The organism is Solibacillus ferritrahens, from assembly GCF_037027585.1.
Lineage (GTDB): Bacteria > Bacillota > Bacilli > Bacillales_A > Planococcaceae > Solibacillus > Solibacillus ferritrahens.
In genome coordinates this window covers 1-56,403 of record NZ_JAXCLE010000021.1, presented here as the reverse complement: position 1 = coordinate 56,403, position 56,403 = coordinate 1, and the positions used below count along the sequence as shown (strand labels likewise).

The 56,403-nt window shown below is 38.8% G+C and carries 67 protein-coding genes (1 of these 67 only partly in view); 53 read left to right on the top strand and 14 right to left on the bottom strand.

Annotation, left to right across the window (positions count from 1 at the left end; all coding sequences use genetic code 11):
* Both SNE38_RS16635 and SNE38_RS16630 read left to right on the top strand, forming a co-directional pair.
* Positions 1 to 822, top strand: the 3' portion of a protein-coding gene (locus SNE38_RS16635; protein ID WP_191703983.1) for a FapA family protein. 750 nt of this gene lie to the left of the window's left edge; only the last 822 of its 1,572 coding nucleotides appear in the window; its start codon lies off the left edge, out of view; it ends in the stop codon at positions 820 to 822.
* Complete coding sequence (locus SNE38_RS16630) at positions 822 to 1,550, top strand: glycerophosphodiester phosphodiesterase (RefSeq protein ID WP_336046917.1); 729 nt, start codon at positions 822 to 824, stop codon at positions 1,548 to 1,550. Before SNE38_RS16635 ends, SNE38_RS16630 begins: the two co-directional genes overlap by 1 nt.
* A 33-nt stretch (positions 1,551 to 1,583) precedes the next feature.
* Here SNE38_RS16630 and SNE38_RS16625 read toward each other — a convergent pair whose 3' ends face one another.
* Positions 1,584 to 1,817 carry a DUF2627 domain-containing protein gene (locus SNE38_RS16625; protein ID WP_191703981.1) on the bottom strand — a complete coding sequence of 78 codons (234 nt, stop codon included), beginning with the start codon at positions 1,815 to 1,817 and terminating at the stop codon, positions 1,584 to 1,586.
* 413 nt (positions 1,818 to 2,230) lie between these two features.
* Between SNE38_RS16625 and SNE38_RS16620 the strand changes: the two genes are divergently transcribed.
* From SNE38_RS16620 to SNE38_RS16575, 10 genes are all read left to right on the top strand, one after another.
* Positions 2,231 to 3,325 carry a Leu/Phe/Val dehydrogenase gene (locus SNE38_RS16620; protein ID WP_191703980.1) on the top strand — a complete coding sequence of 365 codons (1,095 nt, stop codon included), beginning with the start codon at positions 2,231 to 2,233 and terminating at the stop codon, positions 3,323 to 3,325.
* 144 nt (positions 3,326 to 3,469) lie between these two features.
* The gene (lpdA, locus tag SNE38_RS16615; protein ID WP_191703979.1) at positions 3,470 to 4,879 is read left to right on the top strand and encodes a dihydrolipoyl dehydrogenase; all 1,410 of its coding nucleotides are present in this window, start codon (positions 3,470 to 3,472) and stop codon (positions 4,877 to 4,879) included.
* Positions 4,880 to 4,948: 69 nt separating this feature from the next.
* Positions 4,949 to 5,959, top strand: a complete 1,011-nt coding sequence (locus SNE38_RS16610) for a thiamine pyrophosphate-dependent dehydrogenase E1 component subunit alpha (RefSeq protein ID WP_191703978.1) — start codon at positions 4,949 to 4,951, stop codon at positions 5,957 to 5,959.
* Positions 5,959 to 6,942, top strand: coding sequence for an alpha-ketoacid dehydrogenase subunit beta (locus SNE38_RS16605; protein ID WP_191703977.1), 984 nt, complete (start codon positions 5,959 to 5,961; stop codon positions 6,940 to 6,942). The genes SNE38_RS16610 and SNE38_RS16605 overlap by 1 nt, the downstream gene beginning before the upstream one ends.
* A 326-nt stretch (positions 6,943 to 7,268) precedes the next feature.
* Positions 7,269 to 8,612: a dihydrolipoamide acetyltransferase family protein gene (locus SNE38_RS16600; protein WP_191703976.1), complete on the top strand. Its 1,344-nt coding sequence runs from the start codon at positions 7,269 to 7,271 to the stop codon at positions 8,610 to 8,612.
* Positions 8,613 to 8,738: 126 nt separating this feature from the next.
* Positions 8,739 to 10,421 carry a methylmalonyl-CoA mutase family protein gene (locus SNE38_RS16595; RefSeq protein WP_318247694.1) on the top strand — a complete coding sequence of 561 codons (1,683 nt, stop codon included), beginning with the start codon at positions 8,739 to 8,741 and terminating at the stop codon, positions 10,419 to 10,421.
* Positions 10,418 to 12,568 (top strand): methylmalonyl-CoA mutase, encoded by a 2,151-nt coding sequence (gene scpA / locus SNE38_RS16590; RefSeq protein ID WP_191703974.1) that lies wholly within the window; start codon positions 10,418 to 10,420, stop codon positions 12,566 to 12,568. The genes SNE38_RS16595 and scpA overlap by 4 nt, the downstream gene beginning before the upstream one ends.
* Positions 12,568 to 13,659: a methylmalonyl Co-A mutase-associated GTPase MeaB gene (gene meaB, locus SNE38_RS16585; protein WP_191703973.1), complete on the top strand. Its 1,092-nt coding sequence runs from the start codon at positions 12,568 to 12,570 to the stop codon at positions 13,657 to 13,659. The genes scpA and meaB overlap by 1 nt, the downstream gene beginning before the upstream one ends.
* Positions 13,660 to 13,731: 72 nt before the next feature.
* Positions 13,732 to 14,172 (top strand): BrxA/BrxB family bacilliredoxin, encoded by a 441-nt coding sequence (locus SNE38_RS16580; protein ID WP_191699952.1) that lies wholly within the window; start codon positions 13,732 to 13,734, stop codon positions 14,170 to 14,172.
* A gap of 73 nt (positions 14,173 to 14,245) precedes the next feature.
* Entirely contained in the window at positions 14,246 to 15,202 is a 957-nt protein-coding gene (locus tag SNE38_RS16575) for an aromatic acid exporter family protein (protein ID WP_191703972.1), read from the top strand.
* A 25-nt stretch (positions 15,203 to 15,227) separates the two neighbouring features.
* Here SNE38_RS16575 and prli42 read toward each other — a convergent pair whose 3' ends face one another.
* Entirely contained in the window at positions 15,228 to 15,323 is a 96-nt protein-coding gene (prli42, locus tag SNE38_RS16570) for a stressosome-associated protein Prli42 (RefSeq protein WP_008404197.1), read from the bottom strand.
* A 109-nt stretch (positions 15,324 to 15,432) separates the two neighbouring features.
* On the opposite strand from prli42, the gene mce reads away from it, so the two are divergent.
* From mce to SNE38_RS16550, 4 genes are all read left to right on the top strand, one after another.
* Positions 15,433 to 15,846: a methylmalonyl-CoA epimerase gene (gene mce, locus SNE38_RS16565; protein WP_336046916.1), complete on the top strand. Its 414-nt coding sequence runs from the start codon at positions 15,433 to 15,435 to the stop codon at positions 15,844 to 15,846.
* A 14-nt stretch (positions 15,847 to 15,860) separates the two neighbouring features.
* On the top strand, positions 15,861 to 17,408 hold the full coding sequence (locus SNE38_RS16560) for an acyl-CoA carboxylase subunit beta (RefSeq protein ID WP_191704058.1): 1,548 nt from the start codon (positions 15,861 to 15,863) through the stop codon (positions 17,406 to 17,408).
* Positions 17,409 to 17,766: 358 nt separating this feature from the next.
* Positions 17,767 to 18,681 (top strand): GrpB family protein, encoded by a 915-nt coding sequence (locus SNE38_RS16555; protein ID WP_336046915.1) that lies wholly within the window; start codon positions 17,767 to 17,769, stop codon positions 18,679 to 18,681.
* Between the two features lie 70 nt (positions 18,682 to 18,751).
* Positions 18,752 to 19,060: a hypothetical protein gene (locus tag SNE38_RS16550; RefSeq protein WP_336046914.1), complete on the top strand. Its 309-nt coding sequence runs from the start codon at positions 18,752 to 18,754 to the stop codon at positions 19,058 to 19,060.
* Between the two features lie 2 nt (positions 19,061 to 19,062).
* Here the strand turns inward: SNE38_RS16550 and SNE38_RS16545 are convergent, their stop codons facing one another.
* A complete protein-coding gene (locus SNE38_RS16545; protein WP_336046913.1) occupies positions 19,063 to 19,449 on the bottom strand; it encodes a general stress protein in 387 nt (128 codons plus the stop codon).
* A gap of 150 nt (positions 19,450 to 19,599) precedes the next feature.
* Between SNE38_RS16545 and SNE38_RS16540 the strand changes: the two genes are divergently transcribed.
* From SNE38_RS16540 to SNE38_RS16520, 5 genes are read left to right on the top strand one after another with little or no spacing between them, the layout of a single operon-like run.
* A complete protein-coding gene (locus SNE38_RS16540) occupies positions 19,600 to 20,292 on the top strand; it encodes an AIM24 family protein (protein WP_191699948.1) in 693 nt (230 codons plus the stop codon).
* 39 nt (positions 20,293 to 20,331) lie between these two features.
* Positions 20,332 to 21,066: an AAA family ATPase gene (locus SNE38_RS16535; protein WP_191703967.1), complete on the top strand. Its 735-nt coding sequence runs from the start codon at positions 20,332 to 20,334 to the stop codon at positions 21,064 to 21,066.
* 32 nt (positions 21,067 to 21,098) lie between these two features.
* The gene (locus SNE38_RS16530) at positions 21,099 to 22,079 is read left to right on the top strand and encodes a hypothetical protein (RefSeq protein WP_191703966.1); all 981 of its coding nucleotides are present in this window, start codon (positions 21,099 to 21,101) and stop codon (positions 22,077 to 22,079) included.
* A gap of 49 nt (positions 22,080 to 22,128) precedes the next feature.
* Complete coding sequence (locus SNE38_RS16525) at positions 22,129 to 23,238, top strand: M20/M25/M40 family metallo-hydrolase (protein ID WP_336046911.1); 1,110 nt, start codon at positions 22,129 to 22,131, stop codon at positions 23,236 to 23,238.
* A gap of 13 nt (positions 23,239 to 23,251) precedes the next feature.
* Positions 23,252 to 23,734: a chemotaxis protein CheW gene (locus SNE38_RS16520; protein WP_191703964.1), complete on the top strand. Its 483-nt coding sequence runs from the start codon at positions 23,252 to 23,254 to the stop codon at positions 23,732 to 23,734.
* A 66-nt stretch (positions 23,735 to 23,800) separates the two neighbouring features.
* Here SNE38_RS16520 and SNE38_RS16515 read toward each other — a convergent pair whose 3' ends face one another.
* Positions 23,801 to 24,454 carry a DedA family protein gene (locus tag SNE38_RS16515; RefSeq protein ID WP_336046910.1) on the bottom strand — a complete coding sequence of 218 codons (654 nt, stop codon included), beginning with the start codon at positions 24,452 to 24,454 and terminating at the stop codon, positions 23,801 to 23,803.
* A 107-nt stretch (positions 24,455 to 24,561) separates the two neighbouring features.
* Here SNE38_RS16515 and SNE38_RS16510 point away from each other — a divergent pair, with 107 nt between their 5' ends.
* Positions 24,562 to 25,062: a DUF1648 domain-containing protein gene (locus SNE38_RS16510; RefSeq protein WP_336046909.1), complete on the top strand. Its 501-nt coding sequence runs from the start codon at positions 24,562 to 24,564 to the stop codon at positions 25,060 to 25,062.
* Between the two features lie 98 nt (positions 25,063 to 25,160).
* Here the strand turns inward: SNE38_RS16510 and SNE38_RS16505 are convergent, their stop codons facing one another.
* Positions 25,161 to 25,352, bottom strand: a complete 192-nt coding sequence (locus SNE38_RS16505; RefSeq protein ID WP_191703961.1) for a hypothetical protein — start codon at positions 25,350 to 25,352, stop codon at positions 25,161 to 25,163.
* A gap of 149 nt (positions 25,353 to 25,501) precedes the next feature.
* Between SNE38_RS16505 and SNE38_RS16500 the strand changes: the two genes are divergently transcribed.
* The 3 genes from SNE38_RS16500 to SNE38_RS16490 all read left to right on the top strand — a co-directional run bounded on the left by SNE38_RS16500 (position 25,502) and on the right by SNE38_RS16490 (position 28,042).
* Positions 25,502 to 25,996 (top strand): RNA polymerase sigma factor, encoded by a 495-nt coding sequence (locus SNE38_RS16500; protein ID WP_191703960.1) that lies wholly within the window; start codon positions 25,502 to 25,504, stop codon positions 25,994 to 25,996.
* On the top strand, positions 25,986 to 26,861 hold the full coding sequence (locus SNE38_RS16495) for a dehydrogenase (protein ID WP_336046908.1): 876 nt from the start codon (positions 25,986 to 25,988) through the stop codon (positions 26,859 to 26,861). The genes SNE38_RS16500 and SNE38_RS16495 overlap by 11 nt, the downstream gene beginning before the upstream one ends.
* Before the next feature lie 284 nt (positions 26,862 to 27,145).
* Positions 27,146 to 28,042 carry a M23 family metallopeptidase gene (locus tag SNE38_RS16490; protein WP_336046918.1) on the top strand — a complete coding sequence of 299 codons (897 nt, stop codon included), beginning with the start codon at positions 27,146 to 27,148 and terminating at the stop codon, positions 28,040 to 28,042.
* 202 nt (positions 28,043 to 28,244) lie between these two features.
* On the opposite strand, the gene SNE38_RS16485 is transcribed toward SNE38_RS16490, so the two are convergent.
* Positions 28,245 to 28,541 (bottom strand): hypothetical protein, encoded by a 297-nt coding sequence (locus tag SNE38_RS16485; RefSeq protein ID WP_191703958.1) that lies wholly within the window; start codon positions 28,539 to 28,541, stop codon positions 28,245 to 28,247.
* 192 nt (positions 28,542 to 28,733) lie between these two features.
* Between SNE38_RS16485 and SNE38_RS16480 the strand changes: the two genes are divergently transcribed.
* The 15 genes from SNE38_RS16480 (at position 28,734) to SNE38_RS16410 (ending at position 44,637) form a co-directional block, all read left to right on the top strand.
* On the top strand, positions 28,734 to 30,746 hold the full coding sequence (locus SNE38_RS16480) for a helix-turn-helix domain-containing protein (RefSeq protein WP_336046907.1): 2,013 nt from the start codon (positions 28,734 to 28,736) through the stop codon (positions 30,744 to 30,746).
* Between the two features lie 297 nt (positions 30,747 to 31,043).
* Positions 31,044 to 33,209 carry an acetate--CoA ligase family protein gene (locus SNE38_RS16475; protein WP_336046906.1) on the top strand — a complete coding sequence of 722 codons (2,166 nt, stop codon included), beginning with the start codon at positions 31,044 to 31,046 and terminating at the stop codon, positions 33,207 to 33,209.
* Positions 33,210 to 33,213: 4 nt separating this feature from the next.
* Positions 33,214 to 33,663, top strand: a complete 450-nt coding sequence (locus SNE38_RS16470; protein WP_191703955.1) for a MaoC family dehydratase N-terminal domain-containing protein — start codon at positions 33,214 to 33,216, stop codon at positions 33,661 to 33,663.
* Positions 33,664 to 33,691: 28 nt separating this feature from the next.
* On the top strand, positions 33,692 to 34,105 hold the full coding sequence (locus SNE38_RS16465; RefSeq protein ID WP_191703954.1) for a MaoC/PaaZ C-terminal domain-containing protein: 414 nt from the start codon (positions 33,692 to 33,694) through the stop codon (positions 34,103 to 34,105).
* A 19-nt stretch (positions 34,106 to 34,124) separates the two neighbouring features.
* On the top strand, positions 34,125 to 35,288 hold the full coding sequence (locus SNE38_RS16460; RefSeq protein WP_191703953.1) for a thiolase C-terminal domain-containing protein: 1,164 nt from the start codon (positions 34,125 to 34,127) through the stop codon (positions 35,286 to 35,288).
* 11 nt (positions 35,289 to 35,299) lie between these two features.
* Positions 35,300 to 35,734, top strand: a complete 435-nt coding sequence (locus SNE38_RS16455; RefSeq protein WP_336046905.1) for a Zn-ribbon domain-containing OB-fold protein — start codon at positions 35,300 to 35,302, stop codon at positions 35,732 to 35,734.
* A 24-nt stretch (positions 35,735 to 35,758) separates the two neighbouring features.
* Positions 35,759 to 36,955, top strand: coding sequence for an acyl-CoA dehydrogenase family protein (locus SNE38_RS16450; protein ID WP_191703951.1), 1,197 nt, complete (start codon positions 35,759 to 35,761; stop codon positions 36,953 to 36,955).
* 19 nt (positions 36,956 to 36,974) lie between these two features.
* On the top strand, positions 36,975 to 38,150 hold the full coding sequence (locus SNE38_RS16445; RefSeq protein ID WP_336046904.1) for an acyl-CoA dehydrogenase family protein: 1,176 nt from the start codon (positions 36,975 to 36,977) through the stop codon (positions 38,148 to 38,150).
* Positions 38,151 to 38,270: 120 nt separating this feature from the next.
* On the top strand, positions 38,271 to 39,692 hold the full coding sequence (locus SNE38_RS16440; RefSeq protein WP_336046903.1) for an MFS transporter: 1,422 nt from the start codon (positions 38,271 to 38,273) through the stop codon (positions 39,690 to 39,692).
* A 47-nt stretch (positions 39,693 to 39,739) separates the two neighbouring features.
* Positions 39,740 to 41,062, top strand: a complete 1,323-nt coding sequence (locus SNE38_RS16435) for an aldehyde dehydrogenase family protein (RefSeq protein ID WP_336046902.1) — start codon at positions 39,740 to 39,742, stop codon at positions 41,060 to 41,062.
* Positions 41,063 to 41,306: 244 nt separating this feature from the next.
* Entirely contained in the window at positions 41,307 to 42,053 is a 747-nt protein-coding gene (locus tag SNE38_RS16430; RefSeq protein WP_191703947.1) for a methionine ABC transporter ATP-binding protein, read from the top strand.
* Positions 42,046 to 42,708, top strand: a complete 663-nt coding sequence (locus SNE38_RS16425) for a methionine ABC transporter permease (RefSeq protein ID WP_191699927.1) — start codon at positions 42,046 to 42,048, stop codon at positions 42,706 to 42,708. Before SNE38_RS16430 ends, SNE38_RS16425 begins: the two co-directional genes overlap by 8 nt.
* A 10-nt stretch (positions 42,709 to 42,718) precedes the next feature.
* Positions 42,719 to 43,540 (top strand): MetQ/NlpA family ABC transporter substrate-binding protein, encoded by an 822-nt coding sequence (locus SNE38_RS16420; protein WP_318247693.1) that lies wholly within the window; start codon positions 42,719 to 42,721, stop codon positions 43,538 to 43,540.
* A 116-nt stretch (positions 43,541 to 43,656) separates the two neighbouring features.
* A complete protein-coding gene (locus SNE38_RS16415) occupies positions 43,657 to 44,181 on the top strand; it encodes a GNAT family N-acetyltransferase (protein ID WP_191703945.1) in 525 nt (174 codons plus the stop codon).
* 21 nt (positions 44,182 to 44,202) lie between these two features.
* Positions 44,203 to 44,637 (top strand): NUDIX hydrolase, encoded by a 435-nt coding sequence (locus SNE38_RS16410; protein ID WP_191703944.1) that lies wholly within the window; start codon positions 44,203 to 44,205, stop codon positions 44,635 to 44,637.
* Between the two features lie 92 nt (positions 44,638 to 44,729).
* On the opposite strand, the gene SNE38_RS16405 is transcribed toward SNE38_RS16410, so the two are convergent.
* The 8 genes from SNE38_RS16405 to SNE38_RS16370 form a co-directional block, all read right to left on the bottom strand.
* Positions 44,730 to 45,698 (bottom strand): HNH endonuclease, encoded by a 969-nt coding sequence (locus SNE38_RS16405; RefSeq protein ID WP_191703943.1) that lies wholly within the window; start codon positions 45,696 to 45,698, stop codon positions 44,730 to 44,732.
* Positions 45,699 to 45,836: 138 nt separating this feature from the next.
* Complete coding sequence (locus SNE38_RS16400; RefSeq protein WP_191699923.1) at positions 45,837 to 46,406, bottom strand: manganese catalase family protein; 570 nt, start codon at positions 46,404 to 46,406, stop codon at positions 45,837 to 45,839.
* A 27-nt stretch (positions 46,407 to 46,433) separates the two neighbouring features.
* Positions 46,434 to 46,697 (bottom strand): spore coat protein CotJB, encoded by a 264-nt coding sequence (locus SNE38_RS16395; protein ID WP_318247692.1) that lies wholly within the window; start codon positions 46,695 to 46,697, stop codon positions 46,434 to 46,436.
* On the bottom strand, positions 46,694 to 46,918 hold the full coding sequence (locus SNE38_RS16390) for a spore coat associated protein CotJA (protein WP_191703942.1): 225 nt from the start codon (positions 46,916 to 46,918) through the stop codon (positions 46,694 to 46,696). The genes SNE38_RS16395 and SNE38_RS16390 overlap by 4 nt, the downstream gene beginning before the upstream one ends.
* 273 nt (positions 46,919 to 47,191) lie before the next feature.
* Positions 47,192 to 47,746 (bottom strand): nucleotidyltransferase family protein, encoded by a 555-nt coding sequence (locus tag SNE38_RS16385; protein WP_225223777.1) that lies wholly within the window; start codon positions 47,744 to 47,746, stop codon positions 47,192 to 47,194.
* A 5-nt stretch (positions 47,747 to 47,751) separates the two neighbouring features.
* Entirely contained in the window at positions 47,752 to 48,018 is a 267-nt protein-coding gene (locus tag SNE38_RS16380; RefSeq protein ID WP_191703941.1) for a hypothetical protein, read from the bottom strand.
* A 57-nt stretch (positions 48,019 to 48,075) separates the two neighbouring features.
* Positions 48,076 to 48,264, bottom strand: coding sequence for a hypothetical protein (locus tag SNE38_RS16375; protein ID WP_191703940.1), 189 nt, complete (start codon positions 48,262 to 48,264; stop codon positions 48,076 to 48,078).
* A gap of 111 nt (positions 48,265 to 48,375) precedes the next feature.
* Entirely contained in the window at positions 48,376 to 48,846 is a 471-nt protein-coding gene (locus SNE38_RS16370; protein ID WP_191703939.1) for a DinB family protein, read from the bottom strand.
* A 202-nt stretch (positions 48,847 to 49,048) separates the two neighbouring features.
* On the opposite strand from SNE38_RS16370, the gene SNE38_RS16365 reads away from it, so the two are divergent.
* The 13 genes from SNE38_RS16365 (at position 49,049) to SNE38_RS16305 (ending at position 56,190) form a co-directional block, all read left to right on the top strand.
* Positions 49,049 to 49,309: a metal-sensitive transcriptional regulator gene (locus SNE38_RS16365; RefSeq protein ID WP_191699918.1), complete on the top strand. Its 261-nt coding sequence runs from the start codon at positions 49,049 to 49,051 to the stop codon at positions 49,307 to 49,309.
* 52 nt (positions 49,310 to 49,361) lie between these two features.
* On the top strand, positions 49,362 to 49,838 hold the full coding sequence (locus SNE38_RS16360; protein WP_191699917.1) for a DsrE/DsrF/DrsH-like family protein: 477 nt from the start codon (positions 49,362 to 49,364) through the stop codon (positions 49,836 to 49,838).
* A gap of 10 nt (positions 49,839 to 49,848) precedes the next feature.
* Complete coding sequence (locus tag SNE38_RS16355; RefSeq protein WP_191703938.1) at positions 49,849 to 50,190, top strand: rhodanese-like domain-containing protein; 342 nt, start codon at positions 49,849 to 49,851, stop codon at positions 50,188 to 50,190.
* A gap of 11 nt (positions 50,191 to 50,201) precedes the next feature.
* Entirely contained in the window at positions 50,202 to 50,498 is a 297-nt protein-coding gene (locus SNE38_RS16350; protein WP_336046901.1) for a rhodanese-like domain-containing protein, read from the top strand.
* Positions 50,499 to 50,547: 49 nt separating this feature from the next.
* Positions 50,548 to 51,108 (top strand): sulfurtransferase TusA family protein, encoded by a 561-nt coding sequence (locus SNE38_RS16345; RefSeq protein WP_191703936.1) that lies wholly within the window; start codon positions 50,548 to 50,550, stop codon positions 51,106 to 51,108.
* Between the two features lies 1 nt (position 51,109).
* Entirely contained in the window at positions 51,110 to 51,505 is a 396-nt protein-coding gene (locus SNE38_RS16340; RefSeq protein ID WP_191703935.1) for a DsrE/DsrF/DrsH-like family protein, read from the top strand.
* A gap of 77 nt (positions 51,506 to 51,582) precedes the next feature.
* On the top strand, positions 51,583 to 52,710 hold the full coding sequence (locus SNE38_RS16335) for an MBL fold metallo-hydrolase (protein ID WP_336046900.1): 1,128 nt from the start codon (positions 51,583 to 51,585) through the stop codon (positions 52,708 to 52,710).
* 128 nt (positions 52,711 to 52,838) lie between these two features.
* Complete coding sequence (locus SNE38_RS16330) at positions 52,839 to 53,066, top strand: sulfurtransferase TusA family protein (RefSeq protein ID WP_191699911.1); 228 nt, start codon at positions 52,839 to 52,841, stop codon at positions 53,064 to 53,066.
* A gap of 60 nt (positions 53,067 to 53,126) precedes the next feature.
* Positions 53,127 to 53,915: a sulfite exporter TauE/SafE family protein gene (locus SNE38_RS16325; RefSeq protein ID WP_191703933.1), complete on the top strand. Its 789-nt coding sequence runs from the start codon at positions 53,127 to 53,129 to the stop codon at positions 53,913 to 53,915.
* A gap of 143 nt (positions 53,916 to 54,058) precedes the next feature.
* Complete coding sequence (locus tag SNE38_RS16320) at positions 54,059 to 54,571, top strand: GNAT family N-acetyltransferase (RefSeq protein WP_191703932.1); 513 nt, start codon at positions 54,059 to 54,061, stop codon at positions 54,569 to 54,571.
* 42 nt (positions 54,572 to 54,613) lie between these two features.
* Entirely contained in the window at positions 54,614 to 55,186 is a 573-nt protein-coding gene (locus tag SNE38_RS16315; RefSeq protein ID WP_191703931.1) for a dihydrofolate reductase family protein, read from the top strand.
* A gap of 212 nt (positions 55,187 to 55,398) precedes the next feature.
* Positions 55,399 to 55,713, top strand: coding sequence for a hypothetical protein (locus tag SNE38_RS16310; RefSeq protein ID WP_191703930.1), 315 nt, complete (start codon positions 55,399 to 55,401; stop codon positions 55,711 to 55,713).
* A gap of 66 nt (positions 55,714 to 55,779) precedes the next feature.
* Positions 55,780 to 56,190 carry a hypothetical protein gene (locus SNE38_RS16305; protein ID WP_336046899.1) on the top strand — a complete coding sequence of 137 codons (411 nt, stop codon included), beginning with the start codon at positions 55,780 to 55,782 and terminating at the stop codon, positions 56,188 to 56,190.
* Positions 56,191 to 56,403 lie beyond the last annotated feature (213 nt).

The window sequence follows — 56,403 nt, the reverse complement described above, 5'->3', positions numbered from 1 at the left end:
TTGCCAATCACTGGTGATGTTAGTGTTGAAACTGGAAATATTGACTTTAAAGGATCGATTTCTATACGCGGTACGGTTCAACCCGGATATTCAGTCATTGCTAGTGGGGATATTTCGATTGAAGGACCAGAAGGTGTTTCAGGAGCAAAGCTGATTAAATCGACCAGTGGAGATATTTTTATCCGCGGCGGTATTTTTGGAATAGGTCAAACACGTGTTGAAGCTGGAGGCAGTATTTTCGTGAAACATGTAAACGAAGCACACCTGGTCGCAGGGAAAGATGTTAATATTGGCTTTTATGCTTTAGGTTCTATTATTACAGCACAATCTATTTTTGTGGATGAACGAAAAGGAAAAATTATAGGTGGTACAGCCATTGCCAAAAATAAAATCGTTTCTGCCATTACCGGAAATCGATTGGAACGGCGAACGGAACTAATTATTAATAGTGTAAATAAAGCAGAGGGACTTGAGCTCATCCAATCGAAGGCAGCGTTGCTGAAGACACTACAGGAAGATGTAATGCAATTGGACAGCCAAATAAACCGTCTAATGCCTCTCGTCCAGAATATGACGAAGCCACAGCTTGCAGCGTTTGAGCAAACAAAGGAGCAGCTCGACAGTAATAAATCATTGGCAATGGAATTGGATCGGGAAATTAAGCAGTTAATGAATGATCTGCGCAAAGTTGGAAAGGAAGAAATCGTAGTGAAAAAAGAAGCTTACCCAGGGACGTATATCCAAATTGGCAAAAAGTCTTCGTTTTTATCGACGATGACGAATGGAAGATTTTTAATTGAAAATGGAGAGCTGAATGTATAATGAATGAAATACCGGTTTTTGCTCATCGTGGTGCATCGAGTTTACATTTGGAAAATACTTTATCTGCATTTAAAAAAGCAAAAAAACTAGGTGCTGATGGCATTGAACTTGATCTCCAAATTTCGAAAGATGGCATTTTAGTTGTGTTTCATGATATGGATTTGAAAAGGCTTGCTGGAATAAATAGACTTGTTTCGCAGTGTGACTACAAGGAGCTCGTACAGTACAATTTAGGCCCTCGCTTTAAACGGTTTTTTCTTCGAGAGCGGATGATGTCTTTCGAGGATGTGCTAAAGTGGGCTATTAAAGAAAATATAGCACTGAACATAGAATTAAAAGAATCACTAATATCCAAAGAGAATGTGCTGAAAACATTCCTACATAAAATAAAATTGCCGGCAAACAGTCATTTCTCGTCATTTCATGAATCGCTTTTAAAAACAGTAAAAGAAGTCCTTCCAAAAGCTGAGACGGCTATTATTATAACAAAAAAGTTTGATTGGACTTCATTAGGAAAGTGCGATTATATAGATGCCATTCATGCACATAGGAAATATTACAAAATGCAGTATTTGGAAATGTGCACAGCAGCAAATATTGGCATACGCTTTTACGGGATCAGGGGGAACGAACTATATTTAAAAAGTCCCCATCAAGCGGTGATTGGTTGGATAACCGATTTTCCGCATAAAGTACTGGAAGCTCAACAACGTAAAAAAGGTGTCTAGATTATTTTCTAGGCACCTTTTTCATATACTCAATTATTTTTGCCAGCGCTCTGACACTTTGCCACGCTTGCGATCTCGATGAAGTAAAAAACCAGCGAAAAACAAAAATGCTACCGCAAAAAAGATGGCTCCTACGACGAACTGTAACCAAATCCATGGAAATGGTGAGATTAATATACCAAAAAGAGTATCACGCATAAATTTAATACCAGCAGCCATTAATATTGCTGGTATGACTAGAACGATAAATGCAGCCATACGTGCCATTTAAAGACCTCCTACCGACTGAATGCATAGCCCACTGTATAATCGAGCATATGTCTATTTTGATTGAAGTTTCACTTAATTTTACAATGCCACAAAAGAATGTCAATAATGTCCATCGAATTTAACAAATTCAAATAAGAAATATGTCGAATTTACATCAACATGTTATGTTGGCATAATAAACTTACAAAAGAAAGAAATGCTTTTTTTAGTGCTATTTAATGTGCAAAATTATCCGAATTTTCTAATTTAATTAAATTCAGAGATTTCTAGTTGCATCATTTTTAAATTATAAGTATTGTAAAAATAACGATAATAAAATTATACAAATTTAAGTATTTATTATCTTAATTAACAAAAAATAATAATATACGAGAAAGTAAGCGCTTTCTTAATTGGAGGAGTAGAGTATTATGGAAATTTTCAAGTACATGCAGAAGTATGATTTTGAGCAAGTTGTCTTTTGCCAAGATGAAGCATCGGGGTTAAAAGCAGTAATTGCAATTCATGATACAACATTAGGTCCAGCTCTAGGAGGTTCACGGATGTGGACTTATGCCTCAGAGGAAGCGGCAATTGAAGATGCACTTCGTCTAGCCCGTGGAATGACATATAAAAATGCGGCGGCAGGTTTGAATTTAGGTGGTGGTAAAACCGTAATTATTGGGGACCCATTCACAGATAAAAACGAAGAAATGTTCCGGGCTTTAGGGCGCTTTATCCAAGGATTAAACGGTCGCTACATCACAGCAGAAGATGTAGGCACGACGGTTGCCGATATGGATTTAATACATGAAGAGACAAATTACGTAACAGGTATCTCGCCAGCATTCGGCAGCTCTGGCAATCCGTCGCCAATTACTGCATATGGTGTATTTTTAGGGATGAAAGCAGCGGCAAAGGAAGCGTTTGGTGATGATTCACTGTCGGGTCGTACAGTAGCCGTACAAGGGCTTGGAAATGTTGCGTACACTTTATGTGAATATTTACATAAAGAAGGCGCGAAATTGATCGTAACTGATATTAATCAGCAAGCTATTGACCGTGTTGTAACAAATTTTGATGCAGTCGCAGTTGCACCTGATGCAATTTACGAGCAGGAAGTCGATATTTTCTCACCATGTGCACTTGGCGCAATTGTGAACGACGTAACGATTCCTCAATTAAAAGCAAAAGTGATTGCAGGTTCGGCGAATAACCAGCTGGCAGAATCGAGACATGGTAAAGTATTACATGAAATGGGTATTGTCTATGCACCGGACTACGTAATTAATGCAGGTGGTGTAATTAACGTAGCTGACGAATTATACGGCTATAACCGTGACCGTGCGATGAAGCGCGTTGAGACGATTTACTCAAGCTTGGAGAAAATTTTTGCGATTTCGAAAAAGGAAGACATTCCAACATACTTAGCAGCGAATCGTTTGGCTGAAGAGCGTATTGCCCGTGTAGCAAAATCTCGCAGTCAGTTCCTGCAAAACGAAAAAAACATATTAAATGGACGATAATAGATTTCTTTTAGCCTATGTTAAACCTTGCTAAAAAGAAAAACCTTTCGTAAATAACGCGGATGTGGCTTTGATCAGAAAATGCCATATGCGGACATTTGCAGAGGTGTAAGAGATTTTTAATTGCAAAAAGGGGTGTTGGAAATGGCAAGAGATTACGATGTTGTGATTTTAGGCGGTGGCACAGGCGGTTATGTTGCTGCGATCCGTGCATCACAGCTTGGCTTGAAAACGGCGATCGTTGAAAAGAATAAGCTTGGAGGCACATGTCTACATGCGGGCTGTATTCCTACGAAGGCATTGCTCCGCAGTGCAGAAGTATATGTACAATCAAAAAAAGCGCTTGATTTTGGAGTGGAAGTTAATGATGTAAAGGTTAACTTCGAACAAGTTCAAAAGCGAAAGTCAAACGTCGTAGAGCAACTTTATAAAGGTGTCCAACACTTAATGAAAAAAGGGGAAATCGATGTATATGACGGTTTCGGACGAATTATGGGCCCTTCTATATTCTCACCGATGCCGGGCACCATTTCAGTAGAGATGAATGACGGTACGGAAAATGAAATGCTTGTCCCAAAAAACGTAATTGTCGCTACAGGCTCCCGTCCTAGACATCTGGATGGATTAAAAGTCGATGGTAAAAAGGTTTTCACATCGGATGAATTTTTAACAATTGAACAGCTGCCGAAGTCCGTCATTATTATTGGCGGTGGTGTAATCGGTGTTGAGTGGGCTTCGATGCTTGTTGATTTTGATGTGGATGTCACGATTTTGGAACTGGGTGACCGTCTGTTACCGACAGAGGACGATGCGATTTCTGCCGAGATGCTGAAATCACTGAAAAAGCGTGGTGTGAACGTCCATCTGAATGTGAAACTTGATCCTTCAGCAATCGATGTACAGGACAATGTATCATTACAGCTAGATGAGACTGAAATTTCAGCAGAGGCACTTCTATTGTCAGTAGGAAGAATAGCGAATACAAAAAATATCGGACTTGAAAACACGGAAATAGAAGTCGAAAACGGCTTTATTTCAGTAAATGATAATTTCCAGACGAAAGAAAGTCATATATATGCTATTGGAGACGTTATTGGAGGGATGCAGTTAGCGCACGTCGCATCACATGAAGGCATTCTGGCGGTGGAACATATTGCTAACAGGAATTCTACTCCACTCCACTACGCCAACATTGCAAGAGGTGTATACAGTAATCCAGAAGTAGCAAGCGTTGGTCTTACAGAACAACAAGCAAAAGATAACGGCTATAATGTCATTACGAAAACTTTCCCGTTCAAGGCAATAGGTAAAGCCATTGTTTATGGGGAAACAGAAGGATTTGTAAAGGTCATTGCGGATGAAAATACAAATGACTTAGTAGGTGTACACTTAATCGGTCCTCATGCAACAGATTTAATATCTGAAGCGGCACTGGGGCTATTTTTGAATGCTTCTCCTTGGGAACTTGGACAGATGGTGCATTTGCATCCTTCACTGAGTGAAATTATCGGAGAAGCTGCACTCGCGATTGAAGGAAAAGCAATTCACTTTTAACTTCTTGTAGCTTTTAGCGCTAAGATTCAATTATGAAAAAAATAATTGATATATGATAGGGGGTATTTTATGACTGAAACAAATATTACACACGAAGAGTTAGGGCTAACGGATAGAGATGCAATTAAAATGTATGAAACGATGCTAATGGCGCGCCGTATAGACGAGCGTATGTGGCTATTGAATCGTGCAGGCAAAATCCCGTTTGTAATTTCATGTCAAGGCCAGGAGGCGGCTCAGGTAGGTGCTGCATTTGCACTTGACCATACGAAGGATTATATTGCACCGTACTACCGTGATATGGGCGTTGTCCTCCATTTTGGAATGACAGCAAAGGATTTAATGCTATCCGCCTTTGCAAAAGCCGAAGATCCAAATTCAGGCGGTCGTCAAATGCCAGGACACTTCGGACAAAAGAAAAACCGCATACTTACTGGTTCATCACCTGTAACGACACAGTTACCACATGCAGTAGGTGTGGCACTTGCAGGGAAAATGCAGCAAAAAGACTTTATTACTTTCGTGACATTAGGTGAAGGTTCGTCAAACCAAGGGGATTTCCATGAAGGAGCCAACTTTGCAGGCGTTCATAAATTACCGGTCATTATTATGGTTGAAAACAATCAATATGCAATCTCTGTTCCAGTAGAGCGTCAATTGGGCTGTGCACAAGTATCTGACCGCGCAATTGGTTACGGCATGCCTGGGGTAACAGTAGACGGCAAAAATCCTTTGGAAGTGTACAAAGTTATTAAAGAGGCAGCGGATCGTGCACGCAGCGGTGGGGGCCCTTCTTTAATTGAAACGGTTACTTTCCGTTTAACGGCACACTCTTCAGATGATGATGATCGTCAATACCGTACAGCAGAGGATATTGCGGAAGGAAAGGCAAAAGACCCGATTCTTCTTTTTGAAGCATACTTAAAAGACCGTGGAATTGCGGATGATAAGCTATTTGAACAAATTAATGATCGAGTAATGCAAACGGTTAATGAGGCAACAGACTATGCAGAAAATGCAGCATATGCCTCACCGGAACATGCGATGCGTTTCGTGTATGCGGAAGGAGAGGATGCGTAATGCCGGTAATTTCTTATATTGATGCGATTAACTTAGCAATGAAAGAAGAAATGGAACGTGATGAGCGTGTCTTCGTATTAGGAGAAGACGTAGGTTTAAAAGGCGGGGTATTTAAAGCGACAACCGGTTTATATGACCAGTTTGGTGAAGCCCGTGTGCTCGATACACCTTTAGCTGAAAGTGCCATTGCAGGTGTTGCGATAGGAGCGGCGATGTATGGGATGCGCCCGATTGCTGAGATGCAATTTGCAGACTTCATTATGCCAGCAGTGAATCAGATTGTTTCAGAAGCAGCAAAAATTCGCTACCGATCTAACAATGACTGGAGCTGTCCGTTAGTTGTCCGTGCTCCATTTGGCGGTGGGATTCACGGTGCACTATATCATTCACAATCGGTAGAAGCAATGTTTGCCGGGACACCAGGCTTAAAAATCGTTATTCCTTCAACGCCATATGATGCAAAAGGATTATTAAAAGCGGCTATCCGCGATCCGGACCCAGTATTATTTTTTGAACATAAGCGTGCTTACCGACTGATTAAAGGGGAAGTACCTGCAGATGATTACACATTGCCTATTGGCAAAGCGGATGTGAAGCGTGAAGGGGATGATGTAACAGTCATTACGTACGGATTAGCTGTTCATTTTGCCCTACAAGCTGCAGAGCGTTTAGCCAAAGACGGTATTGAAACACATATTCTGGATTTGCGCACAGTGTATCCTCTTGATCAAGAAGCGATTATTGAAGCAGCAAAGAAAACAGGGAAGATCCTGCTTGTAACAGAGGATAATAAAGAAGGCAGCATTATAAGTGAAGTGGCAGCAATTATTGCAGAGCACTGTCTATTTGATTTAGATGCACCGATTAAACGATTGGCAGGACCTGATGTTCCCGCGATGCCATATGCACCAACAATGGAAAAGTTTTTCATGATTAATCCTGACAAAGTGGAAAAAGCCATTCGCGAACTCGCTGAATTTTAGTTTATAGAATAAGAAATATATAGAATTTCGCAATAAGTAAGCCACACTTTGTAAAGGAAAGAGTTGATTGGAATGAATGGGGGGAGTGGTATTTGTCTCCTCCATAAAGATAGGGGGTGCTTCTGCGGTGGTCGCAATAAATTGCCACCATCCTCGGCGCAAAGAAACAGAGACAAACAAGTATGACTCTGTTTCTTGCCCGCGGAAAGCGTCCGACCCGGAATGGAAATCAACTCTTACAATATGCAGAGGAATCATAAATCATTTTATATGTGGAAATTTGTACTATTTCACCAAAGTATTATTAGTTAAAGGGGGATTGTTAAATGACCATTCAAAATATTGTCATGCCACAACTTGGCGAAAGTGTAACAGAAGGTAAAATCGAACGTTGGCTTGTCCAGGTGGGCGATAAAGTAAATAAATATGACCCGTTGGCAGAAGTGACTACAGATAAAGTAAATGCAGAAATCCCTTCTTCTTTTGCAGGTGTTATTAAGGAACTCATCGCTTCTGAAGGGGAAACTCTACCAGTTGGTGCAGTTGTATGTACGATCGAAATAGAAGGGTCCGAATTGCCAGCTGCACCTGTAGAAAAAAGCTCAAATGTCAGCTCAGCGATTTTAAATGCAGGAGTACAGCGAAAAGAAGAAGAGCCTGTTGCCAAAAAAGAGGAGAAGCCAGCTCGTACAGAACGAAAACCGGGCAGATTTTCACCGGCAGTTTTAGCATTGGCAAACGAGCATGATGTAGACTTGTCCCAAATCGAAGGTACAGGAACGGGCAACCGTATTACGAGAAAAGATGTCGAGGCATACGTGGCAGCTGGAAAGCCTACTAATCAAGCAATCTCAAATGATGAACAGCCGGTAGCATTTGTTGAGCCACAGCATGAAATGACACCACAACCACAGCCATCGTCGCCTGCTCCTGCTGCACCACGTCCAAACGAACAGATAACGGCTGTTGGTGATATAGAAATTCCGGTAACACAAGTACGTAAGGCAATTGCGAAAAACATGCTGCGTAGTACACATGAAATTCCGCATGCATGGATGATGATGGAAGTGGATGTAACCGAGTTGGTTGAATACCGTGACAGCATTAAAGAAGAGTTCAAGAAAAAAGAAGGGTTTAATCTTACTTATTTTGCATTCTTCCTAAAAGCTGTTTCACAGGCATTAAAAGAATATCCAATCATTAACTCTGTCTGGGCTGAAGATAAAATTATTCAAAAGAAAGATATTAATCTATCAATCGCAGTAGCTACAGATGATGCATTGTTTGTACCAGTTATTAAAAATGTCGATGAAAAATCGATCAAAGGAATTGCCAAAGAAATTCATGAATATGCACACCTTGTACGCAATGGGAAGCTAAAACTCGAGCATATGCAAGGTGGTACATTTACCGTCAACAATACAGGTTCATTTGGTTCTGTTCAGTCAATGGGCATTATCAATCATCCGCAAGCAGCTATATTGCAGGTGGAAAGTATTGTTAAGAAGCCTGTAATAGTACAGGGTAATATGATTGCACCGAGGTCCATAGTAAATTTATGTTTATCATTAGATCATCGAATTTTGGATGGTATGATTTGTGGTAAATTCCTATCTCGTGTGAAGGAAATTCTCGAAAACGTAGATAAAAAGAAGATGTCAGTCTACTAAAAGTACCGCGAAAGCCTGTAAAATAAGGCTTTCGCGGTTTTTTTTACTTTATTGTCAGAACATTCTCGTGTAAAATATAGTACAGAAATATAACAAGGGGGGAAGCTACTAAGCGTCCACATGTCAATGAATATGAAAGATATTGAATTTCAGTCTGCTAGCTACGATCAGTGGAAGGAAGAAGCGGTAAAAGCTTTAAAAGGAAAACCGTTCGAATCCCTATTCACAAAAACGATTGAAAACATTACGCTTGAGCCACTATATACACAAGAAACATTATTGGAGAAGCTGGGGGATCAATTAGAAAAGCAAGTATCAACGATTCGCTCGCTAACTGAGTCGGCAAGTTTTACTGTTGCACAGCAAATAAATGGGGAAGATGCTGCAAGCTTTTTTGCAAACATAGAAGAAAGCTTATCACGCGGCAACGAAATGATTACTATCTACGGCCCTGTTACTTTTGACTGGTCAGAAGAGAATTTAAGCAAACTCGCTACTTATTTTTCTGAAAATTCATTTAAAGTTACAGTAAAATCTTCTGAAGATGACGTGTTACGTGTATTTGATTATATAGATAAATCAAAACGTGCAGCTGTTAAAGGATTCATTGTTGCACCGAAAGCGATTGTGCTGACTGACTATCCAAATGTCCGTACCTATGCGGCCAACACAGTTCCGTTCCACAATGATGGAGCAAATGCAGTTCAAGAGCTTGCCATTGCATTAGTACAAGCTGCTGAACTGGCTAAAGATATGGATGATTTCAAAGCATTTGAAAATCAATTTTTCGTGCAATTTGCTGTCGATACGCAATTCTTTGCAGAAGTCGCAAAAATCCGTGCATTTAAAGTGTTATGGAAAGCGTTTACTTCAGCATTTGGTCATAAAGCAAATGCAGTACCGGTAGTAGCTGAAACATCTGTACGCAGCTTCTCAAAGTACGATGTATATGTAAACTTATTACGTGCAGGAAACGAAGCATTCTCAGCTGCAATCGGTGGTGCGGATGTGATTACAGTGCATCCACATGACGCATTAACAGCACTGACTAGCCAATCTGTCCGTATTGCACGCAACGTATCCCTTGTTACAAAAGAAGAGTCTCACGTAACAAACGTAATCGACCCAGCTGGTGGCTCGTACTTTATCGAATCATTGACAGCAGATTATGTAAAAAAAGCATGGACACTGTTTTTAGAAATCGAAAAAGCAGGCGGGTTACAGGCTTACGGCATCGATGCGAAAATCGAAGAAGTTTATAACACAAGAATTGCACAAGTGGAAACACGTAAACATTCTTTAATTGGTACAAATATTTATGCAAATCCGGTTGATGAAATTTCTACAGCTGAAAATGCTCAATTTGCACAGGTGAAACGTATTGCGATTCCATTCGAGCAATTACGTGCCAACTTTGCTCAAGCGGGATTAAAACCGGCAATCTTAGCATTTGGTGAGCTGAAAAACTATAAGCCGCGTGCTGATTTCGTACAAGGCTTCTTTGCAACAGCTGGAATTGTGGCACATCAAACTGCTGGTTTCCAAACAATAGAAGATGCCGCGCATTGGCTAGAAAATGCGGATTACGATTATGTGATTGTCGCAGCTACTGATGATGATACAAAAGCAATCTTACCGACACTACTGCAAAGTAAAAAAGCAAATGTCGTACTGGATGTTGCCGGTAAATTCAAAGATGATGAAGCAGAATGGACTGCTAACGGCTTAAACGGCTTTATTTTTGCAGGTCAAAATATTGTTCAAAAACTAAATGATGTCGTGACGCGTGTGAAGGAGGTACAACAATGAGTAAAGCAAATTTCGAATCCGTTGTAATTGAAAATGTGCTACAGGCGGAGCAACTTACTTCTACAGGCTCATATTTAACAAATGAAGGCATCGAAGTAAATTCGGTATACAATCAAGCGGATAATCAACAAGCCAAACATTTAAACGATGTGGCAGGGATCGCACCAAATACACGTGGACCATACCCTACAATGTATGTAGCTCGTCCATGGACAGTTCGTCAATATGCAGGCTTCTCTACAGCAGAGGAATCAAATGCGTTTTACCGTCGTAACCTTGCGATGGGACAAAAAGGACTTTCGGTAGCATTCGACTTAGCAACACACCGTGGCTATGACTCGGATCATCCTCGAGTAACAGGGGATGTCGGGAAGGCCGGTGTAGCAATCGATTCTGTTGAAGATGCGAAAATTTTATTTGACGGTATTCCGTTGGATCAAATGTCGGTTTCAATGACAATGAATGGTGCGGTACTACCTGTATTGGCATTTTATATCGTTGCTGCAGAAGAGCAAGGCGTTTCTCCCGACAAATTAGCGGGTACGATTCAAAACGACATTTTAAAAGAATATATGGTGCGTAACACGTATATTTACCCACCGGCTATGTCGATGAAAATTATTGCCGATATTTTCGAATATACAGCGAAATATATGCCGAAATTTAACTCGATTTCTATTTCGGGCTACCATATTCAAGAAGCTGGTGCGACGAATGATATCGAGCTTGCGTATACATTGGCAGACGGTTTGGAATATGTACGTACAGGATTAAAAGCAGGTATTGATATCGATGCATTTGCACCACGATTATCATTCTTCTGGGCAATCGGTATGAACTACTACATGGAAATCGCGAAAATGCGTGCAGCACGTCGTATTTGGGCACAAATGATGTCTACGTTTAACCCGAAGAATTCAAAGTCTCTTGCACTACGTACACACTCTCAAACATCAGGCTGGAGTTTAACGGAGCAAGATCCATTTAATAACGTGACACGTACATTGATCGAAGCGAATGCAGCTGCGATGGGGCATACACAATCACTTCATACGAATGCATTGGATGAAGCAATCGCCTTACCGACAGACTTCTCGGCTCGTATTGCACGTAATACACAGCTATTCCTGCAAGAGGAAACTGGTATGACGAAAGTAATCGATCCATGGGGCGGTTCGTATTATGTTGAAAAACTGACAGAAGAACTGACAGAAAAAGCATGGGAATTAATCGAGGAAATTGAAGGACTTGGCGGTATGGCAAAAGCAATCGAAACAGGTCTGCCGAAAATGAAAGTTGAAGAAGCAGCGGCAAAACGCCAGGCGAAAATCGACTCAAAAGCAGAAACAATTGTCGGGGTTAACAAATATCGTCTAGCTGAAGAAGATCCGATCGACATTTTAGATATCGACAATGCAATCGTGCGTGAATCACAAATTGCCCGACTTGAAAAAATGAAGGCAACACGTGATGAAGCGGAAGTGCAAAAACATTTAGCTCGTCTTACAAAAGCAGCTGAAGATGGCTCTGAAAACTTATTGGCTATTGCCGTTGATGCAGCTCGAGCACGTGCTTCATTAGGTGAAATTTCCGATGCGATTGAAGCGGTATCAGGTCGTCATAAAGCGATTATCCGTTCAATTTCAGGGGTATATTCAGCAAACTTCTCGGATGATGAAATGATTAGTGAAGTAAAACAAATGACAGAAGACTTCCTTGAAGCAGAGGGCCGTCGTCCACGTATTTTAGTGGCGAAAATGGGACAAGACGGACATGACCGCGGTGCGAAAGTTGTTGCAACGGGATATGCCGACTTAGGCTTTGACGTAGATATTTCTCCGTTGTTTATGACGCCTGAAGAAACGGCTCAAATGGCAAACGAAAACGATGTTCACTGTGTTGGGGTTTCTTCACTTGCAGCAGGACATAAAACATTAGTGCCTGAATTAATTGCGGAACTGAAAAAACTAGGTCGCGAAGATATTATCGTTATTTGCGGTGGTGTTATTCCTGCTCAAGATTATGACTTCCTATATGAAGCTGGTGCTGTAGCTATTTTCGGACCAGGGACAGTGATTCCAGTTTCAGCAATGCGCATTATTGAAGAAATTTACAAGAAGCTTGGCTATGAGGAAGTGGCGGAATAATGATGCCACATCAAGACAAAAGTGCTTTATTTGTCATGGATGGCGTGAAGGGTGGTCATGATGGTATGAGCTATTCAAACCCGAAGAAATTCAGGAAAAAAAAGCAGGAAGCGCTTGATATTCAACATTTAGCAGGGGAAGTTCGAGCGGGTGACCGTACATCGCTTGCTAAAGCTATTACGCTTATTGAAAGCTCGAACAATACCCATAAAGAAGACGCGCAAAAGCTGTTACAAGAGCTTTTGCCACATACAGGCAATGCAATTCGGATAGGCATTACCGGCGTACCTGGCGCGGGGAAAAGTTCTTTTATTGAAGCGTTTGGTACAATGCTTTGCAAAATGGGGAAGCGTGTAGCCGTGCTGGCGATAGATCCTAGCTCGTCACTTTCGGGTGGTAGTATTTTAGGAGATAAAACGCGGATGGAAGAACTAGTGCGCCAGGAAAACGCATTTGTTCGACCATCCCCGAGTGCCGGGACATTAGGCGGTGTCCATAAAAAATCCCGAGAGACAATGCTGCTATGTGAAGCGGCTGGCTATGATGTAATCTTAATCGAGACAGTCGGTGTCGGACAAAGTGAAACATATGTGCGCGGCATGGTTGATTTCTTCCTACTACTCGTATTGACGGGTGCAGGGGATGAACTGCAGGGCATGAAAAAAGGTATTATGGAGCTTGCGGACGGTATTATCGTTCATAAAGCAGATGGTGACAATGTTCGTCCAGCGCGTCGGACAATGCAGGAATACAAGCAAATCCTTCATTTCCTGCAGCCATCAACGCCAGGCTGGTTAAGTACTGCTTTGACGGTTTCATCGATGGAGAAAAAAGGGCTGGACGATGTATGGAACATGTTAACGGAATTTGAGCAGACGGTAAAGGATTCCAACTATTGGAATCTACGTCGCCATGAACAAACACGTGATTGGTTCCATACGATGATTACCGACCATTTAATCGACTCGTTTTATAGAAATACGGATCGGAAAAAGCAAGTACGTTCACTTGAGGAAGAAATTTTGCATGGACGTTTAACCGTTACACAGGGGGTCAATGCATTATTTGGTGAAGAAGACAATAATAAATGAATCAACAGTCTTTGCACATCTTTCGTAACCTTGCTATAGTAAAAAGGAATATTGAAAGGGGCTAAAAAGCTTATGAACATGGATTATGATTTATTTATGCAACAAATTACAACGACTGCACGTGCGGAAATGGAAGCAGCGGGTTATGAACAACTGCGCACTCCGGAAGAAGTAGAAGCAGCGTTTGCTCGTAAAGGGACTACACTTGTAATGGTGAATTCTGTATGTGGCTGTGCAGGCGGTATTGCACGTCCAGCAGCAACACATGCTGTACATTATGATAAACGTCCGGATTATTTAGTAACAGTATTTGCCGGTCAAGATAAAGAAGCTACAGCAGCTGCTCGTTACTATTTCGGTGAAGACCACATTCCATCATCACCATCATTTATCTTATTAAAAGATGGTCAAGTTGTTGGTGAAGTTGGTCGTTTTGAAATCGAAGGTCATGATCCGATGAGTGTTGTAACTAACCTACAAGGACACTTCGAAGAGAACTGCGAAGAAATCTAAGCGATTATTTTAAGTGGACGGGTGTCATAATGTGCACCTGTCACACTTACTATAAAAAGGGGGTACTACCGATATGAAAAAATTTTCAATCGGCTATCGTACACTGAAAACAGCGCTTGGAGCTTCTATCGCGATAGCAATTGCCCAGTATTTTGATTTACAGTTTTTTACGGCGGCCGGGATTTTAACGATTTTATGTATTCAACCAACTAAACGAAAGTCTCTCCATGCAGTTTATACGAGAGTCGTTTCCACATTGGTTGGTATGACTTATGCATTCATATTTTTCGAAATATTCGGTTATTCACCGATAGTTTTGGGGATTGTTTTACTTCTGTTCATACCTACGATCGTATCACTGCGGGTTGTGGAAGGCTTTATATCGAGTTCTGTCATTATGATGCATATTTTTTTAACTGCTGATTTTACAACCGATTTACTTTTAAATGAATTGGGTTTAATGGCAATCGGCTTTGGAGTAGGGGTAGTTATTAATATGTACATGCCTGATATACAGCACGGCCTGTTTTACAATCGTGAAAAGATTGAATCATTATTAAAGAAAATACTGGCAGAAATTGCCGTGTATTTACGAAATGGCGATTCACTATGGGATGGTAGAGAACTGATAGAAGCAGCAAAGGTGATTGATGCGGGGAAATCACTAGCGTTCAAAGATGTAGAAAACCATTTAACACGTAAAGAAAATATATATTATATGTATTTTGATATGCGTGAAAAGCAGCTCGAAATTATTGAACGTGTGTTGCCTAAAATTACAACACTGCCGGTTATGACCGAGCAGGCGCCACTAGTTGCAGCATTTATAGAGGATCTTAGTGAGCATGTTCATTCGGGAAATACCGCAAGTCATTTTTTGGAGAAGTTAGATAAAGTGAAGGAAGAGTTTGCAAAAATGCCGCTGCCTAATGACCATGAGACGTTTATTGCGATGGCATCGTTGTATCAGTTTATTGAGGAAATGGATGCTTATCTTGTTATAAAGCAATCATTTAAAGGATTGAAATAAAAAAAATGGATGTACGAAACATCCATTACATGATTGCTGCTACGCCCATTGCCACAGTTGAAATTAACATAATTACAACCATTGAATAAACGACGATCTTTTGGAATTTTTTGTTGCTCATTGTTTTCGCTCCTTCATAATGAACTAATTTTAGTTTAACAAATCTGAAGGAATTCTCAAGTACTATTGAATTACCTCATAGAAATTTTATTATAAGGGAGTCAAACATCGTGGAAAAAGTCGATCATATTGGTATTGCTGTACGCAATATTGAAGAACGTATTACATATTACACAGAAACGCTAGGTTTAAAGCTTTTAAAAATGGAAGAAGTAGAATCTCAGCAAGTGAAAGTAGCGTTCATTGATGCAGGAAATGTGAAAATTGAGCTTCTCGAACCGATGAGTGAAAAGAGTGCGATTCACGGCTTTTTGGAAAAGCGTGGAGAAGGCATTCACCATGTGGCTTTTGGTGTTACGGGGATCCGCGAGCGCATGGCAGAATTACGTGAAAAAGGTGTAAGACTGCTGTCGGACGAGCCAGGACCAGGTGCTGGTGGCGCAGAAGTGGCGTTTTTACATCCTAAAGACTCATTTGGTGTACTTTATGAATTATGTGATAAAAGCGGAAAAGGGGATAAATAACGATGACAATTACGATGGATATGTTTGATAAAATTAATGAGCTATATGACCGCAAAGAAGCAATCCAGCTTGGCGGCGGTGATGCACGTATTGATAAGCAGCATGAAAAAGGTAAAATGACTGCCCGCGAACGTATTGAAATGTTACTGGATGAAGGGTCTTTCGTTGAGATTAACCCTTTCATCACACACCGTACTGTTGATTTTGGTATGGAAAAATTAGAGGGACCTGGTGATGGTGTTGTTACAGGTTTCGGTAAAATTAATGGTCGGAACATTTATTTATTCGCTCAAGATTTTACTGTATTCGGTGGAGCTTTAGGTGAAATGCACGCGAAAAAAATTGCTGCAGTAATGGATTTAGCTGCTAAAAACGGTACACCATTTATCGGCATTAACGATTCAGGCGGTGCACGTATTCAAGAAGGTGTTCTTTCTTTAGATGGATACGGCCATATTTTCTACCGTAACTCGATTTATTCAGGTGTTATTCCGCAAATTTCAGTAATCATGGGACCATGTGCTGGCGGTGCGGTTTATTCACCGGCAATCACGGACTTCATCTTAATGGTTGATAAAACGTCTCAAATGTTTATTACAGGTCCAAAAGTAATTGAAACAGTTACAGGTGAGAAAATTTCTGCTGAAGGTTTAGGTGGATCGAAAGTGCATAATGCAGTTTCAGGTAATGCCCACTTCCGCGCTGAAAATGAAGAAGCAGCAATTGCACAAATTCAGCAATTACTATCTTACTTACCGCAAAACAATAAGGAAAAAGCACCGAAGCAGCCAGCTCCAGAAGGCGATAACTTCCGTTCAGAGCTTGTTGATGTCGTTCCTATCGACCAAACGAAATCTTATGACGTTCGTAAAGTAGTAGAGCAAGTAGTAGATGAAGGTTCATTCATGGAAGTGCAAAAAGAATTTGCGAAAAACATCGTAGTTGGTTTTGCACGTATCGCGGGTGAATCAGTTGGTTTAGTTTGTAACCAGCCGAAGTTTTTAGCTGGTGGACTTGATATCGATTCTTCTGATAAATTAGCTCGTTTCGTACGTACATGTGATGCATTCAATGTTCCTGTTATTACATTCGAAGACGTATCTGGTTTCTTCCCGGGTGTTAAGCAAGAGCACGGCGGAATTATCCGACACGGAGCGAAAATCCTTTATGCATACTCAGAAGCAACTGTACCGAAAATTACGGTTATTTTACGTAAAGCTTACGGCGGCGCATATGTAGCATTAAACTCAAAAGCAATTGGCGCGGATTTAGTATTCGCATGGCCAAACGCTGAAATTGCTGTAATGGGTGCAGCTGGTGCAGCGAACATCATTCACGCAGGTGAAATTGCGAAATCTGCAGATCCAGACGCTACACGTGCAGCGAAAATCGAGGAATATAAAGAAAAGTTCGCAAACCCATATGTTGCGGCATCTCGCGGTATGGTAGACGATGTTATCGATCCTCGTGAAACGCGTATTAAGCTAATCCAAGCATTGGATATGCTTTCAACGAAGCAAGAAGACCGTCCGTACAAAAAACACGGCAACATTCCACTATAATTCTGACTGTATAAAATAGTATGGCACCAGCTCTTTATTTCATAGAGGGCTGGTGTTTTTGTTTAGAGTGGGTGCGAAGACTGAACAAGGATTCCGACCAACAATAAAATAAGCGGAGATTTTCCGGCTATTTTAAAGGTGGCGCTGATTATGGCGTAAATAAGGGGAAGTTTTCCGTTTATTTAGTGAAAAATTCCCTAGATTTATGTTTTTCGGAACAATAAGCGGAATTCTTTCCTCTATTTAGGCAATAAAGTATATAATTTTCCAAATAAGCGGAAATTCTCCGTCTATTTTTCCAAGTGACTCTAGCCACAGTGTCTCTAATTACTATTTTTGAAGAGGGGGGGGTTATTTAATGAAAAAAACAATCATCAGTAAATGGACAAGTGATTGGAATCGATTATATGAGTCAGAAGAGCAGCGGTTAAAGGATATTTTTCAGGAGCAATTAATCCAAATCTATCATATTGGAAGTACGGCTATTCCGACTATTGGCTATGCAAAACCAATTATTGATATTGTGATTGGATTATCAAATATAGAGCTGGCATCACTTTATGATGAAAGAATGCGCAAGCTTGGCTATAAAGTTCGAGGGGAAAACGGCATTAATGGCCGTCGTTATTATACAAAGGGTGACCAAAATCGAAGCCATCATGTGCATATTTATTCTGCTGGTCATGAAAATATTAATAAGCATTTACAATTTAAATATTATTTAATGAATCATCTCGAGCAAGCACGTAAATACGGACAATTGAAAATAGAACTTGCAACTAAATTTCCAAATGATACGTCCAGTTACCAACAAGCTAAAGATAGTTTCATGATTGAGTTAATGGAAAAAGCCATACATTGGCCGATTATCAAAAAGTCGTACGGATACGTAACGAGACTGGTGGATGGGAAGACTCAAATTCTAGTATTTCAGCATCCGGTAAAGGAAGCGGGTATTCAAATTCCTAAAGGAACCGTAAAGCATGGGGAGCTGCCTGTTGATGCAGTGAAGCGTGAAATGGAAGAGGAGACAGGGTTGATTGATTTTACAGACATTCAATATCTCATTGACGACTTCTGGGAAAATGATGATGGCGTGATTCATCACCGATACTTTTATCGGTTGAATATAGATGAAACCCAAGATGAATGGAACTATGAACCAACTGGTGGTGGAGCAGAAGATGGTAAGGTATTCCGTTATTTCTGGGTTACACCGGATGATGGGAAACTGCTCATTCGAGGTCATGCGGATTATTTCCGTTTAATATGATTAAATACATACGATTTGGGGTGATATGTTGAAATTAAAAGAGGTAATAAATTTTTTATTGTATTCGGCGATGATCTGCTTTATCGGCTACTTTTGCCACCTTTTATCAGAACTGTTTATGGGCATGCTTTTATTCATTGCAGCAGATGCACCGCCGGGAGATATATCGAATAGTGGACGTCTGTTTTATATTGCCTTCTATACATTGGGCAGTTTACTTGTGCAATTTGTTTACAGTGTTATTCACTGGACCATTGCATCGTTACTAAAAATACCTTTCCCGAAACGACTAGTTATTTTGTTGAATATAGTTGTCGGTATTTTGATAGCTGGTTCATTAATATTTAATTTTATTATAAATAACGGCAGTTTTTTGTAGAGCTAGTCCACAACGTTCGGGATATTCACTGGAACTCTTTGTTTTATCGGTTCCTTTTCGTAAGGATGCTCGTGCTCAGCAAATAGAAAAATGGCCCCTTGCTCAATTCCGTGGCCATAATGCGCGACTTCCTCTTGTGTAAGCTGCAAAATGCGTAAGCTTACCGCATATATATTTTGACCTGTAATCAAGCTAATCATCTGATCGACCCAATTGCCAGCAGCGTGTATGTTAATTTCGGTATACATTTTTAAAGAATGAAGAGGACGGATATCTTTAGCAAATAGATGGATTTCATGCTCAGAAAAGCCGTGTGCACGAATATTATTGAGCTTTGCCATTGCTTCGTCAACTGAATATACTAATCCGATTTCACGTCGATACTCCATCGTTGTCACCTCTTTTTTTTCATTGTAATGGATTTTTAAATGAAGTGGTAGTAATAACAAAACGAAATCATACTATTAAATTATAAAATGCAGAAAATTCGAAACTTATACCACTTTTAATCCGTAGATTATAAAAAGGGAGGTTTTTTGATGGGGAACTATTCCATTCGTGATTTTGTGAATAAAACACAGCAGGACCAGCTAGAAAATGATTTTTTTGAACTGGAAACAGAGCGTGTGCTAGAGGTGAATTTGAACGGGGAAGTATGGTCAAAAATGGGCGCGATGATTGCGTATGTGGGCTCTATCAAGTTTGAACGTGAGCGGATGCTTGAGCATGGTATGTCAAAAATGTTTAAAAAGGCGCTGACTGGTGAGGGTACACAGCTGATGAAGGCAAAAGGTAAGGGGCGCCTCTATTTAGCGGACCAAGGTAAAAAGGTGACAATCTTTGATTTACAAAATGAAAGTTTATGTGTCAATGGCAATGACTTGCTAGCTTTTGAGCCTACTATTCAATGGGATATTCATTTAATGCGTAAAATGGCCGGGATGATGGCAGGCGGATTGTTTAATGTGACGTTAAAAGGTAAAGGGAAAGTAGCGATTACTACCCATTTTGAACCATTAACATTGATCGTAAAGCCTGGTGAGACGGTTTATACCGATCCGAACGCCACAGTAGCCTGGTCTGGTAACTTAAAGCCGGAATTTGTAACAGATATCACGTTTCGTACGCTTATTGGCAGAGGGAGCAGTGAATCGATTCAAATGGCGTTTTCAGGAGAAGGTTTTGTAATTATTCAGCCGTTTGAGGAAGTGTATTTGTCGTCAGAAAGTTAACGAAGTGAAATTTACAGCAATGTTCGAAGGAGTAGACCTATGTTTTTAAAAACGATCAAATTAAAAAAAGATCAAATCCCTGATTATAGTGAGTATCCTTTTTCAATTCCATTTATACGTCATATGAATGAGTTGGATGTCGATGTACCTGTTACTTTTTTTGTCGGCGAAAATGGTGCGGGGAAATCGACATTACTCGAAGCGATTGCAGATCAAATTGGCTTCAATCCAGCAGGGGGAAGTACACAAAATTATAAGGCGTATGAGGTGCATGAAGCTGAATCTGCGCTTGGAGAATTTGTGAAACTTTCATGGTGGCCAAAAGTGACAAACGGCTTTTTCCTGCGTGCCGAAACATTTTATCAGTTTGCTTCCCACTTAGATGAAACCGATATGAACGGCTACAAAGCATATGGGGGGAAATCGCTCCATCATCAATCTCACGGGGAATCGTTCTTTTCACTTTTTCAGCATCGTTTTACAGAACAGGCCATTTATTTACTGGATGAGCCGGAAGCCGCGTTGTCACCAGCTCGACAGTTGGCTTTTTTAACATTATTAAATGACTTAGTAAAAGAGGGGAATGTACAGTTTATTATTGCGACTCATTCTCCGATTTTACTAGGGTTTCCGAATGCAGTTATATACCAATTTGACGAACATGGCATTGAACAGGTCGAATATGAACAAACTGAGCATTATCAAATTACCTCCTATTTTTTGAAGCACCGGGAGAAGATGCTGAAAGAGCTTTTTGAAGAGGATGAGGACTAGAAGGTACGATTACATTATAGGAGGCGGTAAGTATGGAATGGCAGCAATTGCATCAACTTTCTGAGGAGTATCAATTACAGTTGCTTGAAGCGAAGAAGCTACATAAAAAAATTGAAAATGTGGAAAAACTCCTTTCCCATGCGAAGCGAGAGATAGATCGTCATCAGTTGGACCTACAAAATGCCCGACAACAATTAAATAAGCTGGATAACTTTTCATTTATCAACTTATTCCGTGGATGGTCAGGGAAAAAGGATGAGTTGATTGAGCAAAATCTAGACCGTGTAGCTGTCAATGAATTAAAGCTTACGGAAGCTCAATTATCATATGAAGATTTGCAGGACGATCATGTTGACTTGATTCATAAATTAAATGCTATCAATGAATCCTATGTGGGACAGCAATTAAAGCAAATTAATGATCAAAAGCAGCAGTGGCTACAGCAACATGCAGCCCATATCGCAGCGGAGCTTACGAGTATTACCGACCAGGAGCTTTTATGTAGGCAGCTAGTGAAAGAAATAAAAGAAGCAATCGACGCGGGGAATCATGCGTTAAATAAACTGACAGATGCCGGATATGCGCTAAATGATGCCAAATCCTATTCAACATGGGATACGTTTTTAGGCGGTGGATTCATGGCTACTATGATGAAGCACGATAAATTAAAAGAATCCAATAATTATTTACATGGTGCACAAATTGCATTACAACGCTTCCAAAATGAGTTGCTAGATGTGAAGGAAATTCGCCAGGATGCCCTTATTATTGATACAGACGGCTTTGTCATGTTCACTGATTACTTTTTCGATAATATTTTCACTGATTGGTCAATCCACTCGAAAATTACGACGTCCATGAACCAAATTTCACGTGTGCAGGATGATGTTGCAAATACAATTACTGAGTTGGAGCAAAAGTTCAATATTGCTACAAGAAAAGAAACAGAGCTTATAAAACAAAAACAAGCAATACTGAATGCCGATGATCTTTCATTGTTTTTTCAAAAATAGAGGCGTAAAATAAAGCGTAAACTTGTTTAGTTAAAAGGAGTTATGGAATATGAATCGTTTAGTAGAAGAGTTTTTACAATTAGTGCAAATTGATTCTGAAACAAAGCACGAAGAAATCATTGCACCTGTATTAGTTGAAAAATTGGAACAAATGGGTTTTGAAGTATACCAGGATGATGCCCATACACGCAATGGTCATGGCGCAGGCAATATTATCGCTACATTAAAAGGCGACGAATCCATCGAACCAATTTATTTCACAGTACATATGGACACAGTTGTGCCAGGGAAAGGGATTAAGCCTGAAATTCGTGAAGACGGCTATATTTATTCGGACGGCACTACTATTTTGGGCGCGGACGATAAAGCAGGTATGGCCGCATTATTTGAAATGGCACGTCGTTTAAAAGAAAAGAATATCGCACATGGTACGATTCAATTCATTATTACTGCTGGTGAAGAAAGCGGTTTGGTCGGTGCAAAGGAACTGGATCCTTCGAAAATTATCGCGAAGTACGGCTTTGCGGTAGACAGTGACGGAAAAGTAGGCGGCATCGTAGTAGCAGCTCCTTTCCAGGCGAAAGTTTTTGCTAAAATAATCGGTAAAAAGGCGCATGCGGGTGTTGCACCGGAAAAAGGTATTTCCGCGATTACTGTTGCTGCAAAAGCTGTTGCTCAAATGAACCTTGGTCGTTTGGATGAAGAAACGACTGCAAATATCGGTCGCTTTGAAGGCGGACAGGCGACGAATATCGTTTGTGATGAAGTAAATATTTTAGCTGAAGCACGTTCAATCGATGAAGAAAAATTAAATGCACAAACAGCACATATGAAAGAGACATTCGAGCATGTCGCTAAAGAAAACGGTGCACGTGCAGAAGTCGAAGTAAAATTAATGTATCCTGGCTTCCATGTAACAGAAGATGATCAAGTGGTTAAAATTGCAAAGGCTGCAGTAGAGGCAGTTGATCGCACACCACAGTTAGGTATTTCAGGTGGCGGTAGTGATGCAAATGTCATTGCAGGCTTTGGGATTCCAACAGTAAACTTATCGGTAGGCTATGAGGAAATTCATACAACGAACGAAAGAATGCCGGTAGAAGAACTGGAAAAGCTGGCTGATTTATTAGAAGCGATTATTATCGAAACGTTGAAATAAGAGGTGGGTATTTATGGGATTTGAAAAAGCAGTCGTATTTTTATGTGGAACAGAAGAGTATGCCGTACCAGTAGATCAAGTGGTCTCTATTGAAAAATTGGAGCGCGTAACACCTATACCGCACTTACCGAAATATTTATTAGGTTTCTCACGGATTCGTGGGGAGCTTACGCCGGTTATTGATTTTCAGTCTATCTTATATAACCGTCCAACAGATACGAAAAACTTAAAAGTGATCGTATTAAAAACGGAGATGATCAACTACGGTCTATTAGTAGTAGATGCGAAGGAAATTATTGATTTTGAAGAGGGCGTTTTAACGCAACTGGGACTTGTCAATTATAATAAGACGAAATATTTTACAGCTGTTGCGAATTTGGAGAACCGCATGATTTCCTGTATTGATCCTGGAATTCTCGTTCACTCACTTGAGGGCATGCGCGAAATCATTGAGTATTTGCACAAAATGCAAGAAGAAGAACAAACAAACGTATAATTTAGTATACGTGTTCTACTAAAAAAAGGAGCGTATCATTAATCATAATGATAGTAGCTCCTTTTCTCATTTTAAGGCAATTTTCTTTTTCTTTTTAAATTGTTTTAAGTAGGCGTATCCTGTAAAACCAAAAACAATAACCGAAATAATAGCTAACGTTAATACAATATTATCCTCTACCCAAGGAATATTTCCGAGTAAATATCCGCCACCAAGCCAGACAACAGTCCAAAGCGTTGCGCCAATAAAGTTGTAGCGTAAAAATGTCGCGTAGGATAACCCTGAATAACCGCATATAAAAGGCGTCATCGTACGCATTAATGGAACGAAGCGGGAAAAGGTAATGGCAACACGATCATATTCCTTTAAAAAATTTAACGCTTTATCAGTCGTTTCTTCGGAAATAAAACGCATAAATAGGTTACGTCTTTCCGGAATTTTTCGAACGATTTTACCAATTAAATAGTTATTGCTATCAGCAAGTGTTGTTGCGACAATAAATATAATGAGTAATGTAATTAAATCAAGTTTGCCAATCGCAGCTAATGTACCGCTCGTAAAAACCGTACTGTCTCCCGGCAGGAACGTTAATATGACAAAGGCAGTTTTTGAGAAAACGACCGCAAATAATAGTAAATAAATATATAAGCCGAGCTCTTTTATGTAATAAAAAATGACCTGGTCGATTTCCCGTAAAAATTGAATGATATCAAGTAGCATGTGTTGTTTTTCTCCTATCAATAGGATTAGTAAGTTTAAGTATAACGGATACAGCCATATTACGGTTATAAAAAGCATCGGAGAATAAATGAATGAGGTGAAAGAATATGAGTAATCTAAAGCAACCTAAAATCGACATACCAAAAAAGAGATCGGAATGGGTGATGGATATTATTGGCTATGTGGCATTGGCCGTTATGTTAACAATATTAGTGATGAACTGGCGAGACATGCCAAATGAAGTTCCGGCCCATTTTGACGGCAGCGGGAATGTTGATCGTTGGGGCTCTAAAATGGAACTTTTAATTTTACCGGGTATTGCTATTGCGATGCATTTCTTTTTAATGGTATTTGAAAAATTTCCCCAATCACATAATTACCCTGAAAGACTGAACGAATCTAATCGTAAAGCCTTCTATCAAAACAGTCGCCAAACATTAAATTATATGCGAAATATAATTAATATATTATTTGCCTACATAGTATACCGGACAGTTGCTATTGCATTAGGTGATGACGCTGTAATTGGCTGGCCGTTCTTTGTGATTCTGATTGTGCTGTTCGTCGTACTGATTTGGAAGATTATCAAAACAAGTAAAATAAAATGATAGTTTCCAATGTCATGCTCCTAGAAGGGTTAAACATAATATATAAAAAAGCGCATTCGATTTGGTCGTCGAATACGCTTTTTTGCGAGTTTTTAGTGTTACTGACATTTTTCACAGATTACACGATTTGCCGTTCTGGCAATGGCTTGATCCATTCTTGAGACAAGCATTTTCTTTTCTGCAGGCATTGTAATATGAGCGATAAAACGGTCACCCTCTTCAATTTTACCTGCGCAGTTTGTACAGCTGAGTAGTCTCGGTGTAAATAGATCCTTGATTTTATTTACCATTTAGATCAACTCCAGTCATTCATTTTGGACCATTCTTCACTTATTCTACAATGATTAATAAAAGCCTTTATTGTAATTTATAAATTTTTTATAATTACTTACAAATTTTTTCGTTTCGTTCGTCTATATAAATAAGAGAGGTGAAAGGGATGGACTTTGATGAGTTGTATGAGCTACATTTTCATAAAACATATCAATACATACGGTATATGGTATCAAATGCGCAACTTGCCGAAGATTTGACGCAGGATACTTTTTTACGGATTTATAAATCTAATACAGAAAACGTTGCTAATTTCCAAACCTATATAAGGCAAGTCGCCCGAAATCTTGTTTATGACTATTACCGGAAAAAGGCATTAATTCAATGGCTGCCATTTAAAAGTGCTCCGGAACAGCAGGAATTCATTTATGTGCCACATGAATGGCTAATGCTGGAGGAATCGCGGAAGCAATTATATGAAGCACTTCAACAATTAAAGCCCATGCAGCGTGAAGTCATCATTTACCGCAAAATTGAAGAGCTCTCGATTCAGGAAACATGTGACATTATGGGTTTACCGGCTATGAAAATAGCCAATACACAGCGAAGTGCAATGAAGGCATTGCAACAGCTTTTAGGGGGGGAAATCGATGAAGCTTGATGAACGATTAATAGAGTTAAACAAAATTCCCGAAAATGAACGATTAAAACAAACGATATTAAACAAAATAAAAGATCAACCAGTAAAAGAGCCTATTTCATTGAAACCTCTCCGAGAATTGGGCGTCGTCGCCGCTATTTGTTTCATCGCCCTATTTTTATTTTATACATCCAGTAATCAAATAAATCAGGCAGCCTCAGGTGAAATTGCTAAAATCACCTCGTATAAACACCTTGGAGAAACGGGGTTTAGGGGGAAATTATCAACAAATTATATGGGTGTAGAAAATATAACAACTCCTAGTATTGTGACTTTATTTGAGAATTTATCGGATCTCCCGACAATTTCGGCTCCTGAAAAGTATGATCAGCAATATGATATTGTTGTCTTATTTAAAAACGGGGAGCAACGTCAATATGAGTTGTCGTGGAATTATTTATATGATATTGATAATAATCTTTACTATCCTGGATATGAACAGTATCCAACGGCGATTTATTCGGATTTGTTTGATGCGCATTATAAAGTACAGTTTCCAGTCATATGGATCGCTGTAGCAGTGCTGCTCATGAATGCTTTTACTGCAGTTTATTACAATCGACGTCAGCTTGTTCGGCCCACAAAAGTACGCGGCCTAGGAGTTTCCATTACAATCAATTTAACTATTTTAGGATTGCTTTTTTGGTATCATAATACGATTGGGCCGTTGTATAAGCCGCTGTTAATACTATTTGCAGTTGGTTACGGTTTCAGTGTCTGGTTACCGATGAAACGGCAAGTTCCCAATTTGAATATTTTAAGAGTAGAAAAGTACAAAATAATGCTGATTGTTGTACTTTTTATCAGTTGGATAATTATGTACTAACAAAAAGCTTAAAAAGGTACTCAATCAGATGGACCTGACAAAAGTCTTCCCTGTTGGGTATTTTTTTTTATTTGACTATTTAAAATAGTGAAAAGTGCTTATATCAAATGATTAACAAAGTTTGGCGAATTTTTAATCCCTATATTAAAATAATCAATAGACAGATTTCACTATTTTTAAGCTTTTTTTATCTTTGTGAATTCTTAAATACCATGACAAGAGTGACTTTATTTGTTAAAATATTCTTATAATTCAGATTAATTTTTGGGGGTGTTTTTTTGTATATGAATTACCAACTAAAGGAAAGATTTGGTGAATTTTTTTTACAAAGGAATTTTAAAATAATCTATGAAAATACTTCCATTTCATTTCAGGAACTTGTATCCTTTGAACAATTCTTAGAACTGTCTAGTAAGTTTAATAATGGTGTGAGTCAATATACGTGTATCGCGTCCAATATTATTTGTGGCTTGTACCGGTATATATGGGTAGATGACGCACAAACAAAGGCGGTGATTTTAGCCTTTGATGATAAAGATGTCATTCAGGGGCTATACTTAAAACCGTTTGAAACATGTCCAATGAGTAATCAAATAAGGACAAAAAATAAATACATGATGCCGATTACAGATGAATGGTTTGTTATTTGGGGAGGCACGAATGAATTTGTAAACTACCATTACCCATTTGAACAACAACGATATGCATATAACTTAGTAAAAATGGTTAATCACCAAACATACAAAGATGCCCCATTAAAAAATGAAAATTACTTTGCATTTGGAGCTGAAGTAGTAGCACCTGCTGATGGCACTGTATTAAAAGTAATGGATTCAATAATAGATAATGTACCAGGGGAAAAGGATGAAACCAATATTCTAGGTAACTATTGCATCATTGTGCACGAAAATAACGAATATAGCATGATTGCTCACTTTAAAAAGGATTCGATTTGTGTAAATGTAGGCGATAGTGTAAAAACTGGACAACTACTAGGATTTTGTGGGAACTCAGGTTATTCCTCTGAGCCCCATATCCATTTTCAAGTGATGAATCATGCTGACTTTACGCAGGCAAAATCACTGCGTATTAACTTTTATAATGGACTGGACCCTGTGCAAAGGGGCTTTTGGAAAGCCTGCAGTGAACGGTTTCCGGGTTGGCAGAATGATTACAAATAATCTTTCTTATTATTTGCCGAACGGGATAAAAAAGCGCGGTAGTAAATGATCAAGAAATCTACAATTCAAACTACACCACAAAGCCATTTGTAAATGCTGCGACATTTTCACAGTAAAAGCTTAGCAAAATCTGCTGACCAATAAAAATAGCCATCCACATCTTATATGTGGATGGCTTTACGTATGTAAGTTCATGATGCGATTATTGCTCCTTGCTTTTGTAATTTTTTACAATGTTATTAATATTCATAGGATTTCTCATATTATTATAGTATTCGGTTGCAGCGTATAAACTTTCGAATGTTACTCGTATTATTTCTACGTTATCCTCCAATGTTATCTCCGCGAATTCATTTTCAGGTTCGTTTAATGAAATAGTTACCGAACATTTTTCCTTGTCCAAAATAATCGATACAAACGATGGATACTCTTCAACTCCGAAAAAAACGTCAATTTCATAAAATGGATTGTTTTCCTGCAGGATGCTTGGATTGAACATTTAATCACCCCCTTTATCAAAATATATAGTAAAGAGAAGTGAAAATCTATCAAAAAATTTAAAAAAATATTGGTGCGGCGATGATAAATGGGTTATAAACAGCTGCACTCTTTTTATATTACAAAACATTCTTAAATATGTTAAAATTATACTCGTATTAACTACTTTTTTATATGAGGTAGGTGGGGTTTTATGTTTGATTATGCTCATAGTGAAAATACACAGGCGTATTTGGAACATATAATGGCAGAAGAAAAGCACAAAATTAAGGATTTCTATGTTCTATTTATAAGTGATTATAATATTGGTAAGAAGAATTATAGTTTATTTTTCGACAGGCATATTATGGATGAGTCCATTGTCTACGTGGAGCAGGATGAAGGTAGTATAAATGCTCCTAGTTATATTGTAGATGGGGATGAATATGCCAAAAATGAGGAGTTATTTTACAAAATCAGACTACAGTCGCGAAAACGAACAATTGAAAAAATGGCGATATCTATTAATTTTTATATGGTAGCTCATAATACACAGGAAAGTAATGCGATTTTGAATAACGATGAATTATTGGAGAATTCCATCGAAAAAACGAAGGTAATTATTCAGAATGAGACTTTTTTAGGGAAAGAGGAAACATGGGATAATTTTTATGTTTGGATTCGGAATCAGTTGAAAACTTTAATTTTGGAAGAAATGTTTCTAATTAATGGGATTAGGGGCATAAAGGAATTATCGGGTGAAGAGCTGAATGTCACATTTTTTGAGTTGTTGCGCTTTAATTTAAGTATTAATAAATCATTTATTAGGAAATTTAGTAATCTTGTCGATCTTTATTTGAAAGAATGGCAGCGAAGGCTTATTAATGAATTGAATAATAATATTTCAGCCTATTTACAAATAGAAAGCGTGATAGAACAGTCTAAAACGGTTGCTGAGAATAATGAAGCACCTCAGCTGAAATTTATTTCTAACTATGCCTATGTTTTGAATAATGTAGCCTATCATGTGGTGAGGGAAGCGATTTACAAACAGAACTTTAAGATAGATAAAGAGGTTATGTGGCCGAAATATTCTTTTGTGAAGGGAAATACCAACGGGAATATTCAAATAATTCCGTTAATTAACGATAGACAAGATATTAATTCGGCATATGATAATAATCAGCAAAATGCCTCAAATATTGCACAACAGATGTCACTTATGGATGTTGATGTGCTGGATATTCTTTGTCACCTATATTTACAGCTAGCAAAAAATACAGAGGACATTGTCGAGATTGAATTAAGAGATATTTTAATAATGAGAGGACTTCGTGCAAAATTAGGTGGAGATGGGCGGCGGGGAGGCTTTGAAGCAAAACAGAAGGAACAGGTAATCAATTCATTAAAGGTTATTCAAAGTCTGTGGCTGACAATCGATAAGACAGTTATGTATAAAAATAATAAGCCGATTCAAGTAGAAGTCCAAGGCAGAACGTTTCTATTTAAAAATGCGATGGGAGAGGAATATGAGGTTAATGAGGAAACTTGTAGTAAGTCCTTTACATTTACAGTAGATAAAGTATTTGCGAAATATTTAACCTCCTCGAAACGTCAAATGGCGTTGCTTCCATTAAAAGCAATGCAATATCATGCAGCGCGATTCCATCTTGAGAAAAAGTTATGCCGCTATTTAAGTTGGAGATGGAGAACGCAGGCATATAAAGGGGACTACCAGCAATTAAACCGGGTGAATACGCTACTGGATGCATGTGGTGAAGAGGTGAATGACCGGCTGCCAGTACGTACCAGAGAGAGGCTTGAAAGAGCTTTGGATAAATTAGCGGAAGATAAAATTATTGCCGATTGGTACTATGTTAATTGGGATGAAAATATTGCCCAAGGTAAAGGCTGGCTAAAGTATTGGCTAAATACTGCCATCATGATTGACCCAGTTCATGAAGTAAAAGAACATTACCGATCGATTGAAAGGGTAAAAAAACCTGTGAAGTCGATTACGGCAAGTAATGATATGCAGACTAGTTATCAGGCGGAACTCGTACAGCGGATCCATGAAGTGCGTATAAGTCAAAATCTCACGCTAACAAGTGTAGCAGAAGAAATTGAAATTTCCGCCTCGTATTTGAATAAAATTGAACGAGGACTCGTAGCGGGCTCCCCTAAAATACAAAAGAAAATATTGAATTGGTTAGAACGATTTGACTAAGGCTTCCGTTAAGTATACGGAGGCTTTTTTTATTTTCTTTTACATAATAAATGAATGCGCTTACATAGTATCTAAGTCGAGACTACCATGATTAGAAGTCGGGATTGGAATGAACGTAAATTTATTATGTAATTTTTCAATGTCAACGGACACTAGTCTTTAAACGAATTATTTCAGTATATTGACAACTTAATAACTGTATTACTTTATTAATCTGAATTTTCTGTATAAGGAAAATACAAAATGTATGATTTGGTCATAGATGAATCATCTAATAACATTTTAGGAGGAATGTAAATGACTCAAAATGTAAAAGGTTATGAATCAATTAAGCCGTTACTTTACCCTGAATCGGTCGCAGTGTTAGGTGCATCGGAAAATAAGTACAAAATCGGCAACATTCAGCTTCAAGCATTGATCGATGGGAAATTCCAGGGAGAAATATTTCCGATTCATCCTACAGCCGATCAGATTGCGGGCTTAAAGAGCTATTCATCCCTCACAGATGTACCAAATTCTATTGATCTCGTTATTTTTTGTATCGCTTATGACCAGATTAAAAACGGGCTAATCGAATGCGCAGAGAAAAAAGTAAAAGCTGCCATCATTTTTGCTTCTGGTTTTTCAGAGGCTGGTGAAGAAGGAAAGAAATTGCAACTTGAGCTGGCGGAATTTGCCAAATTAAATAATATTCGATTACTCGGTCCAAACTGTGTTGGTTTAGTCAATACATCGAATGGTTTGATCGGTACATTTTCATCCTCGGTGCTATGGGTACCAATGACTGGCAAGCGAGGGGTTGGCTATGTTTCGCAAAGCGGAGCGTTCGGTGTTTTAACTTATATGGCAGCTGCACAGCATGGCGTTAATTTTAATTATTTTATTAGCAGTGGAAATGAAATGGACACAACGTTGGAAGATTATATCGAATATATGGTCAATGATGACGAAATCGAGGTTATTAGCGGATATATCGAAGGGGCTAAAAACCCTGAAAAACTGAAACTGGCTGCACTCAAGGCTTTGGAAAAGAGAAAGCCAATTGTGCTGATGAAAACAGGACGCAGTGATGCTGGGAGTAGGGCGGCCGCTTCTCATACGGGTGCACTTGCTGGATCCGATAAAATTTACGATGCATTCTTCAGGCAAAATGGCATTATTCGTGTAGAGGATTCGGAGGATGTTATTGCATTTGCAAAATTGTTTAATCCGAACCGATTGCCAAAGGGCAGAAATACAGCGATTATTACGAGTTCCGGTGGCCGGGGCATAAATGAAGCAGATCGCTGTGAATCCTATGGGTTGAATATTGTAGAACTCTCTGAAAAAACAAAGACAGAAATGCGAAAATCTCTACCGGATTATGCAAGCGTTTCCAATCCGATTGACCTAACTGCAGCAGCATCTTTTGCAAATACGGAGTTTTTCCTAGATACGCTTAAGGTACTCGTTAATAGTCCGGAAGTTGATAACATTATCCTTACGGAGTTTCCGCATAGTTGGGATGAGCACAATAAGTATTTCCAAGAGTTTATGACAGTCGCGAAAAATAGCGATAAATTCATTTGTTTTTTCCCGTTCCCATTAGGAGACATCACATATCCAAAAACAACACCTATATTAGTTGAAAATGAAATAGCGGTAGTATCGGGGGCTTTGAATCCAGTAAGTGCATTAGCACAATTGGTAGAATATGGGCAGTTTTTGGATAGGTATCAGCCAAATGAGATGGAAGAAGTTTTTGCTCATGAGAACGTAGTAGACTTGTTAACACCTAATGCCACTTTAAGTGAGTCAGAGGCAAGTGAAATTTTAGCGAGATACGGCATTCCGACGACACAGCGCTTTGTGGTGAATTCGCAGGAAGAAGCCATAGAAAGGGCGCAACAAGTAGGGTTCCCGGTTGTTATGAAAATTGATTCACAGCACATCCCCCACAAAACGGAGGCAGATGCGATTCGACTGAATATTTCTTCGGAAGATGAGGTTATTCAGGCCTTCGATGAAATTATGAGTAATGCAAGAAACTATAATCCAACTGCCATTTTAAATGGCGTATCTGTACAGGAGATGCTACCAAAAGGAACGGAAATTATCATTGGCGCTAAATGTGATGAAGTATTTGGTCCGGTAATTATGGCAGGCCTGGGTGGGATTTTTGTCGAGGTGTTTAAGGATATTTCCTTTAAGGTAGCTCCATTAAGTAGAAAAGATGCCTATGCGCTACTCGAAGAACTGCAGGCTAAGACCATTTTAGACGGTGCTCGAGGTCAGGCGCCGGCTGATAAAGAAGCGATTGTTGATGTGCTATTAAGAGTCTCTCAGTTAATGATGGATCATAAGGATAAAATTAAGGAATTGGATATAAATCCACTGATTGTTTACGAAAAAGGTATCAAGGCTGTAGATGCGATGATTGTTATCGCTGAGGAGAATATTAAGAAGGAATTGATTGGAGGATAAATCCATGGAACTAAAACATTTAATTGGTAAAACAGGAAACCCCTTTACCTTTAAGGTGGAGCAGCGTCATATTAGACAATTTGCACAGGCTATTGGTGATTCGAATCCGCTTTATACGGATGAGGAGTATGCGAAAAAAACACCTTATAAAGGGATAATAGCACCGCTGACTTTTCCTATTGCCGTAAAGCCGGACGATGAAAATGACAAGTTTGATTTAGGACTCGATTACAGAAGAATGCTACATGGAGAGCAACAATTTAAATATAGCCGCCCAATACGTGCAGGAGAGACATTATATTGCCACATGAAGGTAACGGATGTATATGAAAAGGATGGAAAGAACGGCGCGATGGAATTCATTCTGCTCGATACAGAAATTAACGACGAAAACGGAGAGCATATTGTAACGAGCCGTACAAATATTCTGTACCGACCATTAGTAACGAATTAAATATCTCTCAAAGAAAGGATAGATTAATATGATTGATCTGAGTCAATTAGTGGAAGGGCTCAACCTTCCTGAATATAAGAAAGAAAAGGTAACAAAGGTTCAGCTTGTAAAATATGCTGGCGCTTCTGGCGATTTTAATCCCTTGCATACCGATGATGCCTTTGCCCAAAAAATAGGTTTAAACGGCGTGATTGCACATGGAATGCTTATTATGGGTTTTTTAGGAGAATACGTGAATAAAATTGCGAATAATGAAGGCCAGGTAATCGATTTTAAAATGCGCTTTGGTGCAATGACGTTTCCTGAAGATGAAATTGTGTGTAAAGGAATCGTCAAGGAAAAAAATAAAGTTGACGGGAAGACGGAAGTTGTTCTGAAATTATTCGCCGTAAAAGACATCAGTGAAGTTGTTGGAACGGGCGAGGCAGTTATCCAATTTTAACATAGAGGGAGTGAACTTAATGGAAAAAATTCGCGAAAAATATGCCATAGTTGGTGTAGGTGAGAGCAATCGTTCGAAAAATTCAGGGGTTACCCCATTGGAATTAGCATTGGAAGCGGCGAGAGTTGCGATAGCAGATGCAGGTTTGGAAGCAAAAGACATCGACGGGTTCATGAGTTATTCAGAAATGGATTCCTGCAGTCCGCACCAGGTAGCGACATATTTAGGTGTACGTCCTAAAGTAGTAAAAGAAATGTTCGGGGGCGGGAGCAGTACCGAGCTATTAATCGCAGAGGCCATTGGTTTAATCGAAACAGGTCAGGTAAATACCGTACTTATTTACCGCTCGATGAATGGACGCTCTGGCGTACGTATGGGTGGGGGCGGTTTTAGTATTGATGCTCTTCAAAACGGCTTTGATGGCGGAAGCTTTATTATTCCGTACGGAGCAGGTAGCCCAGGGCAATGGTTCGGATTATTTGCCACGCGTCATATGCACCTAAACGGCTTGACACAAGAACATTTAGGGCATGTATGCACAAGCTTTTATGAGCATGCGCAGCGAAATCCGAAGGCGTTTTTCTACGGGAAGCCATTAACGATGGAAGAATACATGAAAACGGCACATTTAAGTTCACCATTTACAAAGCATGACTACTGCCTGGAGTCGGATGAAGCGAATGCCATTATCGTCACTTCAACAGAGCGGGCGAAAGATTGTAAGTCCGTACCTGTAAAAATTTTAGGCATGGCTGCAAGGGAAGTTGTATCCCACGCACACTATTGGAAAAATATTGATGAAGTTGCAGCTGATTATGTTGCCCCTCAATTATATAAGGCGGCGGGTGTTTCTCCGGAGGATATTAAAGTTGCGTCAATTTATGACTGCTTTAGTTGGGTCGTTTTACGTCAGCTGGAAGCTTATGGCCTTGCACCGAAAGGTGAGGTCGGGGATTTTGTAAGTGCCGGAAACCTTCGAATGGATGGGAAGCTTCCTACTAATACAGCAGGTGGCATGCTCTCTGAAGGCTATACACATGGGATGAATAATGTATTGGAAATTGTGCGCCAAGTCCGACGTGAATATGAGGGAACTGACCGACAAGTAGAAGATACTGAACTGGCAATTTGTACGGGATGGACAGGTCCTGATGTTGCCGGTGCAATGATTTTATGTAAATAGGAGGAATGACTATGAACGAAGAAACGAAAGTAATTTATGAAAAGCCAATTCCATTGAAAAATACCTATAATGCACCTTACTGGGATGCGGCAGATCGTCATGAACTGAATATACAAAAATGTAATACATGTGGGATTTACAATCACCCACCTGGTCCAAGCTGTGCAAACTGCGGAAGCATAGAGGTTACTTGGGAGAACTTAGGATCAAATATTACAGGTGAGGTTTATACGTATATCGTTTCACATAGACCATTCTTGCCGGGATTCCAAAACGATTTACCGACCGTAATCGCTGTTGTCCAATTGGAGGATTACCCTGACATTAAGATTATTGCGAATGTCCTTAATGGCAATGCTGAGACAGTTTCAATCGGAACAAAAGTGAAAATGGTTTGGGTAGAGGCTACTGAGGAGCGCTCGATTCCACAGTGGGTATTCGCCTAAATTCTTTAAAAGGGAGGAATATCAATGGACTTTTCATACACGAAGCAGGAGGAACAATTTCGTCTGGAGCTTCGCGACTGGCTGGAAAATAATCTGCCGGAGGGCTGGATGGATGGCTCCTTTAAAATGCCGGAAGATCAACAAGAGCAAGGACAATTTTTAAGAGACTGGCAAAAAAAGCTATCAGAAGGTAAATGGGCAGCAATTGCTTGGCCGGAGCGGCATGGTGGTCGTAATGCAACATTAATGGAAGAAATTATATATCATCAGGAAATGGTTCGTGTGAAAGCACCGCCACTTGTAAATTATGTGGGCTTACATATGGTTGGTCCCACACTCATGCAAATCGGTAGCAAGGAACAACAGGAAAAGTATATTTCAAAAATTATTACAGGTGAGGAAGTTTGGTGTCAAGGCTACTCTGAGCCAAATGCAGGTTCAGATCTGGCGGCTGTTCAAACGACGGCGGTTAAAGATGGTGATAAGTGGATTATCAATGGGCAAAAAGTTTGGACGAGTTTCGCGCATTTTGCAGATCGCTGCTTTTTAGTTGCCCGAACGAGTAAAGGCGAGAAAAAGCATCATGGGATTACTTGCTTTTTGCTGGATATGAATCAGCCGGGCGTCGAGGTTAGACCGATTATTCAAATGGACGGAGAGCATGATTTCAATGAGGTATATTTAAATGATGCGGTTGCCTATGAAAGTGAAATTATCGGTGCTGTTGATGATGGATGGCGTGTAACGATTGCGTTGCTTATGCATGAAAGAACAGGCATTGGCGCCCAGGTGTTTTCGTTGGAACAACAATTCAACGAGTTGGTCGAATTGGCCCGCAATGTAACAGAGGATAATGTGCCGATCATTGAAAAGACGGATGTTCGTAAAAGATTGCTAAATTTATATATTAAGTCGCGCGGGTCGTTGCTAAATTACTACCGCAATTTAACAAAGCAATTGAAGGTAGGTCACCCGGGAGTAGAAGGTTCAATGGATAAACTCTTTGTTAGCGAAAACACTAAGGAATTATTCGCCGAAGCCATTTCTATTCAAGGACACCAGGGCCTTTTATGGAAAAAGGATGCTATATATGGTGACTCGTATTGGCAAAAAAATTATTTATATTCCTTTGGTCAAACAATTGGAGGCGGTACGAGCGAAATTCAGAAGAATACAATTGCTGAGCGAATTTTAGGCTTGCCAAAGGATATTGGTAAATAAATTATAAGAGGGTGAAAAAATGGATTTCTCTTTAAGCCAAGAACAGGAAATGTTTCGCGAATATATTAAGAAATTTTTAGTCGATATGGAACGGACGAAAATAGCTAGAGATTATGTTGACAATAAAACTGAGCATGTAAAAAATGCAATATCCGATTTAAAGGAATTAGGATGGACAAAATTAAATATCCCTGAGGAATACGAGGGAATGGGTTTAGGACAGCTTGATTTAGTACCGATTATGGAAGAGTTTGGTAGGGTGTTGCTTCCAGGCTTATACCTTGAAACAAATGCCTTAGCAGTTCCATTACTAGAACGTTTCGGAACGAATAAGCAGAAGCAGTTACTTTTAAAGAGCATAGCCGATTCAGATGTCAATTTTACTGTGGCATGGCTAGAACCAGGCGGAAGCTATAAAGAGCAGGGAATACAATTAACAGGTGAAATCATTCAGGATCAAATTAGGTTGAATGGTGTTAAAACACAGGTGCCGGATGTAGAACTTGCACAACATGTATTAGTCCCGCTTCGAATCAACAATGAAATTACTTTAATCAGCGTGGATCTTCAGACACCTGGACTATTGGTTACGCCACAGAAAAATTTTGTGGAAACGAGAAAACTGTTTACCATTCATTTTGATAATGTCACGGTTCCTATAGAAAACGTGATTGGTCAAATAGGGGATGGCTGGGGAATTTTACAGGAGTGCCTTCTTTATTATAATGCTGCTTTATCGTCCGTAGCGGTAGGAGCAATGGAGCAAATAGTAGAGATGGCAACCGAATATGCTAAAATTCGGGAACAGTTTGGAAATCCGATTGGTAGATTCCAAGCGATCAAACATCGTTTAGCTGATATGAAATTGGATTTGGAGACAGCACGTTCACTTTCCTATTATGCTAACTGGACTTTGGAAACAAGTGCCGAGGACAGGACTGAGGCAATTTGCAGCGCGCGTATTTTTGCTACAGAAGCGTTTATTCGATTGGCATCCCACAACATCCAAATTCATGGCGGTATTGGATTCACTGAGGAAATCGATTGTCATTTATTTGTTAAGCAGGCTAGATATTACGAAAATTACTTAGGAAATATCGAGCAATATTATGACTTAGCAATTGAAGCATTAAATTGGACCAATCAAAAACCTGCTCAAGCTGTGCAGGAGCAAGCTATTATGGCACATAAATAGAGGCTTATATAGAGAGAGACACGAGTTTAAATATATTGAAATATTTAAATGAAGTCTCTCTCTATTCTTTTTTATAAGGTTTTAGTTATAAAAATCAAAATAAAAGAGGTGATTTTGTTCATGTTGAAAACGTCTAAAACAGTTGAATCGCTAACGTATAAACAAAAGGTATTGTTAATGGTGGGAATTTTCATGTGTATCGAATTGGGGCTTATGGTATCCTCCCAGTTCTCAGTTGCTCTACCCAAGATTATCGATGATATTGGTGGGATTGAATTTTACTCGCTTGTATTTACTGTCAACTTAACAGTAAGTGCAATCATGACACCAATCGTTGGAAAAATGAGTGATATTTACGGACGCAGACAAATTTTGATTATCGGTATTTTAATAATTTTAATTTCGGAACTAATAACACCTTTTATGGTATCCAATATTTATCATTTAATGATTTTCCGGGCGATACAGGGATTAGGTGGTGCACTTACTGCTGTAGTGGGCTTAATAGTCATTAGTGATATTTTTGATTTAGCGAATCGTGCGAAGTTTTTAGGGTTTTACGGTGCATTAAATGCCATTACAGCGATTATTGCCCCTACATTAGGCGGAATCTTTGTCCAGTATATGTCTTGGCATTGGGTATTTTATTCAATTGCCCCGATTGGTGTAATTGGATTATATTTAGTCGTTAAATATATGCCGAATATTCAACGAACAGAAAATGCAAAACTTGATTACAAGGGAATGAGTATTTTAAGTACAGCTATTTTAATCTTTGTTGCAGTTACAACGTTCGGCGGCTCAAGAATTCCTTGGCTTTCCGTCCCAATGTTTGTGTTAGCATTATTATTCGTAACAGCGATAGTTTTCTTTATAAAAAGTCAAAAGAAGGCAGCACATCCGGTCGTACCTTTACGATTATTTAAATACCGCGTTTTTGTAGTTTGCCTATTAAGTGTTTTTGCCGTTATGTTTGCCGCAACAGGCTTAATTTATTTATTGCCAATGTTTTTACAAAATCTATATGGTTATACACCAACAGAAACTGGCTTATTTATGACTTATCGAGGATTGACTTCCTTTATTTTTGCCGCATTGAGCGGATTCATTGTTGTAAAACTGAAGGATTTTAAATTAGTGGCAATTGTTGCGATGGTTATTTTCGCCTCGATGATTTTTACATTAACATTCTTTACAACCTCCGCTTCTACATTAGCTCTTACAATTATTTGTTTAATTTGGGGAACGTCAAGTGGTATTCTGATTTCGATTTTCCACACAGGTATTCAGATGAATTTGCCTGATAAAGACATTAGTGTGGCGATGAGCGTAATTCAATTGGCTGTTGCTGTATCGTCTTTATTAGCAACTTCTTTCCTAGGTCTGTTTTTAAGAATTCCGAATTTAAGTCAGGGCTTAACGTACTTATTATTCGCCTGCTTAGGTGCAGTTGTACTTGCTCTAGGAATCTTCGTTGTTACATTGCAAAAGCGTAATTTAAAAATTGAGGATGAGGAGCCTGTTGCAGAGCCGCTGGTGTAAATTGGCTTGCAATACGTAAGTTTAATTTTAAAGAGGGAGTGAAAGCAATGAGTAATTCTACGATCAACAAGCTACAAAGTATTTTTGAGAAGCAAAAAAGCTATCAGTGGCAGGTACGTCAAACGTCAGCCAGACAACGGATTGAAAAACTAATGAAGCTAAAAGATGCCATTTTAATGCGTACACATGACTTGGTAGAAGCAGCGATTACTGATTTTGTTACACCTACTATGACAGCCGAGCACCAAATTTATGCGGTAACATCGGCAATTGATTATACAGTTGAGCATTTGGAACAATGGATGCATCCGGAGCGAGTAGAAAATCCTCAAGACGGCGAAGCCTATATTCTGCATGAATCCCGCGGTTGTGTATGTATTTTTGGAACGTGGAATTCTCCAATGTCAGTAACAATTCATCCTTTAGTGGATGCACTGGCTGCAGGTAACTGTGCAATTATTAAGCCGAGCGAATTTAATCCAGCATACAATCAAGTGCTTATAGAGATAATCGAGACAGTATTTGATGAACAGGAGGTTGCGTTAGTCCAGGGGGAAGCCGATGTATCCGAACAATTACTAAAGTTGCCATTTGATCATTTCTTCTTTACAGGTAGTCCCCGTATCGGCAAAATCGTCATGCGTGAAGCGGCCGAGCATCTGGCAACCGTGACGCTCGAACTTGGCGGCAAATCGCCGGTTATTGTGGAAAAGGGATATGATCCTGTGAAAGCAACGCAAACAATCGTTTTCGGTAAGGTGCTGATGGCTGGTCAGTTCTGTGTTTCCCCCGATTACTTATTTGTGCACGAAGATGATTTATCTGGATTTGTACAGGCCTATCAGCAAATGACTTTAGGTATGCTCTATGAGGATGGTAAGTTACGTACAACAGAGCGCACACAAATTGTCAATGTAGCACACTATAATCGGATTAAGGGATTATTCAAGGATGCATTGGAAAAAGGAGCTACTGTTTTAAGTGGAGGCACATTTGACGATGAAAACCGTTTAATTGAACCGACATTATTAGGTAATGTTTCGGCAGATATGCGTATTGCAGATGAGGAAATCTTTGGGCCGCTCACATTTGTGAAAACTTATAATGATATATCCGATGTTACTAGATACATCCAGGCAAATCCAAAGCCATTAGCTCTTTACATTTACAGTGATGATGAGCATTTCCAACAGCAGGTGCTAAGCGCAACGTCTTCGGGTGGTGTGACGATAAACGGATTATTTTTACACAATACACACCTTGCTTTACCATTTGGAGGTGTCAATAACTCCGGAAGCGGTAGTTTCCATGGTATTCATGGCTTTAAAACCTTCTCGCATCAGCGTGCTGTTTATAAAGTTCTTTCTTAGAATACCGAAGCTCTAGCTGTTTATAAGTAAGTATAAATCTCAATTTCCTTACAGAAATTGAGATTTTTTGCTTTTATTAAATATGAGTTTCATTACGAAGCACGGCTCAATCAACACGTTGTGAGCACAACATTCAAGCACTTGGCATTTTTTACATTGTTCAAAAATCATTTCTCTTGGTTGAAGATGAAATATCTACTATAATTAGAAATCGATTGGGTAATGGAGTAGGGGTGTTTTTACGGTGATTCAATTACAGCAAATCACAAAAAAATTTGGTACGTTTGAGGCTGTTCAAAATGTGACCTTAACGATTGAAAACGGGGAAATTCACGGTCTTATTGGAGCGAGTGGAGCTGGGAAATCGACGTTGCTACGTTTGATGAACTTGCTGGAAGTTCCTGATTTTGGTGCTGTTATTATCAATGGCCAACAGCTGACCGAGTTAAATAGTGCACAGCTTCGGGAAGCGAGAAAATCGATAGGGATGATTTTTCAGCATTTTCACTTAGTAGCAAATAAGACTGTATTTGCTAATGTTGAAATTGCACTCTCGTTAGCGAATTATCCAAAACAATTACGTCAGGCGCGTGTTTTGGAATGCCTAAAGTTTGTCGGGCTGGAACAGTTTGCACAGCAATATCCTGCACAGCTGAGCGGCGGGCAAAAGCAGCGTGTCGCAATAGCAAGGGCGCTTGCGAATGAACCGGCAGTATTGCTTTGTGATGAGCCGACTTCTGCACTCGATACGAATACATCAGCAGAAATTCTGCGTGTTCTGCAAAAAGTAAATGAAACGCTAGGTGTAACGATTGTGCTCGTTAGTCATGAGCTTGAAGTAGTCAAAAGCATCTGCCATCGCGCAACAGTTTTGGATGCCGGTCAAATTTATGAAACCGTGGATTTAGTACCAACAGGCATAAAGGAAACGGACCATCACCCCCAAAGCTTCGTCAATCAGCTTGTGAAAGGTGGAGATGGACATGCCTAATGTACTCATCCAATATGAAGCCGAGATATGGCGGGCGGTAAGCGAAACGTTCTTCATGGTAGGCGTATCCATTATTGCGGCGGTACTTATCGGACTGCCAATTGGTACATATTTATTCCTTTGCGGCAAAGGGAAGTTACTTGAAAATCGTATCGTCTACAATATACTGAACTTAGCCGTAAATACGATCCGCTCGTTTCCATTTTTATTGCTCGTCGTATTTTTAATACCTTTTACAAGGCTAATTGTAGGGACTGCGATTGGTACGGTTGCAGCTACTATCCCATTATCGATTATTGCCATTGCCCATTATGCAAGGCTTGTCGAACAGTCATTACTGGATGTACCAAAAGGGGTAATCGAGGCTGCGGTATCGATGGGGGCATCAGTTAAAAGAATTATTTTTAGCTTTCTTTATGTGGAGGCGCGCTCGGGGCTTGTACTTGGTTTAACAACATCGATTGTTAGTTTTATTTCGTATTCCACAATAATGGGAGTTGTTGGTGGTGGTGGGATTGGTGACTTTGCCATTCGCTACGGCTATCAGCAATTCAAAACAGATTTAATGCTTTACATGATTTTGATTATGATTATTTTGGTACAGCTCATTCAATTGCTTGGAACGACTGTAGCAAGATGGTTGGATAAAAGATAGGAGAATGATTGTGAAAAAAAGATGGTTATTAAGTTTAGCAGCAGCCTTTGCATTAGTTGGCTGCACAGGGCAAGAGGAAGCAAAAGATAATAAAGATTCAGGAAATGAAGAAACAACATTAAAGGTCGCATCTTTAATTGCACCAATGACGGAAATTCTAGAGTTGGTTGAGCCGCAATTAGCGAAAGACGGCATCGACTTGGAAATTGTCGTTTTAGGTGATAATGTACAACCAAACAGTGCACTCGCTGCAAAGGAAGTGGACGCAAACTTTTTTCAGCACGTCCCATACATGGAGGAATTCAATCGGAATAATGGCTCGAATTTAGTGCCAATTCAGCCGATTTACTTTGCGAATTACGGTGTCTATGCAAAAAATCATGATTCAATCGATGACTTACCGGATGGTGCAACAGTGGCGATTGCCAACGATATTTCGAATGTCGACCGTTCTTTAATGCTGCTTGCCCAGCATGATGTCATTACATTAAAGGAAAAAACAGATGTTTACTATACGTTAGGGAGCATAGAGGACAATCCGAAAAATCTTCAGTTTAAAGAAGTTGATTTATTAATGCTGGCGCGGATGTATGATGATGCCGATGCAGTTATCATGACACCTGCCTATGCGGCACCACTTGGCTTAACGCCAAAAAGTGATGCACTGCTGACAGAAGGTGTGGAAAATGACTTCGCAATTACATTAGTAGCTCGTGAGGACAATCAGGACGACGAAGCAATCAAAAAGCTTGCCGAAGCAATGACAAGTGATGTTGTGCGCGATTTCCTAAAGGAAAACTACAATGAAACGGCAACACCTGCTTTTGAATAGATAAATATATTAAAATGCCGAAACGCAGCGTTAAACCTGCGTATCGGCGTTTTTTTCTATGAGAAGAATTAAAGATGTTATATAATGAGTGAAATTGTAAAAAAGTGGGTGAAAGAATGTTTCCGACGTTATCAACAGACCGATTAGTATTAAGGGAAATTTTCCAGGAGGATGCAGAAGCTATTTATTCTTATTTTTCGGATGACCGCGTAACAAAACATTATGGGATGAATACTTTTACAAACTTAGAGGAAGCTGAGAATTTAATTAATGCTTTTTCTTCAAATTTCACACAAAAAAGAGGCATTCGTTGGGGAATTGAAAGAAAAAACAAAAAAGGTTTAATTGGTACGATCGGTTTCAACTTATGGTCACCAGCTCATAAACGCGCTGAAATAGGGTATGAAATTCATCCGGATTTCTGGAGACTCGGCTATACTTCAGAGGCTTTAATGGCAATAGTTGATTACGGTTTTAATGAATTAGGGTTAACAAGAATTGGAGCAGTAGTTTTCATCGAAAATCATGCATCGAATCAATTATTGCTGAGTAATGGTTTTGAAAAAGAGGGTATTTTAAAAAAATATATATATCAAAATAATATAGCTTACGATGTGAATATGTTTTCAATAGTGAAATAGATGCAGAAAGTAGGGGGGACAATGAAAACTTTTGGTAAACGAAATGATGATTTAAATTATTGTAAAAGAACTGGAGCTTATGCTGTTATTCAAAATGAAAAAGGGCAATTTTTGTGTGTGGAAGAAGTGAATGGGTATTTGTTTTTGGCAGGTGGAGGTATTGAGGCGGGTGAAACTTCAGAGCAAGCACTGTTAAGAGAGTGTATAGAGGAAACAGGCTATAAAGTCGAAATTGTAAAATTTATAGGGGAGGCCGAAAGACATTGGGTATCGACAAAATATCCAAATGACTCCCAGCATAATATCGGGATATTGTATGCTTGTGAACTATTGGAAAAGGTGGCTGAACCTGTTGAAATTGAACCGATGCGCTGGGTATCTTTTAAAGAACTGGAGGAGCGCCTATTCCATGAACATCATTTATACTTAGTGAAACAGTATTTAAATAGTTTGTAATGGATAAGTGCTTGGAAACCGTCGTCTCTTTTACTTACATAATATATAATGAAGTGCCGAAGCGCGGTATATTAGCGTTTCGGCATTTTCAATTAAGGCATCCATCCGCCTACAACCCCATTATTCCCGGCAAACATATACAGCTGTTCAAGCTTAGCTGCATTGTAATGATTCAGGTTGTCTTTTAAAATTTCTTGACTAAGTAATTCCTCGTTTCTTTCAATTAAGCTATTAAGAAATTGGGGAGCTGCCAATTTATCGCTTTTTCGTGTATTACAAGTGGGGCAAGCGAGAACAAAGTTCCAGAGTAAATCATTTTGGAAATAGCTCCAAGGAATAAAGTGATCGACATGTGTTTTCGAGTGCAAGGTTTTATTACAATAAAAGCATGACGACACACCTGCTTGCTGCAATAAACGTTCAAAAGCCTTTAATGACTGGCGTTCTGTAATGAATTCAACTTTCGTCAATAAACTCTGCACTTTTTCGACTTCGTTAAATTTTTCGAGGAATAGAGCCAATTGATAATTTGTCACATTCGTCAAAATGCGTTTATACGTCTGGAGGAATAATAAATATTTCGGGTGAAACTGTAAATATTCCCGTTTTAAGTCAAACGTATAGATTTCTCCATTAAAATCCCCGTAGAGCGCACCAATGACATATTTTTTCCCTACTTGCTTAACTTTTTGAACGAGCTCAATTTTTTGGGTGTCCGTCAGCTTTTCAAAATTCCAATTGGCCGGTATAGAATTTTGATGCGCAAATTTCTCTATTTCTTTTTGAACACTGGATGGCTGAGCGCGGGTATTGGATTGCCAGAGCCCATGATCAATGACAAGGTTCCAATAAATTTTAGTAAACGAATAAAAAATCGCATCATAGGAGATTTCACCTTGTTCATTGGCAGTAATACACCCTTCTAGCAGAGCTTTAAAAAACCCATATTTATATGTAGTTGTCGTTTTCCCGTGATAAAAGAAATGGTGAAGTGCATTCCAGGCTTCCTGGTCTGTTATATAAGTTTTCTTCATTTCTGCGACTTGCAACTTCCAGGACATGACTTCACCTCTTAATTTATGATATGGGAGTATTATACATTAAATATGATTTTATATAAAAAATAACCCATCTTTGGGCTTAGATGGGTTACTACATGGAGTGGATTTCGTTACTTCAAAACTGGGTGCATAAGGAAGTTAAAAAATCTTCTTCGTATCACGATCATCTTTTAGAATTTCTACAGCCTCTCTAAATCGCAGCGAATGAACAATTTCGCGTTCTCTCAAAAAAATTAAACTATCATTTAAATCACGGTCATCCGACATATCAATGATCCACTGGTAGGTAGCGCGGGCTTTTTCTTCTGCTGCAATGTCTTCGTATAAATCGGCAATTGGGTCTCCTTTTGCCTGGATATAGGAAGCGGTAAAAGGTACTCCGGCAGCATTTTGATAGAATAAGGCTTTGTCATGATTGACGTAATGATCGGCAAGACCTGCTTCTTTCATTTGTTCAGGAGTGGCATCTTTCGTGAGCTTGTAAATCATCGTTGCAATCATCTCAAGGTGAGAAAATTCTTCTGTAGCGATGTCTGTCAAAAGTCCGACTACTTTATCTGGAAGTGTATAGCGTTGATTCATATACCGGAGTGCGGCAGCTAATTCTCCATCAGCTCCCCCATATTGTTCAATTAAATACTTCGCAAGCGTAGGATTACACGTACTAACCTTCACCGGGTATTGCAATTTCTTTTCATAATACCACACACATTTTCCTCCTAAATAAAGTAGCTTTTAAACTTGCCAAGGCCATGGAGTATCCACCCAGTTAAAAGGATAATTAGAGTAACTTCTGCCAAAATTCATTAAAGGACCAAATTTTTGCTCAAATTGAATCTTTAACTTTATGCTTTGTTCTGTAAAGTCATTAAATTGCTGAATAATTTCAAAATCATCAGGGTGGGTGTCCAAATAAAGGTTTAACTCAACAATGACAAAATCAATTGCCTGAATTTCCTCCAGAAGGCTATAAAATTCAGGGGGCATTTGTTTGCTCACGATGATTCATTCCTTTTTTCAGGATTAGGATATGGACTAAATAGCTGAGGCCATAGGGTACCATGCATTAAAGCTTCTTTAGCTGTTTGAAATTGGGGTAATCCACTAGGTTGAAATCCGATATAGAGTTGTGGGGGAGTGGAATAGCTTTTCACTTCAATAGGTTTGCACGGGTCGTTCGGGCTAATATACGGTCGCCAGTATTTATATTGTGTAAACACAAAACGCTCCTCTCAGGGTAGTGTGTATCATTTAAGTGTATGTTAAGAAATAAAAATAATGAATCCGGTGCTTGTTTATTCATGTATTTTAAGGGGGAATGGTGCAATTTTGTGGTTATTTATGGAAATATATAAGATGAAGCAAGTTAGAAGTGCGCACAAATCGCCTATAAAGCAATTTGTGCTTTGTGGATAGTCTACATGTATGAGCTAAATTTTATATAATGTATGCGATTGGAGCGTGTGTCAGGGGAAGCATTTACTATGGTAACGCTATTCTGATTTGATAATTAAATAATGCCAAATCGAACGCCAATTTTTGTTTTGTATTCGATTTAAATAAATAGTATGTAGATTGGCGTTTTGGTTAAATGGAGGCGTAGGTCTAACTATACCTTCAAATAAATCGCTCAATCCATAAGGAGCCATTATTTCTATCTTTTCATTATTTAGACGGACAGCAATTGATGTAGGTGTTTCGGGAAAATGGGCTACACCATCAAATGAAGATAAATAAGGAGAGACTTTATTTTTAATATGCATTCTTGCTTGGTTTTTTACCGACCAAGGTTGAGCGGGCATTATATGTTGCAGCTTGGATTCTAAGAACTTTTCCGTCTCTGTTGAACAATCGGATTTATCAAAATAAATGACATCAATATCGTTTATTTCTGTTTGTAAGTTATGTAAGTAATCCCAAACCTTGTTTCGAATAACGCCAGCTGCAACCCAGCAATCGTTTAATTTTAAAGCTTGTACGGATTTTAAAATTGACATAAATACATCGTCTGATTTTATGATTTTAGTTAGCTCTAATTCATAAGTCAAAAAGGTTATCTCCTTTGGTTAGTATCAATCGTATCGCCATGTTCAATTTTACCTACACGTTCATTCAATTCATCTATTTGTTTTTGTAAATTAAGTATTTCTTGTTTTTCATCGCTGAATCGTTCTTCTGCTCGAGTCATGTTTTTCTTATACGTTTTATAAAAGAAAACCACTAATATAATCGGAATTGCCATAAATCCCAACATAATGATTGTTGCCAATACATCTCCTATATTTAGAGCAGTTGCTCCGCTGGATGTGCTGTTAGTCATCAAATTATTCCTCCGTATTTTTTTGTTTTTTCGAAATGAGTGAGGATTTTACATAATTTAATTTTTATCCGATTGCTTCTGCAATTCACGTTCGATTTCCTCATCACTTACTTCTGTGTTTTTGGCTTCTATATCATCGGGATACTTATTTTTGATTAATTGACCAATATACGAATAATTGATTCCATGTTTTACTGCAAGAAATATAACGATATAAAGTAGAAACAAGAAAAAGATTGCGCCCATTTAACTGTCACCCCCATCCTTGAATTCAAATTTTTAATACTTATATTAGAGTTGAATCTTTATTGGTATGGCGCATATTGTAGCTGCTGCAGCTTTGCTTATTGACAAAAACTACTCATAATTTCTTACAATCAAATCAGAAGAAATCGGTTTAAGCGCCAGTTCCCTTGCCCAGATGGATAATTGCCCGATATGGTGAATTTCATGTGTGATGATATGTGCTAGTATCTTTTTTTGTGTAAAGTGCAGAATTGTTCCGTCACGCCGTGTTACTTTAACGATGCATTTTTCATAATCTGAAGGTAAGTGTTCAATGAATTTTTTAGTATGTGCTTTCACAAATATCGAGTAAGCTTTAACCGCATTCAAATCGGTAATTTCATTTCGTGCTTCAAATACAATTTTTGATTCCAGCATTGAATTTAACCAGAGTAGCTCACAATCGATAATATGTATTAATGTTTCCCGAATACTTTTCATACCGCCTGTACGCTCTTTATAGAATTCTTCTTCCGGAATGGATTCACACCACTGAAACCAGTCATCGCGTACTTGCCAATTATATTGAAATAAAGTTAACATCATCCACCTCGTTTATCTAATAATATAAAATGTATGAAAATTATAACTTATTGGTGGATTTATAGAAAGAACAGGGTAACAACATGTAAAATGGAATTAAACTCGACTGCAAATTAAAAAAATATAAAACGGTTGACATATACCCCGAGGGGTAGTAATATGAGGTCAAGCTAATAAAAACATTTCAAAAAGAGGTGAGCGTATGCAATACGATCCAAAGGTGCTGGCACGTATGAAAAAGATGGAAGGTCAGCTTCGAGGCATTTTGCGGATGATGGAAGAAGAGAAAGATTGTAAAGACGTCATTACTCAGCTAAGTGCTGTTCGTTCTGCTGTTGACCGTACTATTGGTGTTATTGTAACAGATAATTTAGTGGAGTGTCTTTCACAGGAAGATGCAGAAACAGTAGATAAAAATGCAATCGTTAAACAGGCAGTAGATCTGTTAGTAAAAAGTCGATAAGGCTTTTTATTTTTAACACAAAATATACCTATAGGGGTAGGGGGACAATAAAATGGAAAAGAAAAGAACAACCATCGTTTTATTCAGCGGTGATTATGATAAGGCAATGGCGGCTTATATTATTGCCAATGGTGCAGCAGCATATGATCATGAGGTAACAATTTTTCATACGTTCTGGGGTATCAATGCTTTACGAAAACAAGAGCCAGTAGCAGTGCAAAAAGGCTTCCTGGAAAAAATGTTTGCAAAAATGATGCCACGTGGTGCTGAAAAGCTCGGCTTATCGAAAATGCAAATGCTCGGTATGGGTCCAAAAATGATTAAGCATGTTATGAAAAAGCATAATGCGTTAACATTGACACAATTGGTTGAAATGGCACAGGAACAGGATATTAAGCTTGTGACATGTACAATGACGATGGATTTATTAGGTCTTCAAAAAGAAGAATTATTAGATGGGATTCAGTACGCGGGAGTTGCAGCTTACCTAGCAGATGCGGAAGAAGGAAACGTAAATCTATTTATTTAAGAGGTGACTTATGGAAATAGTAATACTGATTGCTGTAATTGTTGCATTTTTTGTTTGGCGTATGAAGCCTGTAAAAGGAGTAAATACTATATCGACAGCGCAACTTAAAACAATGATTAATGACCGTAACAAAGTATTTATCGATGTTCGTACACCGGGTGAATACAAGGCACGTAACATCAAGCAATTTAAAAATATTCCGCTTGGTTCCGACTTTTCAAAGCTGCCAAAGGATAAGGAAATTGTTGTGATTTGTCAAAGTGGTATGCGATCTAGTCAGGCTTGTAAACAATTAAAAAAACAAGGGTTTGAAAATGTGACGAATGTCCGTGGCGGCATGAGCGCATATTAGGAGGAATGAACATGAAAACTATTTTACCAGAAGAAGTAAAGAAAAAGTTAGAAGCAGGCGAGGCGTTACATTTAATCGATGTTCGCGAAGTAGATGAAGTAGAGTCAGGTCACATTCCAGGGATTACACATATTCCTTTAGGATTACTTGAATTCCGTATGCATGAACTCAACAAAAATACACCTTATATTATGGTATGCCGTTCAGGCGGACGCAGTGGTCAAGCTACAGCATATTTAGAGTCTCAAGGTTTTGATGTGACGAATATGGCTGGCGGCATGCTGGAATGGACTGGCGAAGTAAAATAAAAAATTTTAGTAAAAAATATACCCTATCCGGTATGAGTGGAGGATTCATATGATTAAATCAGACGTACAACTCGATGCAAAGGGCTTAGCTTGCCCGATGCCAATTGTTAAAACGAAAAAAGCGATGGGTAATTTAACAGAAGGTCAAGTATTGGAAATTCAGGCAACAGATAAAGGTTCTGTAGCGGATTTAGCTGCTTGGTCAAAAACAGTCGGTCATCAATACATTGGGACAAATGAAGAAAATGGTGTGTTTTATCATTACATCCGAAAATGTAATCCAGAAGTAAGCGAAGCAGTGGAAAAGTCGTTTGAACAAACGATTTCAAATGAAGGTGCAATAAAAGAAGAGGGCATTATTTTAGATGTGCGTGAAGCAGCGGAATATGCATTCGGTCATATTCCGGGGGCAAAATCTATCCCAATGGGTGAGTTATCAGAGCGTATGAATGAACTGGATAAGGCACAAACTATTTATGTTATTTGCCGTACAGGAACACGCTCAGATTTAGCAGCACAGCAGTTAGCCAAAGCAGGTTTTACGAATGTTTATAATGTCTTACCTGGTATGTCAGGGTATGAAGGCGAACTACAGAAAGAGGTTGAATAAAATGTCAAACAAAGTAGCGATTATCGCAGCAAACGGTGGCCTTTTCGATGCATATAAAGTATTTAATATTGCCACTGCAGCCGCAGCATCAGATAAAGAAGTACAAATTTTCTTCACATTTGAAGGCTTGAACCTAATTCATAAACAAGGGATGCACGCACTTGAAATGCCGGCTGGTAAAGAGCATTTTGCGGAAGGATTTGCTAAAGCAAATGTACCAGCAATCCCACAATTATTGGAGATGGCACAAGATTTAGGAGTGCAATTCATCGCTTGTCAAATGACAATGGACGTGATGGGCTTAACGAAAGAAGATTTCGTAGATGGAATTAGTGTAGGTGGAGCTGTAACATTCCTGGAATATGCAAAGGATGCAGCACCAACATTAACGTTTTAATCTATTGGTTTTAGTAGCATTTTGCTACTAGAGCCCAAAAAATTTTAAACAAAATAATACCTATGGGGGTACTTGATATGACAGTAACAGCTTGGACAGCGGCACAAGTTGCACGCAAAGTAATCGAGAACAAAGAATTATTTATTTTAGACGTACGTAATACAGATGCATTTGACGATTGGAAAATTGAAGGGCATCAAATCGAATACTTAAATATTCCTTACTTCGATCTTTTGGATGGTGTAGAAGAAATTTTACCGAAGATTTCTAAAGATAAAGAAGTTTTAGTCGTATGTGCGAAGGAAGGCTCTTCTATTATGATCGCAGAAATGCTGTCAGATGCAGGTCTTACAGTGGCTTATCTTCAAGGTGGTATGAAATCGTGGTCAATGTATCTTGAGCCAATTAAGGTAGGGGATTTAAAAGATGGCGGTGAACTATATCAATTCGTTCGTTTAGGGAAAGGCTGCCTTTCTTACATGGCGATTAATGGCGGAGAAGCTGCAATTATCGATGCCGTCCGTTTCACAGATGTTTTCACAAACTTTGCAAAAGAAAAAGGTGTAGAGATTAAGCATGTATTCGATACACATCTGCACGCTGATCACATTTCCGGTGGACGTCATATCTCAGCTGCAACAGGTGCAACGTACTATTTACCGCCAAAAGATGCGAAAGAAGTAGTGTTTGACTATACACCTTTAACAGATGGATTAACAGTACATTTAGGTGCATCACAAATCGAAGTAGGCGCTTTATATTCACCTGGTCACACAATCGGTTCAACATCTTTCGTAATTGATAGTAAATATTTATTAACAGGTGACATTTTATTCATCGATTCAATTGGTCGTCCGGACTTAGCTGGTTTAGCTGAGGACTGGGTTGGTGATTTACGCGAAACGTTATATAAACGCTATCGCACATTAGCAGAGGACTTAATCGTATTACCAGCACACTTCATGATTATTGAAGAGCTGAATGAAGATGGTACAGTGGCAAAACGCCTTGGTGACTTATTCGCTGAAAACCATGGTTTAAATGTAGAGGACGAAGCAGTATTCCGTTCAATGGTAACAGATAACTTACCACCACAGCCAAATGCTTATCAAGAAATCCGTATCGTGAACATGGGGAAAGTGACACCAAGCGATGAAGAGCAAACAGAGATGGAGATTGGACCTAATCGTTGCGCAGTACGTTAATTCATTCATAAATAAAATTAAATGTTATACCTAACGCTTGCCTCGTGCTCAAGAGGCAAGCAACCGTATTGTACGGTAAATAAGAAAATCGCTTACAAAAATCAATTTTAAGAATAGAGGAAACCAATATGAATATCGCAAAAACTTTAGACGCAAAAGGCTTAGCTTGCCCAATGCCAATCGTACGTACGAAAAAAACTATCGATACAATTAATTCAGGTGAAATTTTAGAAGTATTAGTAACAGACAAAGGCGCATTAAATGACTTTACTGCGTGGGCTGGTGCTGGTGGTCACACAATCGTAGAACAAAAAGAAGAAGCAGGCGTACTGTACTTCTACATTCAAAAAGCATAAAAAAATAGCGAGTAGAGAAAAGTTCTACTCGCTATATTTTTTTCGAAAGAAGGCATTTATATGGAAATCGATTTATCGTTCGCATTTATAGCGGTCATTTTTGCACTCGGGTTTATCGGCTCATTTATTTCTGGCATGCTCGGTGTTGGCGGTTCGATTATTAAATACCCATTGTTACTTTATATTCCGCCAATGTTTGGTTTAGTCGCATTTACTGCACATGAAGTTTCCGGGATAAGTGCTGTACAAGTATTATTTGCTTCGATTGCAGGGGTTTGGGCTTATCGTAAAAGTGGATTGTTAAACAAGGACTTAATCATATATATGGGTGTCGCAATTTTAATCGGTAGCTTTATCGGAAGTTATGGCTCGGGATTCTTGTCAGAAGATGCCGTTAATATCGTATATGGTTTATTAGCTGGCATTGCAGCGGTGATGATGTTTATTCCAAGGAAAACTGTTGAAGATACAAAAGTAATTACCTTTAATAAACCATTAGCGAGCTCACTTGCACTGATTGTCGGGATTGGTTCAGGGATTGTTGGTGCAGCAGGCGGATTTTTACTTGTGCCGATTATGCTCACAGTACTAAAAATCCCTACACGCATTACAATTGCAACAAGTTTGGCCATTACTTTTATTTCCTCAATCGGAGGCAGTATTGGGAAAGTGATGACAGGACAGGTCGAATATTGGCCAGCCTTTATTATGATCATCGCCAGCGTTATTGCTGCCCCACTAGGTGCAAAATTAGGGCAAAAACTGAATGTAAAAATATTGCAATGGCTACTCGCAGTCATGATTGGTGCAACAGCAATTAAAATATGGATTGATATTTTACAAGGATAAACTTAAAGTTAGACCATTATAATTCATCCTCGCCAACTCGTTTGGTGGGGGTTTTTTATGTAATGAGACTTACTTGAAAGGTAATCATTAATTATCTGTCGAAATATGATAACAAGAATAGTCATATTTGTGGGGGTTAGGTAATGCGCCTTGAAACCGAACGATTGTTGATACGGAAATTTGAGTTAAAAGATCTACAAGCTGTATATGAATACACATCCGATGCCAAAGTTATGAAATATATACCTGAAGGTGTTTTTAAAGAAGAGGCTGTTAAAGAATTTATACAGCAAAATATGGGGGAAGAAGCTGAAAAATTCGCTGTCATATTAAAAGATGAAAATCTTCTGATTGGGCATATCTTTTTTGGTAAATATTTTGGTGATCATACATATGAGATTGGGTGGGTGTTTAATCCGAAATTTTATAACAAAGGGTATGCATCAGAATCAGCCAAGGCAATGTTAGAGCATGGATTTGAAAAAATGAAATTACATCGGATTATAGCAACTTGTCAACCACAGAATACACCCTCTTACCGTGTCATGGAGAAGATTGGCATGAGAAGGGAAGGGTATTTCAAAAAATGTATTCCGAGTGGGGATGAATGGTGGGATGAGTATTATTACGCTATTTTGGATGAAGAGTGGAAGTGAGCTGCAACAAATAAGTAATGGGGTATAGAAGGAGCAAAGATAATGGTAGATAATAAAACAAAGAGAAGAGTAATTTTAGATTTGGCGATTACTTTAGATGGTTTGATTGAAGGGAAAAACGGTGAAGTGGATTGGTGTATTATGGACCCGGAAATGAACTTTAATGATTTTTTGAATCAAGTTGATACAATTTTTTACGGCAGAAAGAGTTACGACTTATGGGGGCAATATACTCCAGAAGAAGGGGGATCCGAAACCGAAAAAGAAATGTGGGATTTGGTTCATAACAAAGAGAAATATGTGTTTTCCAGAACTCAAAACGTAACCGGTCATCAAGCAATATTTATAAATAATAACATCCGTGAAGAAGTAATTAAATTAAAGAACAAACCTGGTAAAGATATTTGGCTATACGGCGGGGCAAGTCTCATTACTACGTTTATCAATTTAGGGCTTGTTGATGAATTTAGATTATCTATTCATCCCGTCGTATTGGGAGAAGGCAAACCGTTGTTTATTGATATTAAACAGAGGTTAAATTTGAAAGTCGTGAATACAAGAACATTTTCTTCCGGTATTGTACAGATCATTTATCATTGGGATGATAATTTATAATATCTATTATCTAGAGGATAAGTGGAATAACTTACAGGGGACGGTTTTGAATGAGAAAAACGACTCGTCTTCAGAGTAGGTCCCATTCAAATTCATTAAAATGGCATATTATATAATAGTTGAATAGTAAAGATGTAATTAAAGAACGATATTTGCTTAACGTGACCAAAAAGATAGAATAAAGCTTATTACAAAATTTGGAGGTTGTTTATTTGAATAATATCGAACAAAGTGTATCAAGGAAGCATAGTTTAATAAGCTATAGTTCACTTCTAGTTGGTATTATATGTTTCTTTATCGTTTTTGTAACACCTACAAGGTTGGCCCACACTGGAAATATGACAGGAGATTATATCACTTACTTCCTGACATTTATAGGTATCCTAATGTCACTTGTGGCGCTTTCAAAAGAAACGGAGAAAAAAATAATTCCCGTACTGTCTTTAATTCTTTCCTCATCGCTCTTTATTTTTTGGATAGTAGCGCTTTTTGCATTGTTTACAGGTCTAGCGGATTTTGCTCCATAATTCAATTAAAGGGCGCAGTTCTTAAACAAGAATTAGCGTCCATTTTCATAAAAGGAGATTAATATATTGATAAAACAAATAGGTGTTGTTTTGTTTTCCTTGTTATTACTAATGGGATGCAACGACAGTAGCATAAAACGAAATACAGAACTTGAAGAAAAACTTCATTCATCGATTATTATGGTATCTGATAATAGCACCAGCGCACACTATATAGATACTTTTACAGATTTTAAATGGGAGAACGCTTATTTATTTCAACCTTATACAACGCAAGCAGATATTGAAAAGCAGTTGGGCGTTGAATTCAAGGATCCCAGCAATATTGGATCAAGAGATGATATTTATTTATTGGTTTTCTTAAATCAAGGTAAGGTTGTTCAATATGCAGAAATTGAACGTTTAAGAACTAATTTTTCTTTAGGGGATAAAGAGTCTCTTGAACCTTCAAATGATATTATTTACATAGAGCGATGATGATGAGGCAGGAGGCAGTTAATTGTGAATAAATAAAAATCGACTTTGAACTAGGTTATAAACAATAAATAAAAAAGAATCCATTAGGACCCTGAACTGAACCCTATTATGTAGACAGTTTAAAAAAAGCGATGTAGCAGTTTCTTATGCTGCAATTAGATGACTTCGGTAAGTTGCCGGAGTCATCTTTTTTAATGTCCATTGTTTTCTCGT

Excerpts from the sequence above, each read along its gene's own strand:
- SNE38_RS16630 (WP_336046917.1), top strand. The coding sequence starts at position 822 with ATGAATGAAATACCGGTTTTTGCTCATCGTGGTGCATCGAGTTTACAT.
- SNE38_RS16625 (WP_191703981.1), bottom strand. The coding sequence starts at position 1,817 with ATGGCACGTATGGCTGCATTTATCGTTCTAGTCATACCAGCAATATTA.
- SNE38_RS16620 (WP_191703980.1), top strand. The coding sequence starts at position 2,231 with ATGGAAATTTTCAAGTACATGCAGAAGTATGATTTTGAGCAAGTTGTC.
- lpdA (WP_191703979.1), top strand. The coding sequence starts at position 3,470 with ATGGCAAGAGATTACGATGTTGTGATTTTAGGCGGTGGCACAGGCGGT.
- SNE38_RS16610 (WP_191703978.1), top strand. The coding sequence starts at position 4,949 with ATGACTGAAACAAATATTACACACGAAGAGTTAGGGCTAACGGATAGA.
- SNE38_RS16605 (WP_191703977.1), top strand. The coding sequence starts at position 5,959 with ATGCCGGTAATTTCTTATATTGATGCGATTAACTTAGCAATGAAAGAA.
- SNE38_RS16600 (WP_191703976.1), top strand. The coding sequence starts at position 7,269 with ATGACCATTCAAAATATTGTCATGCCACAACTTGGCGAAAGTGTAACA.
- SNE38_RS16595 (WP_318247694.1), top strand. The coding sequence starts at position 8,739 with ATGAATATGAAAGATATTGAATTTCAGTCTGCTAGCTACGATCAGTGG.
- scpA (WP_191703974.1), top strand. The coding sequence starts at position 10,418 with ATGAGTAAAGCAAATTTCGAATCCGTTGTAATTGAAAATGTGCTACAG.
- meaB (WP_191703973.1), top strand. The coding sequence starts at position 12,568 with ATGATGCCACATCAAGACAAAAGTGCTTTATTTGTCATGGATGGCGTG.
- SNE38_RS16580 (WP_191699952.1), top strand. The coding sequence starts at position 13,732 with ATGAACATGGATTATGATTTATTTATGCAACAAATTACAACGACTGCA.
- SNE38_RS16575 (WP_191703972.1), top strand. The coding sequence starts at position 14,246 with ATGAAAAAATTTTCAATCGGCTATCGTACACTGAAAACAGCGCTTGGA.
- prli42 (WP_008404197.1), bottom strand. The coding sequence starts at position 15,323 with ATGAGCAACAAAAAATTCCAAAAGATCGTCGTTTATTCAATGGTTGTA.
- SNE38_RS16560 (WP_191704058.1), top strand. The coding sequence starts at position 15,861 with ATGGATATGTTTGATAAAATTAATGAGCTATATGACCGCAAAGAAGCA.
- SNE38_RS16555 (WP_336046915.1), top strand. The coding sequence starts at position 17,767 with ATGAAAAAAACAATCATCAGTAAATGGACAAGTGATTGGAATCGATTA.
- SNE38_RS16550 (WP_336046914.1), top strand. The coding sequence starts at position 18,752 with ATGATCTGCTTTATCGGCTACTTTTGCCACCTTTTATCAGAACTGTTT.
- SNE38_RS16545 (WP_336046913.1), bottom strand. The coding sequence starts at position 19,449 with ATGGAGTATCGACGTGAAATCGGATTAGTATATTCAGTTGACGAAGCA.
- SNE38_RS16540 (WP_191699948.1), top strand. The coding sequence starts at position 19,600 with ATGGGGAACTATTCCATTCGTGATTTTGTGAATAAAACACAGCAGGAC.
- SNE38_RS16535 (WP_191703967.1), top strand. The coding sequence starts at position 20,332 with ATGTTTTTAAAAACGATCAAATTAAAAAAAGATCAAATCCCTGATTAT.
- SNE38_RS16530 (WP_191703966.1), top strand. The coding sequence starts at position 21,099 with ATGGAATGGCAGCAATTGCATCAACTTTCTGAGGAGTATCAATTACAG.
- SNE38_RS16525 (WP_336046911.1), top strand. The coding sequence starts at position 22,129 with ATGAATCGTTTAGTAGAAGAGTTTTTACAATTAGTGCAAATTGATTCT.
- SNE38_RS16520 (WP_191703964.1), top strand. The coding sequence starts at position 23,252 with ATGGGATTTGAAAAAGCAGTCGTATTTTTATGTGGAACAGAAGAGTAT.
- SNE38_RS16515 (WP_336046910.1), bottom strand. The coding sequence starts at position 24,454 with ATGCTACTTGATATCATTCAATTTTTACGGGAAATCGACCAGGTCATT.
- SNE38_RS16510 (WP_336046909.1), top strand. The coding sequence starts at position 24,562 with ATGAGTAATCTAAAGCAACCTAAAATCGACATACCAAAAAAGAGATCG.
- SNE38_RS16505 (WP_191703961.1), bottom strand. The coding sequence starts at position 25,352 with ATGGTAAATAAAATCAAGGATCTATTTACACCGAGACTACTCAGCTGT.
- SNE38_RS16500 (WP_191703960.1), top strand. The coding sequence starts at position 25,502 with ATGGACTTTGATGAGTTGTATGAGCTACATTTTCATAAAACATATCAA.
- SNE38_RS16495 (WP_336046908.1), top strand. The coding sequence starts at position 25,986 with ATGAAGCTTGATGAACGATTAATAGAGTTAAACAAAATTCCCGAAAAT.
- SNE38_RS16490 (WP_336046918.1), top strand. The coding sequence starts at position 27,146 with ATGAATTACCAACTAAAGGAAAGATTTGGTGAATTTTTTTTACAAAGG.
- SNE38_RS16485 (WP_191703958.1), bottom strand. The coding sequence starts at position 28,541 with ATGTTCAATCCAAGCATCCTGCAGGAAAACAATCCATTTTATGAAATT.
- SNE38_RS16480 (WP_336046907.1), top strand. The coding sequence starts at position 28,734 with ATGTTTGATTATGCTCATAGTGAAAATACACAGGCGTATTTGGAACAT.
- SNE38_RS16475 (WP_336046906.1), top strand. The coding sequence starts at position 31,044 with ATGACTCAAAATGTAAAAGGTTATGAATCAATTAAGCCGTTACTTTAC.
- SNE38_RS16470 (WP_191703955.1), top strand. The coding sequence starts at position 33,214 with ATGGAACTAAAACATTTAATTGGTAAAACAGGAAACCCCTTTACCTTT.
- SNE38_RS16465 (WP_191703954.1), top strand. The coding sequence starts at position 33,692 with ATGATTGATCTGAGTCAATTAGTGGAAGGGCTCAACCTTCCTGAATAT.
- SNE38_RS16460 (WP_191703953.1), top strand. The coding sequence starts at position 34,125 with ATGGAAAAAATTCGCGAAAAATATGCCATAGTTGGTGTAGGTGAGAGC.
- SNE38_RS16455 (WP_336046905.1), top strand. The coding sequence starts at position 35,300 with ATGAACGAAGAAACGAAAGTAATTTATGAAAAGCCAATTCCATTGAAA.
- SNE38_RS16450 (WP_191703951.1), top strand. The coding sequence starts at position 35,759 with ATGGACTTTTCATACACGAAGCAGGAGGAACAATTTCGTCTGGAGCTT.
- SNE38_RS16445 (WP_336046904.1), top strand. The coding sequence starts at position 36,975 with ATGGATTTCTCTTTAAGCCAAGAACAGGAAATGTTTCGCGAATATATT.
- SNE38_RS16440 (WP_336046903.1), top strand. The coding sequence starts at position 38,271 with ATGTTGAAAACGTCTAAAACAGTTGAATCGCTAACGTATAAACAAAAG.
- SNE38_RS16435 (WP_336046902.1), top strand. The coding sequence starts at position 39,740 with ATGAGTAATTCTACGATCAACAAGCTACAAAGTATTTTTGAGAAGCAA.
- SNE38_RS16425 (WP_191699927.1), top strand. The coding sequence starts at position 42,046 with ATGCCTAATGTACTCATCCAATATGAAGCCGAGATATGGCGGGCGGTA.
- SNE38_RS16415 (WP_191703945.1), top strand. The coding sequence starts at position 43,657 with ATGTTTCCGACGTTATCAACAGACCGATTAGTATTAAGGGAAATTTTC.
- SNE38_RS16410 (WP_191703944.1), top strand. The coding sequence starts at position 44,203 with ATGAAAACTTTTGGTAAACGAAATGATGATTTAAATTATTGTAAAAGA.
- SNE38_RS16405 (WP_191703943.1), bottom strand. The coding sequence starts at position 45,698 with ATGTCCTGGAAGTTGCAAGTCGCAGAAATGAAGAAAACTTATATAACA.
- SNE38_RS16380 (WP_191703941.1), bottom strand. The coding sequence starts at position 48,018 with ATGACTAACAGCACATCCAGCGGAGCAACTGCTCTAAATATAGGAGAT.
- SNE38_RS16375 (WP_191703940.1), bottom strand. The coding sequence starts at position 48,264 with ATGGGCGCAATCTTTTTCTTGTTTCTACTTTATATCGTTATATTTCTT.
- SNE38_RS16370 (WP_191703939.1), bottom strand. The coding sequence starts at position 48,846 with ATGTTAACTTTATTTCAATATAATTGGCAAGTACGCGATGACTGGTTT.
- SNE38_RS16365 (WP_191699918.1), top strand. The coding sequence starts at position 49,049 with ATGCAATACGATCCAAAGGTGCTGGCACGTATGAAAAAGATGGAAGGT.
- SNE38_RS16360 (WP_191699917.1), top strand. The coding sequence starts at position 49,362 with ATGGAAAAGAAAAGAACAACCATCGTTTTATTCAGCGGTGATTATGAT.
- SNE38_RS16355 (WP_191703938.1), top strand. The coding sequence starts at position 49,849 with ATGGAAATAGTAATACTGATTGCTGTAATTGTTGCATTTTTTGTTTGG.
- SNE38_RS16350 (WP_336046901.1), top strand. The coding sequence starts at position 50,202 with ATGAAAACTATTTTACCAGAAGAAGTAAAGAAAAAGTTAGAAGCAGGC.
- SNE38_RS16345 (WP_191703936.1), top strand. The coding sequence starts at position 50,548 with ATGATTAAATCAGACGTACAACTCGATGCAAAGGGCTTAGCTTGCCCG.
- SNE38_RS16340 (WP_191703935.1), top strand. The coding sequence starts at position 51,110 with ATGTCAAACAAAGTAGCGATTATCGCAGCAAACGGTGGCCTTTTCGAT.
- SNE38_RS16335 (WP_336046900.1), top strand. The coding sequence starts at position 51,583 with ATGACAGTAACAGCTTGGACAGCGGCACAAGTTGCACGCAAAGTAATC.
- SNE38_RS16330 (WP_191699911.1), top strand. The coding sequence starts at position 52,839 with ATGAATATCGCAAAAACTTTAGACGCAAAAGGCTTAGCTTGCCCAATG.
- SNE38_RS16325 (WP_191703933.1), top strand. The coding sequence starts at position 53,127 with ATGGAAATCGATTTATCGTTCGCATTTATAGCGGTCATTTTTGCACTC.
- SNE38_RS16320 (WP_191703932.1), top strand. The coding sequence starts at position 54,059 with ATGCGCCTTGAAACCGAACGATTGTTGATACGGAAATTTGAGTTAAAA.
- SNE38_RS16315 (WP_191703931.1), top strand. The coding sequence starts at position 54,614 with ATGGTAGATAATAAAACAAAGAGAAGAGTAATTTTAGATTTGGCGATT.